The organism is Sphingomonas mali NBRC 15500 (assembly GCF_001598415.1).
Classification (GTDB): domain Bacteria; phylum Pseudomonadota; class Alphaproteobacteria; order Sphingomonadales; family Sphingomonadaceae; genus Sphingomonas; species Sphingomonas mali.
Window position 1 is genome coordinate 54198 of the sequence record NZ_BCYX01000017.1, and the last position, 45041, is coordinate 99238.

The following is a 45041-nucleotide window of genomic DNA, read 5'->3' on the forward strand; positions in this document are numbered from 1 at the left end:
TCAAGGTCGAGTGCATCGCGCTGACCGAGGATCTGCGCTTCAACGTCCGCGAGCTCAAGGCGCAGGCCGACGACGCCCCGCTCGACTGGGACACGATCGCCGCCGGCGTCGCCTGGTTCAACGGTCGCGTGCGCGCGCACATCGCCCAGGTCCGCCAGATGATGGCGCCCGAGTTGAGCGACGCCGAGCATGCCCGGCTGCGCGCGCATCGGAACGACATTGTAGGTACTCTGGCCGCCTAGCGACTACTGGCCTTCCGCAACGGCGATGCGTCCGCAAATCTAGCCGGCGCGCGACCGCGCGAAATCGATGAATGCCCGTAACGGCGACGGCATCTGCCGCCGGCTCGGATAATAGAGATACAGGCCCGGCCAATAGGGGCACCAATCGCCGAGCACGCGCTCGAGCCGGCCGGCAGCCACGAGGTCGACAACCATTTCCTCGAACACGAAGGCCAGCCCGATCCCGTCGAGCGCGGCGCTCAGCATCAATTCGTGCTCGTTGGTGGTGAACGGGCCGTCGACCGCGATCTCGAGTTCTTCTCCCGCGCGTTCGAATTCCCAGTGATAATCGTCGCCGCGCTCGAAACGATAACGGACGCAGGGTAGCCCGATCAGGTCGCGCGGATGCGCCGGTTTCGGCCAGCGCTCGAAATAGGCCGGCGACCCCACCACCGCGAAGCGCCGCCGCCGGCCGATCGGCACCGCGATCATGTCGGCGGCGATGCGCTCCCCGAACCGGACGCCGGCATCATAGCCTTGGGCGACGGTATCGATCAGCGCGGTCTGCGCGATGATCTCGACCTCGACCGACGGATTGGCGGCCAGGAAGTCGGCGAGCAGCGGCATCAGTTCGAGCCGGGCAGACGCGAGCGCGGTATTGAGCCGCAGGGTCCCGATCGGCTTACCGCCCCACGCGCTCAATTCCTCGATCGCATCGTCGATGTCGCGGAAGGCGGGCTCGATACGATCGAACAACTTCTGTCCCACTTCGGTCAACGAGATGCTCCGCGTCGTGCGATTGACCAGGCGAAGGTCGAGCCGTTCCTCCAGCGCGCGCAGATTGTGACTCAGCGCGGAGGGAGTCACGCCCAGCTCGACCGCCGCGCGACGAAAGCTCTTCGCGCGGGCGATGGCGAGGAATCCGTTGAGGTCGCCGGGGACGATACGCTGCATTGATGAATCCTGTTCATCGAGTCGTGGAGCATATCGCCGATTATCTCATCATTCTCCAGCCTCTATCTGATGCTCACCGACGGATCGCCGTCGGGCAAAATGAAGGAGATAGATCATGCGGACTTGGTTCATCACCGGCGCGTCGCGCGGCCTGGGTGTGCTGATCGCCAAGGCGGCGCTCGATGCGGGCGACGCGGTGGTCGCGACCGCGCGCAATCCCGATGCGGTCACCGAAGCCCTGGGCAGCCACGACAATCTGCTGGCGGTCAAGCTCGATGTCACCGACCAGGACCAGGCCAACGATGCGGTTGCCGCCGCGGTCAAGCGGTTCGGCCGGATCGACGTGCTGGTCAACAATGCCGGTTTCGGCGTGGTCGGCGCGGTCGAAGAGGCGAGTGCCGAGGAAATCGCGCGCGTCTATGCGACCAATGTGTTCGGCCTGTTGGGCGTGACGCGCGCGGTGCTGCCGCATATGCGTCGCGAACGCTCGGGGCGGGTATTCAACATTTCGTCGATCGGCGGATATCAGTCGCGCGCCGGCTTTGGCATCTATTGCTCGACCAAGTTCGCGGTCGAGGCGATCAGCGAGGCGATGTACGAGGAACTGGCGCCGCTGGGCATCCACGTCACCGTGGTCGAGCCGGGCGCCTTCCGCACCGACTTCCTCGACGGCAGTTCGCTGATGCCGCACGCCCAGCGCATCGCCGATTACGATCAGACGTCGGGAAGGACCCGCGACTGGTCGACCGACAACAACCATGCACAGCAGGGCGATCCCGAAAAGCTCGCCGCGGCGATGGTCCGGCTGGCGGGCGAGAGCGAGCCGCCGATGCGTATCCAGTTCGGCAGCGACAGCGTGTCGCGGGTCGAGGCCAAGAACGCCTTCGTCGTGGGCGAGCTTGCCAAGTGGCGCGACCTCGCGGTCAGCACCGATTATCCGGCGGACGAACTCGCCGACGCCTGACCGATCAGCTCGCAGTCGATCCTCCCCCCTCAAGCGGGGGAGGATTTGCTGAATATCGATACGCTCGATCTACAGACCCTGCACCGCGCCGCCGACCACGCGGTGATGCTCGACATGGTCGGGCCGTGTGAGCAGGAAGCGATCGTCCTCAGGATAGTAACGCGCGCAGTCGATGTCCTCGCCGGCAAACGCCGCGATCGCGTCGATCGATTCCCACCAGCTGAGCGTGGTGACCTCGCTTTCGCCATTGCCGAGCGTGCGGACCAGCATCTGCGCGCCGAGATTGCCCGGCGTCGCGCGGTAGTCGTCGAGCCCGGTGCCGGCGATATAGGCGACATACTCCGCCTCATCGGCGGTACGGATGCGCGCCGACCAGCGGCGCAGGATGACGGTCTTGTCCATCGGGCGATCTCCTCCGGATCGGTGTCTATCCGAGGGCGGGGCAGTCGGGGAAATCGAACGCGCGGTAGTGGCGATAAGCGCTGGTTATGACGATGTACCGCGAGCGGTCTTCGCGCCGCAGCCTTTTCCTCCGCCATGACGCCGTGCATAGCGCGCGCGACGATCGCGGCAGTGTCGCTCTGCGCGATTTCCGGAGAATGGATCAAGGAAGAAATCATCGACCTCAATGCCCAGATCGTGGCGCTGCGGATGGCCGTCGAAGGCATCTGGCTGTCGCTGCTCAGCAGCGATGCGGATCCCGCCGCTCAGTCGGCGATGCTCCGTCAGGCCAACGTTGCCGCGATCGGCCAGATGGACGCGCCGACGCCGGCCGCGATATCGATGCGCGATGCGGTTGCGGCGCATACCGACAGGTTATGGGGTTCGATCGAATGGCAGCTTCAGCACGAAGCAGGCAAAAAAGCCTGACTGGATTCCTTAACTGCCGCCGCTTATATCCCTCTCCATGAACCGCGCGTTCCCCACGACTACCACCACTACCCCGGGTTTCCGGGGGGTGTTCGGCGCGCGCGACTGACGCTCTCGCCGATTGCCTCGCCCGGGAACGGGTGAGGTCGGCGTCCGCTCTCCCGTTCCAGTCTTTCCCTCGGACGCTGCCCGGTGCATAGGCGCGCCAACTGACAGGAACGACCATGGAAATGCTCTCGATCACGCTCCCCGACGGCTCGGTTCGCGAGGTCGCGCCCGGCACGACCCCAGCCGATATCGCCGCGGCGATCGGCCCCGGTTTGGCCAAGGCGGCGATCGCCGCGCGCGTCGATGGCGAATTGCGCGACATCACGCGCCCGCTCGATCACGACGCCAAGCTCGCGCTGGTGACCAGCCGCGACGAAAAGGATGCGCTCGAACTCGCGCGTCACGACTTCGCGCACGTCCTGGCCGAGGCGGTGCAGAATCTGTTCCCGGGCACGCAGATCACCTTCGGTCCGGCGACCGATGACGGTTTCTATTACGATTTCGCGCCGCCCCCCGAACACGGCCCGTTCACCGAGGAGGAACTGCCCGCGATCGAGGCGGAGATGCGCGCGATCATCGCGCGCGACGAACCGCTGATCCGCGAAGTGTGGAGCCGCGCCGATTTGATCGCGCGCTGGAAGACGCAAGGCGAGACGTTCAAGGCCGAATGGGCCGCCGAACTGCCCGAGGGCGAGGAACTGACGGTCTACAAGGCCGGCAATCGCCCCGATGCGTGGCTCGACATGTGCCGCGGCCCGCATCTGGCCTCGACCGGCAAGCTCGATCCGCAGGCGTTCAAGCTGACGCGCGTGTCGGGCGCCTATTGGCGTGGCGACCAGAATAACGCGATGCTCTCGCGCATCTACGGCACCGGCTGGCTCAACAAGAAGCAGCTCGATGCGCACATGGTGATGCTCGAGGAAGCGGCCAAGCGCGATCACCGCAAGATCGGGCAGGAGATGGACCTGTTCCACCTCCAGGCCGAGGCGCATGGCTCGGTGTTCTGGCACCCCAAGGGCTATATGATCTGGCGCGAGCTCGAATCCTACATGCGCCGCCGGCTCGATGCCGCGGGCTATGAGGAAGTGAAGACGCCGCAGGTGATGGACGCCCGCCAATGGGAGAAGTCCGGCCATTGGGGCAAATATCGCGAGAACATGTTCGTCATCCCCGATGAGGTGCCGAACATCGAGGACGAAGGGCCTCTGGTCTCGGACGATGCGCAGTGGATGGCGCTCAAGCCGATGAATTGCCCGGCGCACATCCTGATCTTCCGCCAGGGGATCAAATCGTATCGCGACCTGCCGATCCGCATGGCCGAATTCGGCTGCTGCCACAGGAACGAGCCGCACGGCGCGCTGCACGGCATCATGCGCGTGCGTCAGTTCACCCAGGACGACGCGCATATCTTCGTGCGCGCCGACCAACTGGTCGACGAGGTGGCGGCGTTCATCGACCTGCTCGATACGGTCTACAAGGACCTCGGCTTCGACAAATATGCGATCAAGCTCGCGCTCCGTCCCGACAAAAGGTTCGGCAGCGAAGAGATGTGGGACTGGTCCGAACAGTCGCTGCGCGACGCGGTGGCGGCGACGGGTCGCAACACCGAGGAGTTCGGCTGGGAAGAATTGCCGGGCGAGGGCGCCTTCTACGCGCCGAAGCTCGAATTCCATCTGACCGACGCGATCGGCCGGACGTGGCAGGTCGGCACGATCCAGACCGACACGGTGCTGCCCGAGCGGCTCGACGCGTCCTATGTCGGCGACGATGGCGAGCGCCATCGCCCGATCATGCTCCACCGCGCGATCCTGGGCAGCTTCGAGCGTTTCATCGGCATCCTGATCGAGCATCATGCCGGACGCTTCCCGCTCTGGCTGGCGCCGACCCAGGTGGTCGTCGCGACGATCGTGTCGGACGCCGACGACTACGCACATCAGGTCGCCGCCGAATTGCGCGCGGCCGGGCTGCGGGTCGAGACCGATCTTCGCAACGAGAAGATCAATTACAAGGTGCGCGAGCACAGCCTGGCCAAGGTCCCGAACCTGCTGGTCGTCGGCAAGCGCGAGGCCGATGAAGGTACCGTGGCGCTGCGCCAGCTGGGCAGCGATCGCCAGCAAGTGCTGACCCTGGCGGCGGTGGTCGAACAATTGCAGCGCGCCGCGATGCCGCCCGACCTCGCTGTGGCGGCGGAGGCCGAGGCTCAGGCGTGATACGAACAGCGGGCGGCGGTGTTTCGCCGCCCGTTTGTCTCAAAAAGCGGCGCTGACCGAAAACAGCGCGGTGGCATCGGCGATCGATGATCCATTCTTGGTCGAGGCGAAATTGGGCAGCAGATAGGCCGATCTCGCCTTGCTTATATCGGTATCGACATAGGACACGCCCAACGTCACCGGGCCGATCACATAGTCGACGCCGAGCGACCAGTCGAAATACTCGCCGGTCGGCGCCACGCTGGTGCCGTTGGGACCGAGCCCAGGATTGCCGTTGGAATGGCCGAGATGCGCCTTGGCGGTCAGCGGGGTCTTGGGAATACCGACACTGGCATCGCCCCAGAGGTAGAGATTGTCCTGCGCCTGGCCGTGGCTTTGCGGCGTGTTGGAGAAATTGCCCAGCGCCTTCTGCTTCGGGGCATAAGCGATGCCCGCGAGCAGGTTGGCCGGTCCGATCGTGGTGCCGAGCTTGACATAGGGCTCGGCGAAATCGGTCGTGTCGGCGCCACCGGGATACATATACCAGGTCAGCCCGACGTCGATCGTCGTGCCGCTGGAGATCGGCTTCTTGATCCCGGCAAACAGGTCGAGTTCCAGATTGGCGCCGCCGAACGTGCCCCAGCCGGAAAGATTCGAGGCCCAGGCACCGGCATAGACGCCGCTTTCATGCGTGACGGTCACGCCGCCTTGCAGCGCCGCCTCCTTGTCGGTCTGCGACACGCCGCGAAAACGATAGTCGGACACCAGGGCGACATTGCCCGACACGGTGACCGGCTTGGGCGGCTCTTCCTGCGCGGCGGCAGGCACGGCGGCCAGCAACGACGACGCCGCCATGGCGGCGAGGCGATAGATCATGGAACATTCCCCTGAGCGATGAGGTGAACGTTCCTCCTGCGGCCGCCCGGCAGGGTCTTCTATGGCGAGACCGAGTCCCGGCGGCGACTCCTGACTATCGTCGCGGGATTGCCGTAATCGTGCGCAATCGTGAGGAAATGTTGCTGCCGGTCCGGGTTGCGCCGACCGTGAACCGCCATTCGCGCGCATAAATGCCGACTTTTGCTGTCCCCGCTTTTAAATCCTTCGGCAAAATTCTATATCAGTTCCCTTACAACCCAAAGGAGCAGTACCTATCCGTCCTCCCACGATGCGCCGACCAAACCAGGCGCCGCCGATGAACGGCCCCCGATTCAACGAATGGATCCAGTCGCCCAAGGTTCGAGTGATCGACCATGAAGGCGAGAATCTGGGTGTTATGTACACGAAAGAGGCGATGGAGCAGGCCCAAGGGCTTGGTCTCGACCTCGTCGAAGTGTCGCCCAACGCCGATCCGCCCGTGGCCAAGTTCCTCGATGTCGGCAAGTTCAAGTACGAGGCGCAGAAGAAGGCCAACCTCGCTCGCAAGAGCCAGAAGACGCAGGAGATCAAGGAGATCAAAATGCGTCCGAACATCGACGATCATGATTATGAGACGAAGATGAAGGCCATCCACAAGTTCATCGGTGAGGGCGACAAGGTCAAGGTGACGCTGCGCTTCCGCGGCCGCGAGTTGAGCCACGGCCAGCTCGGCATGAACCTATTGAAGCGCGTGCAGGAAGACACCGCCGAGGACGCGAAGGTCGAAAGCTATCCGCGCATGGAAGGCCGTCAGATGCTGATGGTGCTTTCCCCGAAGTAAGGCTCGCCGACGCGGAATAGCGGAACGCTATTCCGCGAAAGCTCGGCGAGCCCGGCCGGCGGCGCGAAGCGCCGACCGACGGCGCGGATTTACTCCGCGCCGGCTCCGTTGCCTCAAATACGACCGTCACCCCGGCCTTGTGCCGGGGTCCAACGGGCGGCAAGCGCCAGATAAGAGGCTCCAGCTACTGCCAACCTGCACGTTGGATGCCGGGACGAGCCCGGCATGACGGGTGCGAGGGCGGAGCATCGCTCAGAGCGCCGTCGCAATAGCCTTGTAAACCGCATCCAATTCCGCGTCGGAAATGCAGTAAGGCGGCATCACGTACACCGTATTGCCAAGCGGCCGCAGCAGCACGTCGCGCTCGCGGAAATGCTTCAGCAAGCGCGGCCCGATCGCGGCGAGATACCCGCCGTCGCCAACCGGCACGTCCATCGCCGCGATCGTCCCGATCCGCCGCTTCCCCGTCACGCCCGACAGAGCATCGAGTCGCGTCTGTTGCCGCGCGCCCAGATCGGCGATTCGCTCGAGCACCGGTTCGTCGCGCCAGATCTCCAGATTGGCGACCGCCGCGGCGCAGGCGATCGGGTTGGCGGTGTAGCTCGACGAGTGGAAGAACATCTTGGCGCGATCGTCGGACAGATGCGCATCGAAGATCGATTGCGTCGCCATCGTCACCGCGAGCGGGACCGCGCCGCCGGTCAGCCCCTTCGACAGGCACAATATGTCAGGCACGACATCGGCCTGTTCGCAGGCCAGCAATGTCCCAGTGCGGCCCCAGGCGGTCATCACTTCGTCGGCGATGAACAGCACGTCGTGCCGCGCGCAGATCGCGCGCATTTCGGCCAGTATGTGCGCGGGATAGACCAGCATCCCGCCGGCGCCCAAGATCAGCGGCTCGACGATGAACGCGGCGGGCTGCTCGCGGCACGCCGCCTCCAGCGCGTCGAGCGTCGCCTGTTCGTGACCTTCCGCGGGAAAAGGAATGGTGCCGACATCGAACAGCAATGGCGAATAGGCCTGGTTGAATACCCCGCGCGCCCCGACCGACATCGCGCCGATCGTGTCGCCGTGATAGCTATGCTCCATCACCAGGATGCGGTGCCGAGCCTCGCCGCGATTGGTCCAGAAGCCGAGCGCCATCTTGAGCGCGACCTCGACGCTGGTCGACCCGCTGTCCGAATAGAAGACGTGGGTGAGGGCAGGGGGCATGATCGCGGTCAGCCCGCGCGCCAGCGTCTCGGCGGGCTCGTGCGTCCAGCCGGCGTAGATGATTTGATCGAGTTTTTGCGCCTGGGCGGCGATCGCCGCCATGATGCGTGGATGGCAATGGCCGTGCGTGGTCACCCACCAGGACGAGATGGCATCGATCACCCGCCGGCCATCGGCGGTATGGAGCACCGCACCCTCGGCATGCGTCACCAACGGGATCGGCTCGCCGAGCCCGTGCTGGGTGAAGGGGTGCCAGACCGGCGAATCGCTCATCGGAAATCGGCCAGATCGAAATGGGCGGCGAAGGCAGCGGCGAGCGGGGCAGGTTCGAGCCGGTCGAGCATTGGCAGCCGGCCGAGCCGTTTGACCCCTCCCATCTCCGCGATGGTCATCTCGCTGTCCTCCACCGCATCGCCGACAAAGGCGATTCCGCGGATGTCGACATCGCGCGTGCGCAGCGCCTCGATCGCGGCAAGGCTGTGGCTGATCGTCCCGAGCGATGTCGCAGCCACGAGCACCACGGACAGCTGCCAGCGCGCCATCACGTCCGCGAAGGTGACCTGTCGCGTGAGCGGCACCAGCACGCCGCCGGCGCCTTCGATCACCAATGGCCTGTCGCACTGCGGCGGGACGAGCGTGTCGATGTCGATCGTCACGCCGTCGATCTCCGCCGCGCGATGCGGCGAGCAAGGCGTGGTCAGGCGATAGGCTTCGGGCAGCAGGCGGTCGGCGGCCAGCCCTGACAATCGTCCGACGCGCTCCAGGTCGCTGCCGTCGTCGAGCCCGGCCTGGACCGGCTTCCAATAGCAGCCGTCGAGCGCAGCGGTCAGCGCGGCGGCGAACACCGTCTTGCCGATATCGGTACCGGTGGCGGTGACGACGATCGCGGTCACAATGCCTCTTTCAGCGCCTCGGCAAGCGCATCGATCGTCGCGGCGTCGACGTTGAGCGTGATCGACAGCCGTAGCCGCGCGGTGCCGACGGGGACGGTCGGCGGGCGGATGCCGCGTACGTCGAAACCCTGAGCCTGGAGTCGTGCGGCAATCTCCATCGTCCGCGCATCGTCGCCGACAATCACGGGCATGATCGGCGACCCGCTGGCAAGTGCGCCAAGCGGGACGAGGCGATCGTGCGCGTGACGCACCAAGCCGTCCAGGCGGGCGATCCGTTCCGCCTCCCTCTCGAGCAAAGCGAGGCTGCCGCGCACCGCCGCCGCCATCAATGGGGACGGCGCGGTCGAAAAAATGAAGCCGCGCGCGCGGTTGATCAGGATGTCGCACACCGCGCGCGAAGCGCAGACCAAGGCGCCTTCCGCTCCCAGCGCCTTGCCGCAGGTGCGCAAGGTAATGAGGTTGTCGCGACCTTCCCATTTGGCAGCGAGCCCGCGCCCGCCCGGCCCGAACACACCGGTCGCATGCGCCTCGTCAACGATCAGCACGGCATCCTCGCGGTCGGCGATCGCGACCAGATCGGCGAGCGGGGCGCGGTCGCCGTCCATCGAATAAAGGCTCTCGACGGCGATCCACGGACGGCCGGTGCCGCCTTCGCGCCGCCACTGCGCGATAGCGTCGGCGACGGCATCGGCGTCGTTATGCCTGGCTGATACGCGCGCGGCGCGGCCAAGCCGCATGCCGTCATGCACGCTGGCATGGATCAGCTCGTCATGGACGACGAGGTCGTCGGTGCCGGGCAGCGCGGCGAACAATCCGCCATTGGCGGCGAAGCCGGTGCTGAAATAAAGCGCCGCCTCGCTGCCGAACCAGCGCGCCGCCTCCGCCTCCAGCGCTTCATGCTCCTCATGATTGCCGCGCAACAGGCGCGATCCGCCTGCCCCGATCGGCACGCCACGCGTCAGTGCGTCGGCAACGATCGCCCGCATGTCGGGCGACCCGGCGAGGCCGAGATAGTCGTTGGAGGCGAAATCATGCCCCGCGCGCGCGGCAAGCGCGCGTCGGCGATGGCGGCTTGTCAGCGCATCGAGATCGTCGTGGAGTTTCGCCTGGAAGGTCGCGCCGGGAGGGGCGGGGTCGGATCGGCTCAAGCCGGCGGCTCCCACAATTCTAGCGCGTTGCCTTCCGGATCGTGGATGCGCGCGAAACGGCCTGTTTCGGGCGAATCCCATTCGGGTTTCACGATGACGTCGATCCCGCTGGCGTTCAATTGCTCGAGCAGCCCATCGAGATCGTTGACGCGGAAGTTGAGCATGAACTGATGGTCGGCCGCCCAATAATCGGTATCCGCCTTGAACGGCGCGAACACCATCGGACCGCCCTGTACTTTCCAGGTCCATTCTTCCGGCGGGCCGGTGTCCTCGGCCGCGCAGCCCGCGCCGACGCCGAGATACTCGCGATACCAGGCGTTGAGCGCATCGGGGTCCTTCGCGCGGAAGAATATCCCACCAATTCCGAGTACCGGCATTGCGTCCTCCTCTGTCAGGCCGCCTGCGCGGCCATCTCTCCGATCGCGGCATCGACCAGCCGGCGTTCGAGTGCCTTGACCCGCGCCGGCGCCTCGATCTTGTCGCCGGTCAGGTCGGTCACATAGAACGTGTCGACCGCGCGCTCGCCATAAGTCGCGACATGCGCCGAATGGATCGTCACTTTCGACTGGAACAGCGCCTGGGCGAGTTGGTGAAGCAACGCCGGGCGGTCGCGCGCATTGACTTCGATTACGGTGAATCGGTTCGACGCGTGATTGTCGACGAATGCCGCGGGATTGATGTCGAACGCTTCGGCGCGCGGACGCGGCGGCGGCTTCGCCTTCAGCCGGTCGCTAAGCTTGTTGCGATTGGCCAGCGCGTCCTCGATCGCGCGCCGCAACCGGGTCAGCTGCGCGGAATCGTCGAACGGGCGGCCGAGCGGATCCTGGACCAGGAAATTGTCGATCGCCATGCCGTCGCGCGTCGTGTGGATCCGCGCGTCGATGATATTGCCGCCCGCCACGCTGATCGCGCCGGCGATGCGGTAGAACAGCCCCGGATGGTCGGCAGCGTAGATGGTAACCAATGTCGCGCCGCGATCGCAATCGACCTGGCTGGCGATCGACAGCGGCTGGTCGCCGGCCTCCGCCATCAGCTTCAAATTGGCGATCAGCGCATGATCGGGCTCCGCCACCCAATAGGATTCGGGCAGGCGCTTGACGATCGACGCGAAGGCTTGGTCATCCCAGCCGAGTGCTGCGGCGACCGCTTCCTGCTTGGCGGCGACGCGTTCGCTGCGCCCCTTCTGCTTGTGGCCGAGGCGCAGCACTTCCTCCGCCGCTTCGTAGAGATCGGTGAGAAGCTGGCGTTTCCAGCCGTTCCACACGCCAGGCCCGACCGCGCGGATATCGACCACGGTTAAGGTCAGCAGCAAGCGCAGCCGCTCCGGACTTTGCACCGCCTCGCAGAAATCGAGGATGGTCTTGAAGTCGGACAGGTCCCGCTTGAACGCGGTCGCCGACATCAGCAGATGGTAGCGGACCAGCCAGGCGACCGTCTCGGTCTCGGCCGCGGTCATCCCGAAGCGGGGGCATAGCCGCTGCGCGACCTCGGCGCCCAGCACCGAATGGTCGCCGCCGCGCCCCTTGGCGATATCGTGCAGCAGCACCGCGACATAGAGCACGCGGCGCGACGCGATCTGCTTCATGATCGCATAGCTGAGCGGGTGGTCCTCGGTTAGGTCGCCGCGTTCGATCCGGCTCAACAGTCCGATCGCGTGGATGGTGTGCTCGTCGACTGTATAATGATGGTACATGTCGAACTGCATTTGGGCGACGACGCGGCCGAAATCGGGAACGAACCGGCCGAACACCCCGGCCTCGTTCATCCAACGCAACGTGGTCTCGGGATTGTTCCGGCTGGTCAGCACTTCGAGGAACAACGCGTTGGCTTCGGGGTCGCGGCGGATGTCGTCGACCAGCTTCGCGTCGCGCGCGGCGGCCCGCATCGCCAGTGGATGGATTTCGAGCCCGTGGCGGTCGGCCAGCACGAACATCTCGATCAACCGGCTGGGTTTCTGGGCGAGGAAATCCTCGTTAGGCAAAGCCAGCCGGCCACGGTCGAGCACGAAGCCGTTGAGCTTGCTCGGGCGGCGGCGCAGCACCGGCAGGCCGAAGCGCCGTCCGCGCGCCGCGAATTTGTCGTCGAGATGCGCCAGGAAGACACCCGTCAGGTCGCCGACCGCTTTCGCCTGGAGGAAATAGTAATGCATGAAGCGCTCGACCTTGGACTTGCCCGGCCGGTCGGCGAAGCGCATCCGCTCGGCGATCTCGCGCTGCATGTCGAAGGTCAGGCGGTCTTCAGCGCGCCGCGACAGCGAATGGAGGTGGCAGCGCACTGCCCATAGGAAATTGTCGGCGCGGTGGAACTGGGCATATTCGGCGCGGGTGAACAGCCCGACATCGACCAATTGCGCGGCGTTCTGGACGTTATAGGCATATTTGCCGATCCAGAAGAGCGCGTGGAGGTCGCGCAGCCCGCCTTTGCCTTCCTTGACATTGGGTTCGACCACGTAGCGCGTGTCGCCCATCCGCTTGTGGCGCAGGTCGCGCTCGGCGAGCTTCTCCGTGATGAAGACGCGGGCGGTATCCGACTGGACCTCCGCCTTGAAGCGCCGCGCGGCCTCGTCATACAGGTCCTGGTCGCCCCAGACGTAGCGCGCTTCGAGCAAGGCGGTGCGGATCGTCACGTCGCCCTTCGCCTGGCGCACCATGTCGTCGAGGCTGCGGGTCGATTGGCCGACCTTGAGCCCCAGGTCCCACAAGGCATAAAGCATCGATTCGACGACCTGCTCGTGCCAGGGCGTCTCCTTCCACGGCGTCAGGAAGCCGATATCGACGTCCGAATGCGGAGCCATTTCGCCGCGGCCATAACCGCCGACCGCGATCAGCGTCAGGCGTTCGGCGGCGGTCGGGTTGCTCAGCCGATAAAGCCGCTCGACGGTGAAATCGTAGAGCAGGCGCAGAATCTGGTCGATCAGGAACGCCTGGCTGGCTGCGATCTCCAGCCCGCGCGACGGATGCTCCAACAGCCGGCGCTCGATCTCGGCGCGGCCCGATTGCAGCGCCTGCTTGAGCAAAGCGGTCGCCGCCTGGCGGAGCTTGGTACGGTCGTCGCCCTCCAACGCCTTGAGCGCATCGGCCAATATGCGGCGGTCGATGATCGCGCGGCGGTGGGGCAGGCTGTCGAAGCGTGCGGGCATGACCCGGCGATAGTCGCGAACGCGCGCGGCGTCACGCGTGGTTTAGTGGGCCGGCGCCGATTCAGCGAAACCGCAAACGACCCTAGCGGCCATGCTGCAGTCCCTCGGCGGTCCAGCCGAGATCGAAGCGCTCGCGATTGGCGAAGAACGCGACGATCTCACCGCGCAGGCAATCGGTGACCCATGGCAGCGGCAGGCCGACGGCACGGGCATAATTGCGGGCGAATCCGAGCGCATAGACGGGGGCGGAGAAACCGCCGAAACGCGCCTGCTCGATCGCTTCGAGATGACGCACCGCCATCCGCGTCTCGTGGGCCACTTCGGCCAGCGACAACCCCAATTGCTCACGCGCCGACCGCAATGCCCGTCCTACCGCATCCGCGGATAAGACCGGCATGTTGCGGTCGAGTTCCTCTCCGAACAAATCCATTTGAAGTCCCCCGACTAGATCCGACAATCGCATCATTGTGCCGCCACCGCAACGACGCCCACTGGCCGGTGCCGCTTCGACGCTGACAAAGCGTCCGAATTTGGGGCGCTTAGATGGTTTGCGGCGCGGTAATCTTACTGTAATGGCTTGGCGGGGCGTCTATTTTGGCGCGGGGTGGGAATTATGAACCTTGAGCCGCCGGTAACGCCGGAACGGACGCAGTCGCGGCTGGCGTCGCGCCTGCTGGTGGAAACGCAACTGACCAGCCTGGTCCGGGCGATCGCGATTGTGCGCAAGCTTGCTGGCGGGTCGTTCGTGTTCGATCGCGGCATCTTCTTCCTGGCGATATTGCGCGCGAGCGGCGACGTGCTGGCCGATTGGCCCAACGCGCCGCGCAGCCAGGTCGATAATGGCGGCATCAGCATCAACGCGCTGTCGCAGTCGATGCATCGCCCCTTCGAAACCGTTCGTCGCCACGTCAATGCGCTGATCGATGCCGGATTGTGTGCGCGCACGACGAGCGGCGTAGTAGTCCCGACCTCGTTGCGCGACGATCCGGATGTCGCGGCATTGCTGGTTCACCTGCACGATTCGCTAGTCTGGCTGGCCGACGAATTCCATGCCTTCGACATGCCGCTCCCGCGAGCCGCGGCGGTCGGTCATCCTTATCGCGCCGACATCACGCTGGCGGCGTCGATCGACCTGGCGCTGGGCGCGTTCGACAATGTCGGATTGTTCGTGTCGGACTGGTTGGAACTCGCCATCGTCGGGGCGGTGCTGGTCGCGAGCGTGCGGCGGATCACGCTCGATAGCGAATTGGCGCGTCGCTATTCGGAAACCGCGACCTTCGTGCCGATCGAGCTACGTGATCCGGTGTCGGCGGCGGCGATCGCGCGCGCGCTGACGATCCCCTATTCGACGGTACGGCGCCAGATCCTGGCGACGACCGCGGCCGGCAAGCTGGTCGAGCGCGGACGCGGCGTGCTGCTGTCCGACGATTTGCTGGCCGGACCTGGCGCCGCGATCATGGGGGCGACGGCGACGATGCGGACCGCGGCGCTGTTCGGGCGATTGGTGCCGGGTGGCTTCCCGTTCAACGACCCCAAAAGCGCCTATGTCGCGGGACGGCCGGCGCTGGTCGACTTCAGCTGAGGCAAGTCGCGGATAAGCCGATCCGTAGCAATCCGTGCCAGCTCGGCGGCAAGTGTCAACGCTACCCATTTTTCGGGCAGGTTCACGACGCGCGCATAGGCTCGCGCCGCTGCAATCGTCGCGCTGGGTCCCGGCATGCCAGCGAAATCAGAATCCTCGATCGCATTGACCGTCTGCAGGTCGGTGCCGGCCCGGCGCGCCACCTCATCTAGCGACAACCCCATCCTCAACCGGCCGCGCCATAAGGCTTCGCCGATCTGGCTGGGTGCGAGGATGGCCCTTCCTTCCATCCCAACAGCTTGATGATCTGGTGCCGGACCGCGGTCGTCGCGGTCCATCGAATCCCCTCCTGTCCCCAGGACGATTTCTGCCACAGGTACAGAATGGCCGCAACGGGCCTAATGCCCAAGCGGAAGATTTATTTCGACAATCTGGCGCTAACCGTCGTGCGCGAGCCGCTTCAGGCGATACAGCACGTCCAGCGCCTCGCGCGGGCTGAGCGCGTCGACGTCGAGGCTGTCGAGTTCGGCGCGGACCGCATCGCATTCCTCTTCCTCCGCCTCGATCGCGGCGGCGAACAGCGGCAAGTCGTCGAGTCCGGCGGCCAACCCCCCGGTCTTGGCCCGGCCCGCCTCGAGCTTGGACAGCACTGCCTTGGCGCGCGCGATCGTCGCCGGCGGCAGCCCGGCAAGGCGCGCGACCGCGAGACCGTAGGAACGGTCGGCGGGTCCGTCGGAGACTTCGTGGAGCAGGACCAGGTCGCCTTTCCACTCGCGCGCGCGGACATGGTGGAGGCTCAGCGCATCACAGCGTTCAGCGAGCCGCGTCAGTTCGTGATAATGCGTCGCGAAGAGGCAACGGCAGCGATTGTCCTCATGGATCGCTTCGACCACCGCCCAGGCGATGGCGAGACCGTCATAAGTCGACGTACCGCGCCCGACCTCGTCGAGGATGACGAAGCTGCGCGGCGTGGCCTGGGCCAGGATCGCAGCGGTCTCGACCATCTCGACCATGAAGGTCGATCGACCGCGCGCGAGATTGTCCGACGCGCCGACGCGGCTGAACAATTTGTCGACCAGGCCGAGTTCGGCGCGCGCCGCGGGGACATAGCTGCCCGCTTGGGCGAGGACGGCGATCAGCGCGTTCTGGCGCAGGAAGGTCGATTTGCCGCCCATGTTCGGGCCAGTGACGAGCCACAGGCGCGAGGTCTCGGAAAGCACGCAGTCATTGGCGACGAAACGCTCGCCGCTGCGCTGGACGGCGGCCTCGACCACCGGATGACGGCCGCCCTCGACTTCGAAACAGGCGTGATCGACCAGGGTCGGCCGGGCCCAGCCATCCTCGGCGGCGCGCTCGGCCAGGCCGGCCGCAACGTCGAGCCGCGCAAGCGCGTCGGCTGTCGCGGCGATTGCTTCCCGGCCCCTAAGCGCGGTCTGGGTCAGCTCCTCGAGATGTGCGGCCTCGGCGGCAAGTGCGTGGCTGCCGGCCTGGGTGACTTTCATCGCCAGTTCGTGGAGTTCGGGCGCGTTGAAGCGGACGACGCCGGCCAGGGTCTGGCGATGCGTGAACCCGCTGTCGGGCGCCATTAGCGGGTCGGCGGCCTTGGCCGGCACCTCGACATGATAGCCGAGCACGCCGTTATGACGGATCTTGAGCGCGCTGGTGCCGGTGCGATTGCGATATTCCGCCTCGAGCGCCGCGATCGCGCGACGGCCGCCCGCGCCGATATCGCGCAGATCGTCGAGTGCGGTATCATAGCCCTCGGCGATATAGCCGCCGTCGGATGCGTCGATCGGCGGGGAGGGGACGAGCGAGCGCTTGAGCAGGTCGATCAGCGACCCGTGGCCGCGCAGCCGAGGCACGATGTCCTGGAGCAATGGCGGCGGCGCATCGAGCGTGTCGATCCGCTCACCGAGCAACCAGGCGCCATCGAGGCCGTCGCGCAATTGACCCAAATCGCGTGGGCCGCCGCGGCCGGCGACCAGGCGTCCGAGCGCGCGACCGATATCGGGCAGGCTTCGCAAGGTCGCGCGCAGGTTCTCGCGCAAGGCGCCGTCGTCATGCAGCCGCTGGACGAGGTCGAGCCGCGCCTCGATCGCCGCACGGTCCATCAGCGGCGCGCCGATATCGCCGGCGAGTAGCCGCGCACCGGCGCCGGTCACCGTCCGGTCGACCGCGTCGAGCAGGCTGCCCTTGCGCTGGCCGGTCTGGGTCTGGGTGAGTTCCAGGCTGTCGCGCGTCGCGGCGTCGATCGCCATCGCTTCGCCGGCATTGCCGATCCGGGGCGGACGCAGGAACGGCAGCGAGCCTTTCGCGGTGTGGTCGAGATAGGCGACCAGACCGCCGGCCGCGGCCATGCCGGCGCGGCTCAGCTGCCCGAAGCCGTCGAGCGTGGCGACACCGTAAACGCGCTTCAACCGCGTTTCGGCGGCGGTCGAATCGAACTCGCCGCGCGGACGCAGCACGGTGGCATAGTGTTCGAACGCGCTTCCCTCGCTGGCCAATATTTCGGCCGCATTCAGCCGCGCGAGTTCGGCGGACAGTCCACCGGCATCGGTCTCGACCAATTCGAACCGGCCGGTCGAGACGTCCGCGGCAGCGACCGCGATGCCGCCCGCGGCTTCGCCGATCGCGACGCACCAATTGGCGGTGCGGGAATCGAGCAGGGCTTCCTCGGTCAAGGTGCCGGCGGTCACCACGCGGATGATCGCCCGCGCGACCAACGCCTTGGAGCCGCCGCGCTTCTTGGCCTCGGCCGGCGTCTCGGTCTGGTCGGCGATGGCGACGCGGTGACCGGCCTTGATCAGCCGTTGCAGATAGCCGACCGCGGCATGCGCCGGCACGCCGCACATCGGGATCTTCTCACCGTCATGCTCGCCGCGCGCGGTCAGCGCGATGTCGAGCACGGCGCTGGCGATCTTCGCGTCCTCGAAGAACAATTCGAAGAAATCGCCCATCCGGTAGAACAGCAGGCAATCTCCAGCCTCCGCCTTAAGGGCGAGATACTGGGCCATCATCGGGGTCGGTGCGGCGTCAGCCATTGGCGTCGGTTAGCCCAGCCGATCTGCGGCGCAAATCCCGCTTTTGCCCTTTGCTGTGGGTAAAGTGTGCGGATTTCCGCCCGGCGGGCGGCGCATCCGTGTCGGCAAAAGTGCATCAAGGAGCGGCAAGCCGGTTTCCTTCTCCCCAACGCGCACCTAAAGACGGCGCAACAGAGAGGACCAGGATGGCCGACGAAACTTCCGTGCAGTTTTCCGACCGAGAAGCGCTGCTCTTCCATTCGGAAGGGCGGCCCGGCAAGATCGAGATCATCGCGTCGAAACCGCTGACGACGCAGCGCGACCTGGCGCTGGCTTATTCGCCTGGCGTCGCCATCCCGGTTCAGGCGATCGCCGACGATCCGGCGATGGCCTATGACTATACCGTCAAGGGCAATCTGGTCGCGGTCATCTCGAACGGCACCGCGATCCTGGGCATGGGCAATCTCGGCGCATTGGCGTCCAAGCCGGTGATGGAAGGCAAGGCGGTCCTCTTCAAGCGGTTCGCCGATGTCGACGCGATCGATATCGAGCTCAACACCGAGGACGTGAACCGCATCATCGACGCGGTCGAGCTGATGGAGCCGAGCTTCGGCGGCATCAACCTTGAGGACATCAAGGCGCCCGAATGCTTCATCATCGAGCAGACCCTGCGCGAGCGGATGAACATCCCGGTCTTCCATGACGACCAGCATGGCACCGCGATCATCACCGCGGCCGGACTGATCAACGCCTGCCTGCTGACCGGCCGCCACCTTTCGGACATCAAGGTCGCGGTCAACGGCGCGGGCGCGGCGGCGATCGCGTGCACCGAGCTGATCAAGGCGATGGGCGTGCGGTCCGACAACGTCATCATGTGCGACCGATCGGGCGTGATCTACAAGGGCCGCGAGAAGGTCAATCAGTGGCAGTCGGCGCATGCCGTCGACACCGAGAAGCGGACCTTGCAGGAAGCGATGCACGGCGCTGACGTTTTCCTCGGCCTGTCGGCGGCGGGCGCGGTCACGCCCGACATGGTGCGCGATATGGCCAAGGCGCCGATCATCTTCGCGATGGCCAATCCCGAGCCCGAAATCCGACCCGAGCTGGCCAAGGAAGCGCGTCCCGACGCGATCATCGCCACTGGCCGCTCGGATTATCCCAACCAGGTCAACAACGTGATCGGTTTTCCGTTCATCTTCCGCGGCGCGCTCGACGTGCGCGCGACCGGGATCAACGAGGAAATGAAGATCGCCGCCGCGCATGCGATCGCCGAACTGGCGCGCGAAGCGGTGCCCGAGGAAGTGGCCGTCGCCTATGGCGTGCGTCATACGTTCGGTCCCGAATATATCATTCCCGCACCGTTCGATCCGCGGCTGATGGAGCTGGTGCCCGCCGCGGTCGCCAAGGCGGCGATGGATTCGGGCGTCGCCACCAAGCCGATCCTCGACATGGCGGCGTACCGCCAGCAGTTGCGCGGCCGGCTCAACCCGACCACCGGCGTGCTCGCCCAGGCCTATGAAGGCGCGCGCGCGCAACCCAAGCGCGTGCTGTTCGCGGAAGGCGAGGAGGAAGTCGTGCTGCGCGCCGCGGTGGCGTTCCGCGAGGGCGGTTACGGTACGCCGGTGCTGGTCGGACGCGACGACGTCCACGACCGGCTGCGTGCGCTCGGCGTCAAGGACGTCGAAAGCTACGAGGTCCATAACAGCCGCACCTCGGCCCTGGTGCCGCGGATGGTCGATTTCCTCTATCAGCGGCTCCAGCGCCGCGGCTATCTGCGCCGCGATTGCGAGCGGATGATCAACCAGGACCGCAACATTTTCGGCGCGGTGCTGCTCCAGCTCGGCGAAGCCGATGCGATGATCACCGGCGTCACCCGGACCTATGCCCAGACGATGCGCGAAGTGCGCAAGGTGATCGACATCGAGGCGGGCCGGACCGCGTTCGGCATCCATGTCATGGTCGGCCAGACGCACACCGTGTTCATGGCCGACACGACGATCAACGAGCGCCCGACCGCCGAGGAATTGGCCGACATCGCCGAGCAGACCGCCGCGGTCGCACGCCGCATGGGTCACGAACCGCGCGTCGCGTTCCTGAGCTATTCGACTTTCGGCAACCCCGAGGGGCGCTGGCTCGAGAATCTGCGCGCAGCGGTGGGCGTGCTCGACCGGCGCCAGGTGAGCTTCGAATATGAAGGCGAGATGGCGCCCGACGTCGCGCTCAACCCGCGCCAGCTGGCGAATTATCCGTTCGCCCGACTGTCGGGGCCGGCCAATGTGCTGATCATGCCTGGACTGCAATCGGCCAACATCTCGGCCAAATTGCTCCGCGAACTCGGCGGCGATGCAGTGATCGGACCGATGCTGGTCGGGCTGGAAAAGCCGGTCCAGATCGCGCCGATGACCTCGACCGCGAGCGAGTTGGTCACGCTGGCGGTGCTCGCCGCAGGCGGGGTCGCGCGCTGATGATGGATTGACCCACGGCTCAGCCGCCATACATCTAGTCTATGGCAGGTGGCATGCATGGCTGACGCTCTGGGTGGCTCGTTGCCGCTATATCTCCTGATCGGCATCGTCGTCGTGTTGATGCTGCTCGCCCGGCGGTTTCGGGTGGTCGGGCGATTGTTGTCGATGACGGCGCTGGTCGTCTCGCTCGGGCTGATCGTGATGCTGGTCGGTGAGCGCGGGCGGTTCGATCCGATGTTCGCGCGGGTCGCCAAGATCCTGCACCTGGAGGACGGGCAACAGGTCGTCGGTAAGGAGATGCGCGTGCCGATGGCCGATGATGGCCATTTCTGGGTGACCGTTCGCTTCGGCCATGTCGAACGCAAGATGCTGGTCGACAGCGGCGCGACGGTAACCGCTCTGTCGACCGATACCGTCGAAGCGGCGGGGCTGCGGCTGAGCCCGAGCCCGTTCCCGATGATCATCCAGACTGCCAACGGATCGGTTCGCGCCGATACCGCGACCGTGCCCGAATTGCGCATTGGCAATATCGTCGCGCGCGATCTGCCCGTCGTCAGTTCGCCGGCATTCGGCGACATGGACGTGATCGGGATGAACTTCCTGTCGCGGCTCAAGAGCTGGCGCGTAGAGGGGCGGACGCTGATTTTGACGCCGAACCATCCGCAGAATGCGAATGGTGCCGCTATGACCTCCTAACCCTCTCCCTGTGGGCGCGCCGGGTCGGTCATGCCCCCGGCATGACCTGAATGGCGCGGGGCGCCATTCACCCGGCACGGGTCGAGCCGCGTAGCGGCGAGGGGTGAGGGCAGGCATCGGTTTCTGCCCTCACCCTTCCGCGCCTTCTGCGCTCCGATGGGAGAGGGATTTATGCGTCGATCGACGTGCCCAGCGCCGCGTTGACCAGACCGCCGTCGACCACCAGCGTATCGCCGACGACATAGTCCGAGGCGCGGCTGGCGAGGAAGATCGCGGCGCCCGCCATATCCTCGTCGGTGCCGATACGGCGCATCGGAATGTTCTTGGCGACCTCATCGCCGTGGTCGCGCGCGGCGCGGTTCATCTCGCTGGCGAAGGCGCCAGGGGCCAGGCTGGTGACGATGATCGCGTCCTTGATCAGCCGTGCCGCCATCCGCTTGGTGAGATAGATCAGTGCCGCCTTGGAGGCATGATAGCTGTACGTTTCCCACGGATTGAGCCGCAGGCCGTCGATCGAGGTGATGTTGATCACCTTGCTCGGCTTGTCATAGCTTGCCTGCGCCTTGAGCAGGCCGTGCAGCGCCTGCGTCAGGAAGAAGGGCGATTTGACGTTCAGGTCCATCACCTTGTCCCAGCCGCTTTCCGGGAATTCCTCGAACGGCACGCCCCAGGCGGCGCCGGCATTGTTGACCAGGATGTCGAGATGATCCTCATGCTCGGCCAGCTTGGCGGCGAGCGCCTTGCAGCCGTCGACGGTCGAGACGTCCATCGGAATCGGAATGCAGTTCGGGCCGAGTTCGGCGGCGGTCTCCTCGCAGGCCGGTGCCTTGCGCGACGAGATGTACACCTTGGCTCCCTGCGCGATGTAGCCCGCAGCGATCATCTTGCCGATGCCGCGCGATCCCCCGGTGATCAGCGCGACGCGCCCTTCGAGGCTGAAGAATTTGCTGGTGTCCATTGGTGTCTCCCGTTTCTGAAAACCGTCATCCCAGCGAAAGCTGGGATCTTGTGCCGCAATCGGCACCGCCAGCGCGCCGTCGCCTGAGGCCCCAGCTTTTGCTGGGGCGACGGCTTGTTACGCTCCGTCCGTTCACCCCCCGCGTTTCAGCGTTTCTCGCGCGATGATGAGTTGCTGAATCTGGCTGGTGCCTTCGTAGATGCGGAACAGCCGGACATCGCGATAGAGCCGTTCGATGCCGTAATCGGCGATATAGCCCGCACCGCCATAGATCTGCACCGCGCGGTCGGCGACGCGGCCGACCATCTCGCTGGCGAAATATTTGGCCGCAGCCGATTCCATGACGACGTCCTTGCCCGCATCCTTGGCCGCCGCGGTTTCAAGGACCAATGCCCTGGCGGCGAGCGCGTCGGTCTTCGAATCGGCGATCATTGCCTGGATCAATTGGTGCTCGGCGATCGGCTTGCCGAACTGCTTGCGCTCGCTGGCATAAGCGACGCAATCGGCGATCAGCCGCTCAGCGACGCCGACGCAGACTGCCGAGATGTGCAAGCGCCCGCGATCGAGCACGCGCATCGCGATCTTGAAGCCTTCGCCTTCGGCACCGAGCCGGTTCTCGACCGGGACCACCACGTCATCGAAGATCACGTCGGCAACCTTGGCGCCCTTTTGGCCCATCTTCTTCTCGGGCTCGCCAATCGACACGCCGGCAAGATTGCGCGGGACCAGGAAAGCGGAAACGCCGCGGCCGCCCGGCGCGTCGCCGGTCCGCGCCATCACGGTGAACAGATCCGCCTTGTCGGCATTGGTGATGAAGCGCTTGGTGCCAGACAGGCGATAGGCCTGGCCATCCCACACCGCCTTGGTCTTCACCGCACCCGAATCGGAACCGACATCGGGTTCGGTCAGCGCGAAGCTGGTGATGATCTCGCCGCTCGCGATCCGGGGCAGCCACTCGGCTTTCTGCTCTGGACTGCCCGCCATCACGAGGCCCTGGCTGCCGATGCCGACATTGGTGCCGAAGCTCGAGCGGAACGCCGGTGTCGTGCGGCCGAGCTCGATCGCGACCTTCACCTCTTCGAGCATGGTCAGGCCCAGGCCGCCATATTCCTCGGCGATCGACAAGCCGAACAGGCCCATCGCCTTCATCTCGGCGGTAACATCCTCGGGGATGGCGTCTTGCGCTTCCACATCGGCTTCCAAGGGACGAAGCCGCTCGGTCACGAAGCGGCGGACGGTGTCGATCAGTGCGTCGAAGGTTTCGGCGTCGAGCGCCATGACGTTCCTCTCCCCTTGTCCAACTCGTCATGCCGGGCTTGTCCCGGCATCCAACGTGCAACAACGGCCGGATTCCGTTGTGGACGGTTGGACCCCGGAACAAGGCCGGGGTGACGGTTGGTAGTTTGGCGGAAAGCTCGCTGCAACATCAAACAAACCCGAAATTCGAAAAGCTGGATTGACCGGCCTCAAGCCCCCTCTATGCTGCATGAAAAATACATGCAGGAGAATGGAATGCGGTTTCAGGGCAAGCGCGCCGTGGTCACTGGCGGCGCCTCCGGTATTGGGCGTGCAACGGCGTTGCGACTGGTCGAGGAAGGCGCGGACGTCCTGATCGGCGATGTCGATATTGCGGGCGGACAGGAGCTTGCCGAAACGTCGAACGGCCGCATCCGCTTCCAGAAAACCGACGTGACCCAGGCCGCCGATATCGAAGCGCTGATGGCGGCCGCCGATGCCGCGGGCGGGCTCGATATTCTGTTCAACAATGCGGGCGCAGCGGGCGCGCGGGACAAGATCGACGAGATTTCGCCGGACGATTGGGATCGCACGATGAGCTTGTTGCTGCGATCGGTGGCGATGGGCATCCGCTATGCGGCACCGCTGATGGCGAAGCGTGGCGGCGGGGCGATCGTCAACACGTCGAGCGTCTCGGCATTGGGCAGCGGTTACGCACCGACCGCCTATTCGACCGCCAAGGCAGGCGTGCTGCATCTGACCAAGGTAGCCGCTGCGGACCTCGCCAAGCACAATATCCGCGTCAACGCGGTGGTACCGGGGTTCATCACCACCAACATCTTCACCTCGGCGCTGGGGCTCGAAGGCGCAGTGCGCGATCACGTCAACGGCGTGATTGCCCAGACCGCCGCGCACGCCCAACCGGTGCAGCGGGCCGGACGGCCCGAAGACATCGCCGCAGCGGTTGCTTATCTGGCGAGCGATGACGCCAGCTTCGTCACCGGCACCCATATCCTGGTCGATGGCGGCATGCTGATCGGCACGCGCGCGAGCTGGGACGACAGCGTGCCGGGCCTGTTCTCGTCACTGGAGGCGGCGGCCTCGTGAGCAAACTGGCGACGCCGGCCCCGCGGCGGCTTTCGAACCGGACTACGGCAAGCTACGGCTTCGGATCGGTCGCCTACGGCGTCAAGGATGCCGGATTCGGCACGTTCCTGCTGATCTTTTACAACCAGGTGGTCGGGCTCGACGCCTCGACGGTCGGGTTGATCATCTTCGTCGCGCTCGTCTGCGACGCGTTCGTCGACCCGCTGATCGGCGTGTTGTCGGATCGCACGCGCGGGCGCTGGGGACGGCGTCATCCATGGATGTATTCGGCCGCGCTGCCGATCGCGATCGGATGGCTGTTGTTGTGGAATCCGCCGCATCTGAGCAGCGGGGCAACGCTTGCCTGGCTGTTCGTGACCGCGGTCGTCGTGCGCAGCGCGGTCAGTTGCTACGAAGTGCCGTCACAGGCGCTGACGCCCGAACTGACGTCGGATTATGACGAGCGCACGCGGATTACTTCCTACCGCTATCTGTTCGGCTGGGCAGGCGGTCTGTCGATCCTATTGCTCGCTTACGGCGTGTTCCTGACGCCGTCGGAAGCCTATCCCAACGGGCTGCTCAATCGCGTCGGCTATGGCCATCTGGCGATCGCGAGCGCCGTCATCATGGTCGTTGCGATCCTGGCCTCGGCGCTCGGCACGCATCATGAAATCGCGCGGTTGCCCAAAACGGTCGTACAAAGCCAGACGCTCGGCGGGCATTTCCGCGAGCTATGGGAAACGGTCAAGAATCGCGGGTTCCTGATCCTGATGCTGGCCGGCATCTGCGCCTATACCAATCAAGGCATCAGCTACGCGTTGTCCAACTACACCTATAGCTACGTCTGGCAGTTCCAGTCCTGGACGTTGCAGCTGTTGCCGTTCGCGCTGATGCTGGGTGCGGCGCTGGCCTTCGTCATCGCGCCGGCGGTCGGCAAGCGGATGAGCAAACCCCATGCCGCGATGGGGTTCGTGCTGGCCGCTACGGTGTTCCACACCATGCCCTATTGGCTGCGCTTCGCCGGCGTCTTGCCGCCACCGGGATCGAGCGCGTTGGTGTTTCTGCTGCTGCCGATCTTCGTCACCGCGACGGCACTTAGCGTGTCGTCGTTCATCCTCGGCGCATCGATGATGGCCGACGTCGTCGAGGATTCGGAAGCGCGGACCGGACGCCGGTCGGAAGGCGTCTATTTCGCCGGCTCGTTCTTCGTCCAGAAATGCACCTCGGGCCTGGGCATCATGATCGTCGGCCAGTTGCTCGACCTCGTATCCTTCCCCAAGGGTGCGAAGCCGGGCATGGTGCCGGTGGCGGTGATCGACCATCTGACGCTGGCCTTCATCCTGATCTACGGCTCGCTCGCGATCCTGGCGGCCATTCTGTTCTCCAAATTCCCGTTCGGGCGCACCGAGCATGAAGCGCGCCTCGAGCGGATGATCGCGGCGGCGGAGGCCGAAGGGGCACCGCACGCGCCGTGACACCGGTAGCGATTCGGCGGATTTCGACCACAAAATGTGGGTGCGGCAGGCGTCCATCGGGTCCGCGCAGTACCCCATTTGGGCATTCACCGGCGACGAAACACAGTTCGTCGTGAAAGGTTCCGTTCATCGTGCCGACAGGGTTCCCATGTCGGTTTTGTCCACCTAACCCACCATCAACACTTCAACGGACCTTTTGGGGGGTCGCATGAAATTTGGTGGTTTGGCAGCGCGATTCGCGCTGGTGGCGCTCTGCGCCCTGGCGACGACGGTGCCGGCTCAGGCTCGGTTCTGGCAATGCGCTCCCTATGCGCGCGAGATTTCGGGCATCCAGATTTTCGGCAACGCCAACACCTGGTGGTCGCAGGCCGCCGGCAAATATGAGCGTGGCAATACGCCCAAGGTCGGATCGGTGCTCGCCTTCGCTTCGTTCGGCCGCATGCCGCTCGGCCATGTCGCAATGGTCTCGGGCATCGTCAACGACCACGAGATCCTGCTGACCCACGCCAATTGGTCGCGTCGCGGCGGCGTCGAATATAATGTCCGCGCGATCGACGTCTCGCCCCAAGGCGACTGGAGCGAGGTCAAGGTCTGGTACGGCCCGAACGGCGGCCTCGGCACCACGGTCTATCCGACCAAGGGTTTCATCTACGGCGCCGGGGCGCCCAAGATGGACAATGGCGATGACGAGCAGATCGATACGTCGCGCAGCAGCCAGACGATCGCCACGATCGCGCCGGTCGGTGCCCGCGGAGTGGTCGGCGTCCGCGACTGAGCAGGACCTACCCGTCATTGTAGCGAAAGTGTTGAGTTTACGCCTCCCCGGCGAAGGCCGGGGGCCAGCGGCAATCTACTCGCAGCGGCGGCGCGCCATCTCTACGACAGCGAAGCTGGGCCCCGGCCTTCGCCGGGGAGGCGTCGATCGAATTCGGCCTAGGCAGACCTCGTCGGCCGACGCGCTACGCCTTACCCGGCGTGAAGTTCATCGCCGCACCGTTCATGCAATAGCGCAAGCCAGTCGGCTTGGGGCCATCGTCGAACACATGTCCGAGATGCCCGCCGCAGCGGCGGCAATGGACTTCGGTCCGCGTCATGCCCAGCGAACCGTCGTTGCGCGTCTTCACCGCGTTGGGCAGCGGTGCCCAGAAGCTCGGCCAGCCGGTCCCGCTGTCGAACTTGGTCTTCGACGAATAGAGCGGCAGCGCGCAGCCCTTGCACGAGAAGATGCCCGCGCGATGCTCGTTGTTGAGCGGGCTGGTATAGGGCGTTTCGGTCGCCTCATGCCGCAGCACCTGGTAAGAGAGCCCGGGCAGCCGTTTGCGCCATTCGGCGTCGCTCAACTGGAATTCGAACTTTTCGGGCGGCGAGGCAGGCGCGGCGCGGCAGCCGCCGAACAGCATCGTCGCGGCACCGGTGCCGGCCAAGGTCAGGAAATGGCGGCGGTCGAACGTCATCATACGGGCTCCATCGATCAGACCTATATAGGTACGGACGATGAGCTCCGCAGGTTTCAACCCGCCGCGATTTCTGCGTTCAATATTTGCTGATCTCGACCGGCAGCTTGCGATAGCCATGGACGAAGCAGGCCGCGACGCGTTCGGGTTCGCCCAGCACGTTCACGCGCATGCGGCGCTTGGCCATTTCCTCGAGCAGTACGCTGATCTGAAGCTCGGCCAGACGCGCACCGACGCAGCGATGGATGCCGTGGCCGAACGCCAGATGGCGCCGGGCATTGGGCCGGTCCACGACGATATTGTCGGCATCGTCGCCGAACACGGTCTCGTCGCGATTGGCGGAGATGTACCAGAGGGCGAGCTTGTCGCCTTCCTTGATCATCTGCCCACCCAGCTCATAGTCCTGCGTCGCGGTGCGGCGCATGTGCGCGAGCGGCGTCTGCCAGCGGATGATTTCCTGGACGGCGTTGGGGATCAGTTCGGGGTTCGCCTCCAGCTTCGCGCGCTGGTCGGGGAACAGGTCGAGCCCATAAGCCGCCGCCGACATCGAGTTGCGCGTCGTGTCGTTCCCGCCGACGATCAGCAGGATGAGGTTGCCGAGGAACTCGTACTGATCCATCTCGGCCATCGCGTCCGAATGGATCATCATGCTGATCAGGTCCGGCGTGGGCTCCTTACCCACTTTCTGGTTCCAAAGATTCTGGAAGTAGGCGCCGCATTCGAACATGTGCTGCAGGCGTTCCGCACGCAGTTCGGGCGTCTTCACCAATTCGATATCGCCGGCCCAGTCCGACCAGAAGGTCAGCTTGCGGCGGTCTTCCCACGGGAAGTCGAACAGGATCGCGAGCATCTGGGTGGTGAGCTCGATCGACACCTTGTCGACCCAGTCGAACCGTTCGCCCCAGGGAAGCGTGTCGAGGATTTCGGCGGTGCGACGAACGATGTCGCCCTTCATCCGGACCATCTCGCTCGGCGTGAAGGCGGGCGCGACAGTGCGGCGCTGGCCGGTATGCTTGGGCCGGTCCATCGCGATGAACATCGGCATCTTCACGTCGCTGTCGGGAAGGAAGTCGGCGAGCGTGATGCCACCCACTTCGGACGAGAAGATCTCGGGCAGCGATTCGGCCTCGACGATCGGCTTGTAGGTGGAGATCGACCAATAGGGGCCGAAGTCCGAATGCTCGACCTTGTGGACCGGCGATTCGGCGCGGAGCTTCTTGAACGGCGCCTGCCAGACGTCGTCGCGGTAGAGCTCGGCGCGGCTGACGTCGAGCGGATCGACCGGGCCTTCATATTTGAAGGTCGGACCCTTCGCCATCATCTCGGTCAGTTCGGCCTGAGTCGCCATGCCCACTCTCCTATATATGGGCCGAAACAAACCTATACTTACACAGATGTCAATAGTGAAGCGGCTAGCTGCTCGCGGGCTGCGGTTGCTTGCGTTTGCGCCTCGGGCCCTCGCCCGACTTGAGCACGCCGCGGCGGAACCAGCGCGCGCCGAGCGAGATCACCAGCGACACCCATAGCAATTGCCACAGGATCGCGACGGCGTGGGGCCATAGCGCGGACGAATTGGCGGCATGCGCGGCCATCGCCATCGGCGAGCTGAACGGGAAAATCTCCGCGATCCAGGCGATCGTGCTCCCGGGCCTGCCGGCGGCGGCGGTCGACATACCGACATTGGCCATTTGGACAACGGTCATCGGCAGCGCCATCAACTGAAGCTCGCGCTGGGTGGAGGCCTGCGCGCCGAGGATCAGATAGACCGCGCCGATCAGCAGATACGACATGACGAAATAGGCGAGGAACAGCAACGCGAAGACCGGCTTGCCGACCGCCGGCGCCACACCCGCTAGCGCCGCCGCCATGCCGGTGGGCAGGATGCTGGTGACCTGGCTGGCGACCGTGCCCCAGAAGCCGACGAACAGCAGAGCAACGCCGAACATGCCGATCAACTTGCCGAAGAACACCGATTCGAGCGGCACCGCGGCGGCGAGTACTTCGATCACCTTGTTGCTGCGCTCCTCCGCCATCGTGCCCATCGTCAGGCCGGCGAGGAACAGGGTCAGCAGGAAGATCGCCATGACGGCGAACAAGGCCGCGGCATTATGGCCGCTGGTGGTCACGACGGTGCGGACGATCTTTATCTTGGCCGGCGTGCTCAGCGGCGCGGTCGAGCCGAGCTTCTGCGCGCGCATCGTCTGCTCGGCGAGTCCCGCGAGATAATCCGCTTCGTTGCGCCCGCCGCCGCCATAGACGATCGTCGGGCGTTCGAGCGGACCATAAAGCGCCGCGTCGACATCGCCGTCACGGCCCAACACCCGCGCCCGCGCCTGGGCGGCGGGATCGCCCGACGGTGTCACGACGTCGAGCGGGGGAGGGATGTCGCCATGGCCGAAGACCTGGCGCAACTGTCGGTCGGTCGCGACGATCGCCGCCGCCTGGTCGGGCGCGGCGATCACGACGATCCGCGCGCGGTCGGCCGCACCCTGCGCCATGCTCGACGCGCCGAACCCGCCGGCCGCGCCGAACAGGATCGTGAACATCGGCGACAGCAGGAACAGCAGGAACGTCGGAGTGAACACGGTGGCGATGAAATCGCGCCGGGCAACGGTCATCGCCTGGCGTAGCGCGCGACGGAAATTGCCGGTCATCACAGCGCCTCCGCTTCAGCCTGGGCAAGCGCTTCGGCGCCGACAATGCGCACGAAAGCATCGTGCAGCCCGGGACGCTCGATCGACAGGCCGGCCACGCCAAAACCCGATTGCGTCAGCTTGAGCAGCAATGCCTCCACCCCGTCATCGGCGACCGGGAATACCCAGTCGCGGCCATTATGCTGGGCGTCGGCAGGCAGTATGGCCGCCACTTCCGGTCCGTCGCGTTCGGGTTGATAATGCGCGCGCATCGGCAGCATGCCACGCGCGTCGGCGACGGTCCCCTCGAACCGGCGCTTCCCGCCGGCGATGATCGCCAGGCGGTCGCACAGGCGTTCGGCATGCGCCATCACATGAGTCGAGAACAGGACGGTGGCGCCGCGCGCCTGCTCGGCGCGGATCAATCGCTCGAGCCCTTCCTGGTTGACCGGGTCGAGCCCCGAAAAAGGCTCGTCGAGCACCAGCAGATCGGGCTGGTGGACGACCGATCCGAGCAGCTGGACCAGCTGCGCCATGCCCTTCGACAATTTGCGGATCTTGAAATCGACCGCATAGCCCAGGCCGGCCTGTTCCATCATCTCGATCGCGCGCTTGCGCCCGATTTTCCAGGGCAGGCCGCGCAGGGCGCCCATGAAGGCGATCGCTTCGCGGGCCTTCATCTGCGGATAGAGGCCGCGTTCCTCGGGGAGATAGCCGACCTGGTCGCTCGCCTCGCGCGGGCGGTCGCGGCCGAGCAGGGTGCGCTCGCCTTCGTCGGGCTCGATGATCCCCAGCAACATGCGCAAGGTCGTGGTCTTGCCCGCGCCGTTAGGGCCGAGCACGCCATAGATCGTGCCGGTCGGCACCGCGAGGTCGACGCCGTCGACCACCCGCCGCCCACCGAAATTTTTGACGAGGCCGTGGGCGGTGACGGCCAGAGACTGAGACACGCGACCTCCCTCGATTGGTTCGTCCGTGGTAGCGGGGCGAAGTGACCGAACACAAGCTATTCGAAGACCGCTTGCGCGACGAAGCCTTAAGGCTGGGTTTCGCCGCTATCGGCATGGCGCGCGCCGACGCCGCGCCGCGCTCGGGCGAGCGGCTGCGCCAATGGCTGGCGGAAGGCCGCCATGGCGAGATGATCTGGATGGAGGAGCGCGCGCACCACCGCGCCGCGCCGGCGGCGCTGTGGCCTGAGGTCAGAAGCGTGATCGCGCTCGGCATGAGCTATGCGCCGGGGCGCGATCCGCTGGCACTGGCGGGCGAGGGCGATCGCGGGCGCATCTCGATCTATGCGCAGGGCAGCGACTATCACGATCTCGTCAAGCGGACGCTCAAGGCGCTGGCGCGGTGGATCGTGGCGGAAGCGCCGGGCAGCGACCTCAAGGTGTTCGTCGACACCGCTCCGGTGATGGAAAAGCCGCTGGCCGAGGCGGCGGGATTGGGCTGGCAAGGCAAGCATACCAATCTGGTCAGTCGCGATCACGGCAGCTGGCTGTTCCTGGGCGCGATCTACACCACGCTCGACCTCGCGCCCGATCAGGCGGGGCGCGATCGCTGCGGCTCGTGCGACGCGTGCCAGCGATCATGTCCGACCGATGCGTTTCCCGCACCCTATCGGCTCGATGCGCGGCGGTGCATTTCCTATCTGACGATCGAGCATAAGGGACCAGTGCCGGAGGAATTCCGCGCGGCGCTCGGCAATCGCATCTATGGCTGCGACGATTGCCTGGCAGTCTGCCCGTGGAACAAGTTCGCCTCGGTGGCGGCAGCCAACCGCGCGTTCCTGCCGCGGGCGGAGCTGGCGGCGCCGCGGCTGGCCGATTTGCTCGCGCTCGACGATGCCGGGTTTCGCCAGGTGTTTTCGGGGTCGCCGATCAAGCGGATCGGACGCGATCGCATGGTCCGCAATGCGGCCTATGCCGCGGGGAATAGCGGGGACATTGGACTGGTGCCGGTGCTGGAGGCGTTACGCGACGACGCGTCGGACGTGGTGCGCGACGCTGCGGGCTGGGCGCTGGTGCAGCTAAGTTCCCCTCCCGCTCGCGGGAGGGGCTAGGGGAGGGCATGTATCTCAAGGGCTGAGGTGCGACAGACCCTCCCCCCGCCCCGTTCCAGGTAAACAGTCCCCCGGACTGTTTAGGTTGCGCCGGGGGCGCAACCGACCTGGAACGCGCAAGCGGGAGGGGAGTTTATTTCCCGCCATTCCGCCGCGCCAGCGCCGCGACGCAACTCGCGCGGTCGATTGGGCTGCCGTCGGGCTGGCGAGCATCGAGATAGGTCACTGTCGCTTCCCCGCCGTTCTTGCCCGGATAGAGATAGGTATCGAGCACGCAGAACGTGCCCTGGAATTGCAGCTTGCGCGCCGTGCCTTCGCGGACATCGGCATTGGCGGCGCCGAATAATTGGGTGAGTCCGGCGGCATTCTGCCCCATTACCCGCTCCAGGCCGCTTGTCGGCTGGGTCGGCCTGACGACCACGGTCGGCATTGCGGGGCGTGCCAACGTCGTCTCTCCGCAGCCCGCGACCAGCAGCGCGAGCCCCGCGACGGCCAATATAGCTTTCATCCTCGTCTCCCGTGAAACAGATGCGCCGCCATCGCCGCGCCCAGGATCGGGGCGAACAGGTTGACGACGGGCAATGTCAGCAATCCCGAAACGATCACGCCCAATTCCCACCGCACCCATCGCGTCGAGGCGCGCCATGCCTTCATCTCGGACGGCGCGATATGCCGTGCCGCAACCATCTCGCCCAGATCGACTCCCAACAGCCAGCCATTGGCGGCGAAGAACAGCAGGGGCGTGCCGAATCCGGTCAGCAGGAGCAGGATATAGGCCGGGGCGAGCACCAGATTGACCGCCAGCGCGCGCCCGGCGGACCGTAGCCCCATGTGCAACGACCGCGCGAACGGCACGTCATGCGCGCTCGCCAGCGCGTCGGGATAATGTTTGCGCTCGACCTCGATCACGATCTCGTCGCCGAACAGGCCGATCACCGCGATCGCCACCGCGCGGAACAATACCCAGCCGAACAGGAGCGTCACGACGAACTCGCCGATGACCGCAAGACCGGCGGCGTTCTCGCCCCAACCGAGTTGATCGACGAACAGCCATTGCGTTCCGAACCACAGCCCGGCGCCGAGCAGCAGGAAGACCAGCAGAGTCAGCCCGATCGATTTCAGGAAGACGCGCAGGATCGCGGGATCGGTGAGTTGCCCGAGCGACAGGAGGAAAGCGCGGATCATCGTTGCTTCTGTCTAGCGGCGGCGATACGGCGCGGCCAACCATTTCCCGGAGATATCTGACTTGACCAGCCCCGCTTATGACGTGGTCGCGATCGGCAATGCCATCGTCGACATCCTTTCGCAGTCGACCGACGAGTTCATCGCCGCCGAGGGCATGACCAAAGGATCGATGGCGCTGATCTTCGATCCGGCCGCCGCTGACGACCTCTATTCGCGGATGGGCCCAGGACAGGAAGTGTCGGGCGGGTCTGCCGCGAACACGATTGCGGGCCTCGCGGCGCTGGGGCAGCCGACCGGCTTTATCGGCCAGATCGCCGACGATCAGCTCGGCAAAGTGTTCGCGCACGACATCCAGTCGCTTGGCGTGCATTTCGCGACGCCGCCCGCCACCGGCGGCGATCCCACCGCGCGGTGCCTGATCCTGATCACCCCTGACGGCCAGCGCACGATGAACACGTTCCTGGGCGCCGCGCAGTATCTGCCGGAGAGCGCGGTCGATGCCGAGACGATCGGCGCGGGCGCGATCCTCTATCTCGAAGGCTATCTGTGGAACGCCGAGCAGTCGCGCGACGCGATGAAGCGGGCGATCGCGATGGCGCGCGATGCCGGACGCAAGGTGGCGTTGACGCTGTCCGACACCTTCGTGGTGGAAGGGCATCGCGATGAATTCTTCGAGTTGATCGACGCCGGGCAGATCGACCTGCTGTTCGCCAACGACAACGAAGTCCGCGCAATGATGCAGACCGAAGATATCGCGGCGGCGGTGACGGCACTGGCCTCGCGCGTCCCGACACTCGTCTGCACGCACGGGCCCAAGGGTGCCGAGGCGCATCATGCCGACGAACATGCTCGCGTTCCGGCTGAGCCGATTGAGCATGTGGTCGATACCACTGGTGCGGGCGACCTGTTCGCGGCCGGCTTCCTCGCCGGACAGGCGCAGGGTCGCGATCTCGAGACCAGCCTGCGCATGGGCGCGATCTGCGCCGCCGAATGCATCTCGCACGTCGGCCCGCGCCCGCTGGCGGATCTCAAGAAGCTGGTGGCTGAAAAGTTGGGCTGAGCAAGGAATTCCCTCTCCCGCAAGCGGGAGAGGGAGGGGCCCGCGAAGCGGGAGGGTGAGGGTCTTCTTACTTCTTCCAAGCGGACGAGCCTGAAAGAAGTAAGAAGACCCTCACCCAAACCCTCTCCCGCCGGCGGGAGAGGGCTTAGAAAAGAAAAGGGGCCGGAGTCTGGTGACTCCGGCCCCTTTTTGTTGCCTGGATCAGACCATCACTCGGTGCCGGGCACCGGGGGCTTGAGCCCTTCATAGGCTTCCGGCTCGGGCACGTCGATAACGCCCCGTCCGACATGGCTGCGGCTGCGGCTGTAGAAGAAATAGATCAGCAGCCCGATCAACCCCCAGCCCGGCAGGACCAGGATCGCGGTCAGCGGCAGCGAGACGTACAGTCCGATACAGCCGATGATCGCGAGCGGCGCGATGATCCACACGCCGGGCGTGCGGAACGGCCGCTTGCGGCCCGGATCGGTGCGGCGCAGCACCATCACCGACACCGCCACCATGAAGAAGGCGAACAGGGTACCGGAGTTGGAATAGTCGGCGAGCTTGCCGACCGGCAGGATCGCCGACGCGATCGCCGCGCCGATCCCGGTCACGACGGTGACGACGTGCGGGGTACGGAACTTGGGGTGAACCGAGGCGAGCTTCTCGGGCAGCAGGCCGTCGCGCGCCATGGTGAAGAACACGCGGGTCTGGCCGAACATCATCATCAATACGACCGACGGCAGCGCCAGCACAGCGGCGATGCCGACAAGCCGTCCGATCACCGGCCAGTTGATGACCTGGAGAACGTGGACCAGCGCTTCCTTCGAGCAGACCAGCGGTTCCATCGCGCCAGACGCGACGATCCGGGCGCAGCGTCCGGCCATCTCGGCCGATCCCGGTGCGAGGACGCTACCGTCCAGGCCAGCAACGGGCTGCGCGCCGATCGCACCGATCGCGCCCGACGCGACCAGCAGATAGAAGATGGTGCAGATGCCGAGCGAACCGATCAGGCCGATCGGCACGTTGCGTTGCGGGTTCTTGGTTTCCTCGGCCGCGGTCGAGACCGCGTCGAAGCCGACATAGGCGAAGAAGATCGACGCTGCGGCGCCCAGCATACCGGTCGTACCGGTGGGCAGGAACGGCTCGGCCGGCGAGTTGAAATGCGTGCCGTTGAGGACCGGCAAGGTCAGCGCGATGAACGCGGTCAGCGCGGTAATCTTGATCAGCACCAGCACGGCGTTGACGCGCGCGCTCTCGGTCGTGCCGATCACCAGCAGCCAGGTGACGAGACCGACGATGAAGACGGCCGGAACGTTGATCCAGCCGCCGGTGTCCATCGCCGTCTGCAGGTCGACATTGGGCTTCGCGCCGAATGCGACCTGGGCATGCGCCATCAGCGCATCGGCATTCTTGATCGCGTTCGGCAAATGGAAGCCGATGCCGTCGAGCAACCCGGCCAAATGGTTCGACCAGCCGACCGCGACAGCACTCGCGCCGACCGCATATTCGAGGATGAGCGCCCAGCCGACCATCCAGGCGAGCAGCTCGCCCGTGACGGCATAGGTGTAGGTGTATGCCGATCCCGACACCGGGACCATCGAAGCGAGTTCGGAATAGCAGAGTGCGGCGACCGCGCAGACGAAGCCGGCGACGACGAAGCTGAGCAACATGCCCGGGCCCGCCTTTTGCGCGGCCTCGGACGTCAGCACGAAGATACCCGTGCCGATCACGGCGCCGATGCCGAGCATGGTCAGCTGGAACGCACCGAGCGATCGGTGCAGTCCCTTTTTCTCGGCGGTCGCAAGGATCGCATCGAGAGGTTTTACGCGGTCAAAAATCATGAATAGCCAACCCCCAAGGTGGTATTTGGTGCTGGCGGGGGAGCCTAGTCGCAAAACCCCCGCGCGCAATCCCTTAATGGTTACGGCTGAGACGAAGTCAGCGCGACAGCATCGGGCCTAGTGCCCGCCCTCCGAACAGATGGACGTGGAGATGCGCGATCTCCTGATGGCCGTGCAACCCGACATTGGCGAGCAGGCGATAGCCCGGCGCGACGAGATCGAGATCGCGCGCGACCTTGCCGACGGCGCGGACGAAGCCGGCGATCTCCGCGTCCGATGCCTTGGCGCTGAAATCGTCCCACGACACATAGGGCCCGCGCGGGATCACCAGGACATGGGTCGGCGCCTGCGGGTTGATGTCGTGGAAGGCGACCGCCCATTCGTCTTCGTACACGCGCTTCGACGGGATCTCGTTGCGCAGGATCTTCGCGAAGATGTTCTGGTCGTCATAGGGCAGGGTGGCGTCGATCGGCATTTAGGGTCCGCACTCCGTTACCGCGAGGATCGTGATCGCCCGTACAGGCCCGCTGGCTAGGAGCGCAGCGTAGTCGCGTGGAGGAACTACGCGCAAGCAAGCGACGAAGTCCAGCGGGCCTGTACGGGCGACCGCTACGCGGCGGGCCGATTTTGGCGCCGGACGTCGTTGCGCGTCGATCACGATGCCTCCAGCATCGCTCTCTCCTTGCTCCTAGCCCGACACCAAAATCGGCTCCGTCACGACCGCGCGGTAACGGAGTGCGGACCCTCAGCTCCGATTGGCTTTTTCGGTGAGGCCCGACGTGCCTGTCCGGCGCGCCAGTTCGCTGCGCACGTCGTTGAGGCACAGGCCGGAATCGGCGAGCAGGACGAGTAAATGATAGACCAGGTCCGCGGCCTCGCTGGTCAGTTCCTTCTTGTCCTTGCGCATCGCCGCGATCACGGTCTCGACTGCTTCCTCGCCGACCTTTTGCGCGATCTTGGCGCGGCCGCGGACGAACAGTTCGGCGGTGTATGAACTGGAAGCACTCTCGCCCTTGCGGGAGTGGATCAGCGCGTCGAGCGCGTCGAGCGGGTCGTTGTCCATGACATGCGCGCTGCCTGTCCGCGCCGCCGCCGTCAATCCTCTGAAACGGCCTTGCTCGCGTCGGCCTGCTTGGCGAAGCGCTTGCGCAGCGCTCGGCGCGCCAGCCAGACACCCGCAACCGCCATGCCGAACAAGGCGATGTCGGACAGTTCGGGCATCGATCGAGTGTGGATCACCCCGCTATGCGGCGGCACCGAGGCGAGCGCAGGAATTGCGGTCAGCAGCAAGGGCAAGGCGAAGACGTAGCGCATTGAGAGGGCGTGATATCGCGAGCCTCTTAACTTTCCGTCATGCCGGACTTGTTCCGGCATCCAACGCGGAACGGTGGAAGGACTCCTTTGAGGAGTGTTGGACCCCGGAACAAGTCCGGGGTGACGTTAGGAGAGGGGTGTGCGGACGGGGATTCCCGCCGCAGCTAGCGCGCGGTGGGCGTCGGCGATGCTTGCCTCGCCGAAATGGAAGATGCTGGCGGCCAGCACCGCGCTGGCATGGCCGTCGCGGATGCCGGCGACGAGGTCGTCGAGCCCGCCAACGCCGCCCGACGCCACCACCGGGACGCTCACCTGGTCGGCGATGGTGCGGATGAGCTCGAGGTCGTAGCCGCCGCGCGTGCCGTCGCGATCCATGCTGGTGATCAGCAGCTCGCCCGCGCCGAGTTCGGCGAGGCGCAGTGCGTGGGCGACCGCATCGATGCCGGTCGGCTTGCGGCCGCCATGAGTGAAGACTTCCCAACCGTCGGCGGTGCGTCGCGCGTCGACCGAGGCGACGCAGCATTGGCTGCCGAATCGCTCGGCGATATCACTGACCAGTTCCGGGCGCGCCACCGCGGCGGAATTGACCGCGACCTTGTCGGCGCCGGCCAGCAGCAGCGCGCGGGCATCCTCGGCCGAGCGCACGCCACCGCCCACCGTCACCGGCATGAAGCAGACTTCGGCCGTGCGGCGCACGACGTCGAGAATCGTACCGCGCGCTTCATGACTGGCGGTGATGTCGAGGAAGCAGAGCTCGTCGGCACCGGCGGCGTCATAGGCCTGCGCCTGCTCGACCGGATCGCCGGCGTCGCGCAGATCGACGAAATTGACGCCCTTCACCACGCGGCCATTGGCGACGTCGAGACAGGGAATGACGCGGGCGCGAACGGTCATGATCGCCCTCTCTCCATCGGGGAGAGGGTGGACGAGCGTAGCGAGGCCGGGAGAGGGGCAGTCGCGACCGAAATGCTTGAGACACTGCCCCTCTCCCCGGCCCTCTCCCCAAAGGGGAGAGGGAGAAGGACGGTAATCTTCACGCCGCCTCCGCCACGGCAATCGCCGTCGCGAGGTCGAGGCGACCATCATACAGCGCGCGACCAGTGATCACCCCCTCGATCCCGTCACGGGCGTGGAGCGCGAGCATATGGATGTCGGCGATCCCGCTGACCCCGCCCGAGGCGATCACCGGGATGTCGACGGCGCGCGCGAGATCGACCGTGGCCTGGACGTTGCAGCCCTTGAGCAGGCCGTCGCGCCCGACATCGGTGAACAGCAAGGCGGCGACCCCGGCATCCTCGAACCGGCGTGCCATGTCCTCGACCGACACGTCCGACACATCGGCCCAGCCGCGCGTCGCGACCATGCCGTCCTTGGCATCGACCGCGACGACGATGCCGCCCGGAAAGTCGCGCGCGGCCTCACGCACCAGGTCGGGATTGTCGAGCGCGGCAGTGCCGATCACCAGGCGCGACACGCCGACGTCGAACCAGCCCTCGATCGCCGCGCGATCGCGGATCCCGCCGCCCAGTTGGACATGGCCAGGGAAAGCGGCGACCACCGCGCGAACGACATCGCCATTGACCGATTCGCCGGCGAATGCGCCGTCGAGGTCGACCATGTGAAGATGCTGCGACCCGGCCGCGGCGAACGCCATCGCCTGCGCCACGGGATCGTCGCCGTAAATCGTCGCGCGGTCCATGTCGCCCTCGGCCAGGCGCACGACATTGCCGCCCTTGAGGTCGATCGCCGGGAAGATGATGAGGCTCATTTCACGGCCGCCATGTCAGGAACCTCTTCAACAATTCCAGCCCGTAACGCTGGCTCTTTTCGGGGTGGAATTGCACGCCCGCCATATTGTCGCGCGCGATCGCGGCGACGACCGGATCGGCATGGTCGGTGGTAGCGACCACATCGTCCCCCTCGAACGCATAGCTGTGCAGGAAATAGGCCTCGCCCGCCTCGATCAGCGGATGAGGAGATGTCGGGCGGACATCGTTCCAGCCCATATGCGGTACCTTGGCGCTGGGATCGGACGGCGTCAGCAGGCGGACGCGGCCCTCGATCCAGCCGAGTCCCCGATGCTCGCCCATTTCCTCGCCGACCCGCGCCATCAATTGCATGCCCACACAGATGCCGAGAAAGGGCATGCCGTCATGACGCACCCGTTGATCGAGAGCATCGACCATGCCGGGCACGCCCCGCAGCGCCGCCGCGCAGGCGCCGAACGCACCGACACCCGGAAGGACGATGCGGTCGGCGCGGAGCACCAGATCGGGATCGGCGGTGATCGCGACGTCCTGCGCGCCCGCTGCCTTCAGCGCATTGGCGACGGAATGGAGGTTGCCCGCGCCGTAATCGATCAGCGCGAGCGTCACGCGAGCAGGGGTACGACCGCGTCGGCCGCCCAACTCGCGTTGAATTCGATCACCTCGATCGTCGCCGCGCCGCTGGTCACGAAGGGGTCGCTTGCCGCGAGCGCTTCGACCTCGGCCCGGTGCCCGCGGCAGACGATCACGCCCCCGGTGCGCGGGTTGCGGCGCCCCGACAGGAGGAACAGTCCTTCGTCATAGCCGCGCTCGAGCCAGTCGATATGCGATTTCATATGCCGGTCGACCTCGTCGAGCGGGACGACGTAGGTGATCAGGATCAGACAGACCGGCGCGTCGGCGTGCGTTGCGGGCATCACAACGTCCCCTTGGTCGAGGGGATGGCATCGGCCTTGCGCGGATCGATCTCGACCGCTTCGCGCAGCGCGCGGGCCAGGCCCTTGAACGCGGCTTCGGCGATGTGATGATTGTTAGAGCCGTAGAGCGTCTCGATGTGCAGCGTGATCCCGGCGGTCTGCGCGAACGAGTGGAAGAAATGCTCGAACATCTCGGTATCCATCTCACCGAGGCGCTTTTGCGAGAATTCGGTCTTCCACACGAGGAACGGCCGCCCCGAAATGTCGAGCGCGACTCGGGTCAGCGTCTCGTCCATCGGCGACAGCGCGTCGGCATAGCGGCGGATGCCGCGCTTTTCGCCCAATGCCTTGTTGATCGCCTCGCCGATCGCGAGCCCGGTATCCTCGACCGTGTGGTGCTGGTCGATATGGAGGTCGCCGACCGTCTTGACCTGAAGGTCGATCAGCGAGTGGCGCGACAATTGTTCGAGCATATGGTCGAAGAAACCGATGCCGGTCGACACGGCATAGCTGCCGGTCCCGTCGAGGTTGACGGCGACGTCGATCGACGTCTCGCTCGTCTTGCGGTTGATCGTCGCGGTGCGCATCGCGCCCCCATATGGGTGTGTTGCACGTCATGCAATCTTGACCCGACGCTCGCATCGGCTACCCAAGGCATATGAGTGATGGTCTGCCCGATAGCCTGATTCCGTATGATGAGATCGTGCAGGAGGCCCTGCGCGCCGTGGTCGGCCGCGTGCTAGGCTCGGTTGCGGCCGGCGGCGGGCTGCCCGGCGAGCATCATTTCTACATCACGTTCAAGACGCAGGCGCCCGGCGTCAGCATCCCAGAACGCCTGATCGAGCGGTTCCCGGACGAGATGACGATCGTCCTGCAGAATCGCTATTGGGACCTGACCGTCGATGACGAGCGCTTCTCGGTCGGGTTGAGCTTCAACCAAGTGCCGTCGAAGCTCGACATTCCCTATTCGGCGATCACCGGCTTTCACGATCCCGCCGTCAATTTCGAACTGCGCTTCCAGGCGCAGGAAGGCCCCGACGGGCCCGAGCCGCATGACGAGGCTGAGAACGACCATGTCGAGCGCGTCGATGACGGCTCGAACGTCGTAAGCGTCGATTTCAAAAGGAAGAAGTAAGCCGAAGCGAGCCGCGCGGCTCGCGCGGCGGTCACCTTGGTGACGCGAACGGCCGGCCGGCGCGGCGGTAGCCGCGTCCGACGTCACGGAATTCACTTCCGTGACGGCCTGACCGGGCGAGACGAAGACGCCTGCCAAACTACGGTAACGGCTTGGCTCAATCGAGCCTTTCACTCGGCCGCCAGCGCGAGACGCGATCGCTGGTAGGCATCTCGACCGTTTCCCCTGGCGTCGTTTCGACCCCCGCCCACAACCGTGCGATCACGTCGCGGTCGAGCTTATCGCTCTCCTGAAGCAGATGCACGCACAGCGCGGGCCAATCATGCGCTCCCCAATCGGTGGCATTCTCCGCGCGGATGACGGTCTTGCACGCGTCGTCATCGGCCAGAATGATGTCGCGTGGATCGACCAGGCTGTTCGCGGCGGTGTCGTAGAAGACGCGCAGGCGGGGCCGACTCGCGCGGCGGCCATTGGACAATATGATCGCCAAACGCTGCGAGCGCAGGCGGACGACCATGCCGACCGGGAACACCGCGATGCTCTGGTAGAAGGTGAACAACAGATCGCGATCGAACTGGCCGTTCCAGCCATGCATCGCGGTAACCGCCTCGATCGGCGACCACGCGTCCTTGTACGCGCGATCCGACGTCAGCGCGTCATAGACGTCGCAGATCGCGCCCATCCGCGCCGCCAGGCTGATCTCTCCACCCTTCAGCCCGAACGGATAACCGGTGCCGTCGATCTTTTCGTGATGATGGCGGCAGACGTCGATCGCGGTAGCGGGAATGGCCTCCGCCCGACCGAGGATCGCGCAGCCGCGTTCGGGATGGAGCCGTGCGATGGCGAATTCCTCATCGGTCAGCCGGCCGGGCTTGTTGAGGATTTCGGACGGCACGTCCATCTTGCCGATGTCGTGCACCAGTCCCGCCAGGCCGAATTCGCGCACGGTCTCATCGGGCAACCCCAGATGACGGGCGAAATTGACCATCAGCGCGCACACCGCGACCGAATGCAGATAGCTATAGTCGTCCTTGGACTTGAGCCGGACGATGCTGATCAGGGCATAAGCGTTGCGCTGCACCGATCCCGAAATCTCGTCGACGACCGCGGCGACCTGTTCGGAGTCGATCGCCTTGCCCAACCGGGCACCCTCAAAAACGCCGCGGATGATTTCCCTGGTCCGCGCGACGATGTCGGCGGCGCGCTCGCGCTCGGCAGTGATGCCAGTGGGGCCGCTTGCGACTACGGGTTCGGTGATGATGATCGGTTCCGGCTCTTCGATCGGCGCGAGTCCCCGCGTGGTGTCGATGGTCACAAAGGCGATGTCGGCGTCGCGCAGGGCGGCAATATCGCTGTCCGATCGCAGCAGGAACCGCCGGCGCCAGAAGGGATGGCTGAGCCACGAGCCCTCGATGGCGTGGAGGAACATGCCCGGCCGAAGCAAAGAGAGCGGGACGCGACGCAGCATCCTTGAGCATATAATAGACAGCGGTTGACAACTTACTACTTTCGCTGTGTTTTTTAACGAGAGTTATAGTCGGTCGTCGGGCTGCCCTTCGATAGGGTCGAGCCCGAAACGCGCCAGGAACAAGCCGCGCGCCGCGGCGTAGGACGCATATGGCCGAGGAACAGCCGCAGGATCCGCAGCCGATGACCCGTAGCAAAGCGATCGCCTATGCGGTCTCGCTGCCGATGTCGTTGTTCCTGCTCATTTTCCTTCCCGCCGGCGATATCGGTTGGATACCCGGCTGGATTTTCGTTGCGGCGCTGGTCATCGCCTTCGGGGCGTCCGGTCTGGCGATCGCTAAGGTCAACCCGATCATCTTTCGCGCCCGCAGCAGGTTCCAGCCGGGTACCGAGCGCTGGGACCTGCCGCTGGTCGCCGTGATTCTGGCGGCGATGACCGTGACCATCCCGATCGCGAGCTTCGATGCGCGACGGGCGCATTGGTCGCATGTGCCGCTGTGGCTGATCGTGATCGGCTATGTCGCCTTGCTCGGCGGGATCGCGATCACCGCCTGGGCACAAGCGGTCAATCCGTTCTTCGAGCCCGGCGTGCGTATCCAGTCGGAACGGCACCAGCGCGTGGTCGACTCGGGCCCTTATGGATTTGTCCGGCACCCGGGTTACAGCGCGGCGGTGGCGATGTTCTTGGGGATCTCGCTGGCGCTGGCCTCATGGTGGGGATTGGTGCCGGCTGCGATCGCGTCGATCCTGCTTGCCGTCCGCACCGCATGGGAAGATCGGCTGCTCCACGAGAAGCTGCCCGGCTATCGCGAATATGCCGGCCGCGTACGCGCAAGGCTTGTGCCCGGCATCTGGTGACGCCAAGTCGGGCATGTCCGCCCGATGAGGAGCCTGCGCGATGACCGAAACCCGCACCGAAACCGATTCGATCGGCGCGATCGAGGTGCCGGCGGACGCCTATTGGGGCGCGCAGACGCAGCGATCGATCGAGAATTTCCCATTCGGCGAGCGCGAGCGCATGCCGATCGCGATCGTCCACGCGCTGGCGCTGGTGAAGCAGGCCGCGGCGCGGGTGAACCGTAAACACGGTCTGGCGGCGGAAAAGGCCGATACGATCGAGGCGGCGGCGGCGGAAGTGGTCGCGGGCAAGCTCGACGACCAATTCCCGCTGGTCATCTGGCAGACCGGCAGTGGCACGCAATCGAACATGAACGTCAACGAGGTGATCGCCGGCCGCGCCAACGAGCTACTGACCGGCAAGCGTGGCGGCAAGGCGCCGGTGCACCCTAATGACGACGTCAATATGAGCCAGTCGTCGAACGACAGCTTTCCGACCGCCCTCCATGTCGCGGCGGCGCTCGCGGCGACGCGGCGGCTGGTGCCGGCGATCGAGCGGCTGGAGGCGGCCTTGCTCGCCAAGACCCAGGCATGGCAGGATATCGTCAAGATCGGCCGCACGCATCTGCAGGACGCGACGCCGCTCACGCTCGGCGACGAGTTTTCGGGCTATTATGCGCAAGTGCGGCTGGCACGGACGCGGCTGGTGCCGCTGATCGAACATGGCCTGTCCAAGCTCGCGCAGGGCGGCACCGCGGTGGGGACGGGGCTCAATGCGCCGAAGGATTTCGGCCCGGCGATCGCCGCCGAATTGTCCGCGCTGACCGGCTTCGCGTTCGAGACCGCGCCGAACAAGTTCGAGGCGCTGGCGTCGAACGACACGTTGGTCGATTTCTCTGGACGGTTGAACAGCCTCGCGGTGGCGCTGACCAAGATTGCCAACGACATTCGCCTGCTCGGCTCGGGTCCGCGTTCGGGGATAGGCGAACTGGTTCTGCCGGCGAACGAGCCGGGCAGCTCGATCATGCCGGGCAAGGTCAACCCGACCCAGTGCGAGATGCTGACGATGGTCGCGGCGCAAGTGATCGGCAATCACCAGGCAGTGACCGTCGGCGGGATGCAGGGGCATCTCGAACTCAACGTGTTCAAGCCGATGATCGGGGCGGCGGTGCTGCGCTCGATCGACCTGCTGGCGGTCGGGATGGAGAGCTTTGCCGAGCGCTGTGTCGAGGGCCTCGAACCCGACCGGCGGCGAATCGCCGAACTGGTCGATCGCTCGCTGATGCTGGTGACCGCGCTCGCGCCCGAGATCGGGTACGACAATGCGGCGAAGATCGCCAAACATGCGCACCAGGAGGGGATGACGCTGAAGGAAGCGGGGCTCGATCTGGGGCTGGTCGATGAAGCGACGTTCGACCGCGTGGTGCGGGCGGAGGATATGGTAGGGCGGTAGTTTCAATAAGCCCCTCCCCTTCAGGGGAGGGGTAAGGGGTGGGGGATGCCTCGCAGAGAAGGTCGTCTGCCGCACTGCCCCCCCCC

Annotated in this window: 45 protein-coding genes (1 of these 45 only partly in view); 16 read left to right on the top strand and 29 right to left on the bottom strand. The window is 65.6% G+C overall.

Annotated elements, in window-relative coordinates:
* Positions 1-242, top strand: partial view of a hypothetical protein gene (locus SMA01S_RS13700; RefSeq protein WP_066823219.1) — the 3' portion only. The gene continues 223 nt to the left of window position 1, outside the view; the window shows 242 of its 465 coding nt (coding positions 224-465); its start codon lies beyond the left edge, outside the window; it ends in the stop codon at positions 240-242.
* Positions 243-281: 39 nt separating this feature from the next.
* Here SMA01S_RS13700 and SMA01S_RS13705 read toward each other — a convergent pair whose 3' ends face one another.
* The gene (locus SMA01S_RS13705) at positions 282-1175 is read right to left on the bottom strand and encodes a LysR family transcriptional regulator (protein ID WP_066823221.1); all 894 of its coding nucleotides are present in this window, start codon (positions 1173-1175) and stop codon (positions 282-284) included.
* A gap of 115 nt (positions 1176-1290) precedes the next feature.
* On the opposite strand from SMA01S_RS13705, the gene SMA01S_RS13710 reads away from it, so the two are divergent.
* On the top strand, positions 1291-2139 hold the full coding sequence (locus SMA01S_RS13710) for an oxidoreductase (RefSeq protein WP_066823224.1): 849 nt from the start codon (positions 1291-1293) through the stop codon (positions 2137-2139).
* A gap of 69 nt (positions 2140-2208) precedes the next feature.
* On the opposite strand, the gene SMA01S_RS13715 is transcribed toward SMA01S_RS13710, so the two are convergent.
* On the bottom strand, positions 2209-2541 hold the full coding sequence (locus SMA01S_RS13715; protein WP_174543147.1) for a hypothetical protein: 333 nt from the start codon (positions 2539-2541) through the stop codon (positions 2209-2211).
* A gap of 135 nt (positions 2542-2676) precedes the next feature.
* Here SMA01S_RS13715 and SMA01S_RS13720 point away from each other — a divergent pair, with 135 nt between their 5' ends.
* Positions 2677-3009, top strand: a complete 333-nt coding sequence (locus tag SMA01S_RS13720; protein ID WP_066823227.1) for a hypothetical protein — start codon at positions 2677-2679, stop codon at positions 3007-3009.
* 230 nt (positions 3010-3239) lie between these two features.
* Positions 3240-5267, top strand: a complete 2028-nt coding sequence (gene thrS / locus SMA01S_RS13725; protein WP_066823342.1) for a threonine--tRNA ligase — start codon at positions 3240-3242, stop codon at positions 5265-5267.
* 39 nt (positions 5268-5306) lie between these two features.
* Here thrS and SMA01S_RS13730 read toward each other — a convergent pair whose 3' ends face one another.
* Positions 5307-6122 (bottom strand): TorF family putative porin, encoded by an 816-nt coding sequence (locus SMA01S_RS13730; protein ID WP_066823230.1) that lies wholly within the window; start codon positions 6120-6122, stop codon positions 5307-5309.
* A 289-nt stretch (positions 6123-6411) separates the two neighbouring features.
* Between SMA01S_RS13730 and infC the strand changes: the two genes are divergently transcribed.
* The gene (gene infC, locus SMA01S_RS13735) at positions 6412-6942 is read left to right on the top strand and encodes a translation initiation factor IF-3 (protein WP_066592581.1); all 531 of its coding nucleotides are present in this window, start codon (positions 6412-6414) and stop codon (positions 6940-6942) included.
* A gap of 252 nt (positions 6943-7194) precedes the next feature.
* Here the strand turns inward: infC and SMA01S_RS13740 are convergent, their stop codons facing one another.
* The 6 genes from SMA01S_RS13740 to SMA01S_RS13765 form a co-directional block, all read right to left on the bottom strand.
* On the bottom strand, positions 7195-8427 hold the full coding sequence (locus SMA01S_RS13740) for an adenosylmethionine--8-amino-7-oxononanoate transaminase (RefSeq protein ID WP_066823232.1): 1233 nt from the start codon (positions 8425-8427) through the stop codon (positions 7195-7197).
* On the bottom strand, positions 8424-9050 hold the full coding sequence (gene bioD / locus SMA01S_RS25165) for a dethiobiotin synthase (protein WP_245649278.1): 627 nt from the start codon (positions 9048-9050) through the stop codon (positions 8424-8426). The genes SMA01S_RS13740 and bioD overlap by 4 nt, the downstream gene beginning before the upstream one ends.
* A complete protein-coding gene (locus SMA01S_RS25170) occupies positions 9044-10195 on the bottom strand; it encodes an 8-amino-7-oxononanoate synthase (RefSeq protein WP_066823345.1) in 1152 nt (383 codons plus the stop codon). The genes bioD and SMA01S_RS25170 overlap by 7 nt, the downstream gene beginning before the upstream one ends.
* Positions 10192-10572 carry a VOC family protein gene (locus SMA01S_RS13755; RefSeq protein ID WP_066823236.1) on the bottom strand — a complete coding sequence of 127 codons (381 nt, stop codon included), beginning with the start codon at positions 10570-10572 and terminating at the stop codon, positions 10192-10194. Before SMA01S_RS13755 ends, SMA01S_RS25170 begins: the two co-directional genes overlap by 4 nt.
* A 14-nt stretch (positions 10573-10586) precedes the next feature.
* Positions 10587-13334, bottom strand: coding sequence for a [protein-PII] uridylyltransferase (locus SMA01S_RS13760; RefSeq protein ID WP_066823239.1), 2748 nt, complete (start codon positions 13332-13334; stop codon positions 10587-10589).
* 82 nt (positions 13335-13416) lie between these two features.
* Positions 13417-13764 (bottom strand): helix-turn-helix domain-containing protein, encoded by a 348-nt coding sequence (locus tag SMA01S_RS13765; RefSeq protein ID WP_066823242.1) that lies wholly within the window; start codon positions 13762-13764, stop codon positions 13417-13419.
* A 183-nt stretch (positions 13765-13947) separates the two neighbouring features.
* Here SMA01S_RS13765 and SMA01S_RS13770 point away from each other — a divergent pair, with 183 nt between their 5' ends.
* A complete protein-coding gene (locus SMA01S_RS13770; RefSeq protein ID WP_066823245.1) occupies positions 13948-14916 on the top strand; it encodes a hypothetical protein in 969 nt (322 codons plus the stop codon).
* On the opposite strand, the gene SMA01S_RS13775 is transcribed toward SMA01S_RS13770, so the two are convergent.
* Both SMA01S_RS13775 and mutS read right to left on the bottom strand, forming a co-directional pair.
* Positions 14877-15254, bottom strand: coding sequence for a helix-turn-helix domain-containing protein (locus tag SMA01S_RS13775; protein WP_084250300.1), 378 nt, complete (start codon positions 15252-15254; stop codon positions 14877-14879). The two genes, SMA01S_RS13770 and SMA01S_RS13775, sit on opposite strands and share 40 nt — an antisense overlap.
* 99 nt (positions 15255-15353) lie before the next feature.
* Positions 15354-17933, bottom strand: a complete 2580-nt coding sequence (gene mutS / locus SMA01S_RS13780) for a DNA mismatch repair protein MutS (protein WP_066823348.1) — start codon at positions 17931-17933, stop codon at positions 15354-15356.
* Positions 17934-18142: 209 nt separating this feature from the next.
* Between mutS and SMA01S_RS13785 the strand changes: the two genes are divergently transcribed.
* The gene (locus SMA01S_RS13785; protein WP_066823251.1) at positions 18143-20401 is read left to right on the top strand and encodes an NADP-dependent malic enzyme; all 2259 of its coding nucleotides are present in this window, start codon (positions 18143-18145) and stop codon (positions 20399-20401) included.
* Positions 20402-20458: 57 nt separating this feature from the next.
* Complete coding sequence (locus tag SMA01S_RS13790; RefSeq protein ID WP_066823254.1) at positions 20459-21097, top strand: retropepsin-like aspartic protease family protein; 639 nt, start codon at positions 20459-20461, stop codon at positions 21095-21097.
* A 169-nt stretch (positions 21098-21266) separates the two neighbouring features.
* Here the strand turns inward: SMA01S_RS13790 and SMA01S_RS13795 are convergent, their stop codons facing one another.
* On the bottom strand, positions 21267-22055 hold the full coding sequence (locus tag SMA01S_RS13795; protein ID WP_066823257.1) for an SDR family oxidoreductase: 789 nt from the start codon (positions 22053-22055) through the stop codon (positions 21267-21269).
* A gap of 132 nt (positions 22056-22187) precedes the next feature.
* Complete coding sequence (locus tag SMA01S_RS13800) at positions 22188-23333, bottom strand: acyl-CoA dehydrogenase family protein (RefSeq protein WP_066823260.1); 1146 nt, start codon at positions 23331-23333, stop codon at positions 22188-22190.
* 234 nt (positions 23334-23567) lie between these two features.
* Here SMA01S_RS13800 and SMA01S_RS13805 point away from each other — a divergent pair, with 234 nt between their 5' ends.
* From SMA01S_RS13805 to SMA01S_RS13815, 3 genes are all read left to right on the top strand, one after another.
* Entirely contained in the window at positions 23568-24398 is an 831-nt protein-coding gene (locus SMA01S_RS13805) for an SDR family NAD(P)-dependent oxidoreductase (RefSeq protein ID WP_066823350.1), read from the top strand.
* Positions 24395-25852 carry an MFS transporter gene (locus SMA01S_RS13810; protein WP_174543148.1) on the top strand — a complete coding sequence of 486 codons (1458 nt, stop codon included), beginning with the start codon at positions 24395-24397 and terminating at the stop codon, positions 25850-25852. The genes SMA01S_RS13805 and SMA01S_RS13810 overlap by 4 nt, the downstream gene beginning before the upstream one ends.
* A gap of 208 nt (positions 25853-26060) precedes the next feature.
* Positions 26061-26627, top strand: coding sequence for a CHAP domain-containing protein (locus SMA01S_RS13815; protein ID WP_066823263.1), 567 nt, complete (start codon positions 26061-26063; stop codon positions 26625-26627).
* A 184-nt stretch (positions 26628-26811) separates the two neighbouring features.
* Here SMA01S_RS13815 and msrB read toward each other — a convergent pair whose 3' ends face one another.
* The 4 genes from msrB to SMA01S_RS13835 form a co-directional block, all read right to left on the bottom strand.
* Positions 26812-27306: a peptide-methionine (R)-S-oxide reductase MsrB gene (gene msrB, locus SMA01S_RS13820; RefSeq protein ID WP_066823354.1), complete on the bottom strand. Its 495-nt coding sequence runs from the start codon at positions 27304-27306 to the stop codon at positions 26812-26814.
* Positions 27307-27385: 79 nt separating this feature from the next.
* Complete coding sequence (locus SMA01S_RS13825) at positions 27386-28627, bottom strand: cytochrome P450 (RefSeq protein ID WP_439654311.1); 1242 nt, start codon at positions 28625-28627, stop codon at positions 27386-27388.
* 91 nt (positions 28628-28718) lie between these two features.
* A complete protein-coding gene (locus tag SMA01S_RS13830) occupies positions 28719-29960 on the bottom strand; it encodes an ABC transporter permease (protein ID WP_066823269.1) in 1242 nt (413 codons plus the stop codon).
* Positions 29960-30889, bottom strand: a complete 930-nt coding sequence (locus SMA01S_RS13835; protein WP_066823272.1) for an ABC transporter ATP-binding protein — start codon at positions 30887-30889, stop codon at positions 29960-29962. The genes SMA01S_RS13830 and SMA01S_RS13835 overlap by 1 nt, the downstream gene beginning before the upstream one ends.
* A gap of 41 nt (positions 30890-30930) precedes the next feature.
* On the opposite strand from SMA01S_RS13835, the gene queG reads away from it, so the two are divergent.
* Positions 30931-31998 (top strand): tRNA epoxyqueuosine(34) reductase QueG, encoded by a 1068-nt coding sequence (gene queG / locus SMA01S_RS13840; protein WP_066823275.1) that lies wholly within the window; start codon positions 30931-30933, stop codon positions 31996-31998.
* Between the two features lie 133 nt (positions 31999-32131).
* On the opposite strand, the gene SMA01S_RS13845 is transcribed toward queG, so the two are convergent.
* Both SMA01S_RS13845 and SMA01S_RS13850 read right to left on the bottom strand, forming a co-directional pair.
* On the bottom strand, positions 32132-32506 hold the full coding sequence (locus tag SMA01S_RS13845) for a hypothetical protein (protein ID WP_066823278.1): 375 nt from the start codon (positions 32504-32506) through the stop codon (positions 32132-32134).
* Positions 32503-33183: an EI24 domain-containing protein gene (locus tag SMA01S_RS13850; protein ID WP_066823281.1), complete on the bottom strand. Its 681-nt coding sequence runs from the start codon at positions 33181-33183 to the stop codon at positions 32503-32505. The genes SMA01S_RS13845 and SMA01S_RS13850 overlap by 4 nt, the downstream gene beginning before the upstream one ends.
* A 61-nt stretch (positions 33184-33244) precedes the next feature.
* Between SMA01S_RS13850 and SMA01S_RS13855 the strand changes: the two genes are divergently transcribed.
* Positions 33245-34243 (top strand): adenosine kinase, encoded by a 999-nt coding sequence (locus SMA01S_RS13855; protein WP_066823284.1) that lies wholly within the window; start codon positions 33245-33247, stop codon positions 34241-34243.
* 209 nt (positions 34244-34452) lie between these two features.
* On the opposite strand, the gene SMA01S_RS13860 is transcribed toward SMA01S_RS13855, so the two are convergent.
* The 9 genes from SMA01S_RS13860 to hisB all read right to left on the bottom strand — a co-directional run bounded on the left by SMA01S_RS13860 (position 34453) and on the right by hisB (position 40650).
* Entirely contained in the window at positions 34453-36066 is a 1614-nt protein-coding gene (locus SMA01S_RS13860) for an amino acid permease (RefSeq protein ID WP_066823287.1), read from the bottom strand.
* 97 nt (positions 36067-36163) lie between these two features.
* Positions 36164-36541, bottom strand: a complete 378-nt coding sequence (locus SMA01S_RS13865; protein WP_066823291.1) for a histidine triad nucleotide-binding protein — start codon at positions 36539-36541, stop codon at positions 36164-36166.
* Between the two features lie 270 nt (positions 36542-36811).
* Positions 36812-37129 (bottom strand): phosphoribosyl-ATP diphosphatase, encoded by a 318-nt coding sequence (locus tag SMA01S_RS13870; protein ID WP_066823294.1) that lies wholly within the window; start codon positions 37127-37129, stop codon positions 36812-36814.
* Positions 37130-37161: 32 nt separating this feature from the next.
* The gene (locus SMA01S_RS13875) at positions 37162-37380 is read right to left on the bottom strand and encodes a hypothetical protein (RefSeq protein ID WP_066823297.1); all 219 of its coding nucleotides are present in this window, start codon (positions 37378-37380) and stop codon (positions 37162-37164) included.
* A 126-nt stretch (positions 37381-37506) separates the two neighbouring features.
* Positions 37507-38274 (bottom strand): imidazole glycerol phosphate synthase subunit HisF, encoded by a 768-nt coding sequence (hisF, locus tag SMA01S_RS13880; RefSeq protein ID WP_066823306.1) that lies wholly within the window; start codon positions 38272-38274, stop codon positions 37507-37509.
* A 139-nt stretch (positions 38275-38413) separates the two neighbouring features.
* Positions 38414-39148 carry a 1-(5-phosphoribosyl)-5-[(5-phosphoribosylamino)methylideneamino]imidazole-4-carboxamide isomerase gene (gene hisA, locus SMA01S_RS13885; protein ID WP_066823310.1) on the bottom strand — a complete coding sequence of 245 codons (735 nt, stop codon included), beginning with the start codon at positions 39146-39148 and terminating at the stop codon, positions 38414-38416.
* 1 nt (position 39149) lies between these two features.
* Positions 39150-39755, bottom strand: a complete 606-nt coding sequence (gene hisH / locus SMA01S_RS13890; RefSeq protein WP_066823313.1) for an imidazole glycerol phosphate synthase subunit HisH — start codon at positions 39753-39755, stop codon at positions 39150-39152.
* Positions 39752-40063, bottom strand: coding sequence for a YciI family protein (locus tag SMA01S_RS13895; RefSeq protein ID WP_066823316.1), 312 nt, complete (start codon positions 40061-40063; stop codon positions 39752-39754). The genes hisH and SMA01S_RS13895 overlap by 4 nt, the downstream gene beginning before the upstream one ends.
* The gene (gene hisB, locus SMA01S_RS13900; protein ID WP_066823319.1) at positions 40063-40650 is read right to left on the bottom strand and encodes an imidazoleglycerol-phosphate dehydratase HisB; all 588 of its coding nucleotides are present in this window, start codon (positions 40648-40650) and stop codon (positions 40063-40065) included. The genes SMA01S_RS13895 and hisB overlap by 1 nt, the downstream gene beginning before the upstream one ends.
* Positions 40651-40721: 71 nt before the next feature.
* Between hisB and SMA01S_RS13905 the strand changes: the two genes are divergently transcribed.
* Positions 40722-41198 (top strand): SspB family protein, encoded by a 477-nt coding sequence (locus SMA01S_RS13905; protein ID WP_066813068.1) that lies wholly within the window; start codon positions 40722-40724, stop codon positions 41196-41198.
* A 157-nt stretch (positions 41199-41355) separates the two neighbouring features.
* Here SMA01S_RS13905 and SMA01S_RS13910 read toward each other — a convergent pair whose 3' ends face one another.
* Complete coding sequence (locus SMA01S_RS13910; RefSeq protein WP_084250301.1) at positions 41356-42666, bottom strand: HD-GYP domain-containing protein; 1311 nt, start codon at positions 42664-42666, stop codon at positions 41356-41358.
* Positions 42667-42848: 182 nt separating this feature from the next.
* Between SMA01S_RS13910 and SMA01S_RS13915 the strand changes: the two genes are divergently transcribed.
* Together SMA01S_RS13915 and fumC are read left to right on the top strand one after the other, a co-directional pair.
* The gene (locus tag SMA01S_RS13915; protein ID WP_066823357.1) at positions 42849-43523 is read left to right on the top strand and encodes a methyltransferase family protein; all 675 of its coding nucleotides are present in this window, start codon (positions 42849-42851) and stop codon (positions 43521-43523) included.
* Between the two features lie 40 nt (positions 43524-43563).
* Positions 43564-44955: a class II fumarate hydratase gene (gene fumC, locus SMA01S_RS13920; RefSeq protein WP_066823324.1), complete on the top strand. Its 1392-nt coding sequence runs from the start codon at positions 43564-43566 to the stop codon at positions 44953-44955.
* The last annotated feature ends 86 nt before the right edge of the window (positions 44956-45041 follow it).

Bases quoted from the DNA above. Each gene is read 5' to 3' on its own strand.
- SMA01S_RS13915 (WP_066823357.1), top strand. From the start codon at position 42,849: ATGACCCGTAGCAAAGCGATCGCCTATGCGGTCTCGCTGCCGATGTCG.
- SMA01S_RS13815 (WP_066823263.1), top strand. From the start codon at position 26,061: ATGAAATTTGGTGGTTTGGCAGCGCGATTCGCGCTGGTGGCGCTCTGC.
- SMA01S_RS13800 (WP_066823260.1), bottom strand. From the start codon at position 23,333: ATGGCGCTCGACGCCGAAACCTTCGACGCACTGATCGACACCGTCCGC.
- mutS (WP_066823348.1), bottom strand. From the start codon at position 17,933: ATGATGGCCCAGTATCTCGCCCTTAAGGCGGAGGCTGGAGATTGCCTG.
- thrS (WP_066823342.1), top strand. From the start codon at position 3,240: ATGCTCTCGATCACGCTCCCCGACGGCTCGGTTCGCGAGGTCGCGCCC.
- SMA01S_RS13805 (WP_066823350.1), top strand. From the start codon at position 23,568: ATGCGGTTTCAGGGCAAGCGCGCCGTGGTCACTGGCGGCGCCTCCGGT.
- SMA01S_RS13770 (WP_066823245.1), top strand. From the start codon at position 13,948: ATGAACCTTGAGCCGCCGGTAACGCCGGAACGGACGCAGTCGCGGCTG.
- SMA01S_RS13760 (WP_066823239.1), bottom strand. From the start codon at position 13,334: ATGCCCGCACGCTTCGACAGCCTGCCCCACCGCCGCGCGATCATCGAC.
- SMA01S_RS13910 (WP_084250301.1), bottom strand. From the start codon at position 42,666: ATGCTGCGTCGCGTCCCGCTCTCTTTGCTTCGGCCGGGCATGTTCCTC.
- SMA01S_RS13740 (WP_066823232.1), bottom strand. From the start codon at position 8,427: ATGAGCGATTCGCCGGTCTGGCACCCCTTCACCCAGCACGGGCTCGGC.
- SMA01S_RS13860 (WP_066823287.1), bottom strand. From the start codon at position 36,066: ATGATTTTTGACCGCGTAAAACCTCTCGATGCGATCCTTGCGACCGCC.
- SMA01S_RS13785 (WP_066823251.1), top strand. From the start codon at position 18,143: ATGGCCGACGAAACTTCCGTGCAGTTTTCCGACCGAGAAGCGCTGCTC.
- fumC (WP_066823324.1), top strand. From the start codon at position 43,564: ATGACCGAAACCCGCACCGAAACCGATTCGATCGGCGCGATCGAGGTG.
- SMA01S_RS13905 (WP_066813068.1), top strand. From the start codon at position 40,722: ATGAGTGATGGTCTGCCCGATAGCCTGATTCCGTATGATGAGATCGTG.
- SMA01S_RS13790 (WP_066823254.1), top strand. From the start codon at position 20,459: ATGGCTGACGCTCTGGGTGGCTCGTTGCCGCTATATCTCCTGATCGGC.
- SMA01S_RS13845 (WP_066823278.1), bottom strand. From the start codon at position 32,506: ATGAAAGCTATATTGGCCGTCGCGGGGCTCGCGCTGCTGGTCGCGGGC.
- SMA01S_RS13850 (WP_066823281.1), bottom strand. From the start codon at position 33,183: ATGATCCGCGCTTTCCTCCTGTCGCTCGGGCAACTCACCGATCCCGCG.
- SMA01S_RS13710 (WP_066823224.1), top strand. From the start codon at position 1,291: ATGCGGACTTGGTTCATCACCGGCGCGTCGCGCGGCCTGGGTGTGCTG.
- SMA01S_RS13825 (WP_439654311.1), bottom strand. From the start codon at position 28,627: ATGATGGCGAAGGGTCCGACCTTCAAATATGAAGGCCCGGTCGATCCG.
- SMA01S_RS13775 (WP_084250300.1), bottom strand. From the start codon at position 15,254: ATGGACCGCGACGACCGCGGTCCGGCACCAGATCATCAAGCTGTTGGG.
- msrB (WP_066823354.1), bottom strand. From the start codon at position 27,306: ATGACGTTCGACCGCCGCCATTTCCTGACCTTGGCCGGCACCGGTGCC.
- SMA01S_RS13765 (WP_066823242.1), bottom strand. From the start codon at position 13,764: ATGGATTTGTTCGGAGAGGAACTCGACCGCAACATGCCGGTCTTATCC.
- SMA01S_RS13720 (WP_066823227.1), top strand. From the start codon at position 2,677: ATGACGCCGTGCATAGCGCGCGCGACGATCGCGGCAGTGTCGCTCTGC.
- hisF (WP_066823306.1), bottom strand. From the start codon at position 38,274: ATGACCGTTCGCGCCCGCGTCATTCCCTGTCTCGACGTCGCCAATGGC.
- SMA01S_RS13865 (WP_066823291.1), bottom strand. From the start codon at position 36,541: ATGCCGATCGACGCCACCCTGCCCTATGACGACCAGAACATCTTCGCG.
- SMA01S_RS13795 (WP_066823257.1), bottom strand. From the start codon at position 22,055: ATGGACACCAGCAAATTCTTCAGCCTCGAAGGGCGCGTCGCGCTGATC.
- SMA01S_RS13875 (WP_066823297.1), bottom strand. From the start codon at position 37,380: ATGCGCTACGTCTTCGCCTTGCCCTTGCTGCTGACCGCAATTCCTGCG.
- SMA01S_RS13895 (WP_066823316.1), bottom strand. From the start codon at position 40,063: ATGCCCGCAACGCACGCCGACGCGCCGGTCTGTCTGATCCTGATCACC.
- hisA (WP_066823310.1), bottom strand. From the start codon at position 39,148: ATGAGCCTCATCATCTTCCCGGCGATCGACCTCAAGGGCGGCAATGTC.
- SMA01S_RS13830 (WP_066823269.1), bottom strand. From the start codon at position 29,960: ATGACCGGCAATTTCCGTCGCGCGCTACGCCAGGCGATGACCGTTGCC.
- infC (WP_066592581.1), top strand. From the start codon at position 6,412: ATGCGCCGACCAAACCAGGCGCCGCCGATGAACGGCCCCCGATTCAAC.
- SMA01S_RS13870 (WP_066823294.1), bottom strand. From the start codon at position 37,129: ATGGACAACGACCCGCTCGACGCGCTCGACGCGCTGATCCACTCCCGC.
- SMA01S_RS13730 (WP_066823230.1), bottom strand. From the start codon at position 6,122: ATGATCTATCGCCTCGCCGCCATGGCGGCGTCGTCGTTGCTGGCCGCC.
- SMA01S_RS13705 (WP_066823221.1), bottom strand. From the start codon at position 1,175: ATGCAGCGTATCGTCCCCGGCGACCTCAACGGATTCCTCGCCATCGCC.
- SMA01S_RS13755 (WP_066823236.1), bottom strand. From the start codon at position 10,572: ATGCCGGTACTCGGAATTGGTGGGATATTCTTCCGCGCGAAGGACCCC.
- SMA01S_RS13715 (WP_174543147.1), bottom strand. From the start codon at position 2,541: ATGGACAAGACCGTCATCCTGCGCCGCTGGTCGGCGCGCATCCGTACC.
- hisB (WP_066823319.1), bottom strand. From the start codon at position 40,650: ATGCGCACCGCGACGATCAACCGCAAGACGAGCGAGACGTCGATCGAC.